The 56708-nt window shown below is 65.8% G+C and carries 48 protein-coding genes (1 of these 48 running past the window's edge); 35 read left to right on the top strand and 13 right to left on the bottom strand.

The features are described from left to right. The 4 genes from LPW39_RS20875 to LPW39_RS20860 all read left to right on the top strand — a co-directional run. On the top strand, positions 1–767 hold the 3' portion of the coding sequence (locus tag LPW39_RS20875; RefSeq protein WP_230779662.1) for a phosphoglycerate kinase. Its footprint begins 427 nt before the window's first position; 767 of the gene's 1194 nt are visible here — the last part of the coding sequence; the start codon falls outside the window, past its left edge; its stop codon occupies positions 765–767. Positions 768–940: 173 nt separating this feature from the next. Next, positions 941–1579, top strand: coding sequence for a hypothetical protein (locus tag LPW39_RS20870; protein WP_230779659.1), 639 nt, complete (start codon positions 941–943; stop codon positions 1577–1579). Further along, on the top strand, positions 1576–2154 hold the full coding sequence (locus LPW39_RS20865; protein ID WP_230779656.1) for a FlgO family outer membrane protein: 579 nt from the start codon (positions 1576–1578) through the stop codon (positions 2152–2154). The genes LPW39_RS20870 and LPW39_RS20865 overlap by 4 nt, the downstream gene beginning before the upstream one ends. Before the next feature lie 351 nt (positions 2155–2505). Continuing rightward, positions 2506–3024 (top strand): DUF2165 family protein, encoded by a 519-nt coding sequence (locus tag LPW39_RS20860; RefSeq protein ID WP_230779653.1) that lies wholly within the window; start codon positions 2506–2508, stop codon positions 3022–3024. Positions 3025–3055: 31 nt separating this feature from the next. Here LPW39_RS20860 and LPW39_RS20855 read toward each other — a convergent pair whose 3' ends face one another. Then, complete coding sequence (locus tag LPW39_RS20855) at positions 3056–3940, bottom strand: DMT family transporter (RefSeq protein WP_230779651.1); 885 nt, start codon at positions 3938–3940, stop codon at positions 3056–3058. Positions 3941–4026: 86 nt separating this feature from the next. Here LPW39_RS20855 and pyrF point away from each other — a divergent pair, with 86 nt between their 5' ends. Together pyrF and LPW39_RS20845 are read left to right on the top strand one after the other, a co-directional pair. Beyond that, a complete protein-coding gene (gene pyrF, locus LPW39_RS20850) occupies positions 4027–4848 on the top strand; it encodes an orotidine-5'-phosphate decarboxylase (protein WP_230779648.1) in 822 nt (273 codons plus the stop codon). 154 nt (positions 4849–5002) lie between these two features. Further along, positions 5003–5998 carry a Bug family tripartite tricarboxylate transporter substrate binding protein gene (locus LPW39_RS20845; protein ID WP_230779644.1) on the top strand — a complete coding sequence of 332 codons (996 nt, stop codon included), beginning with the start codon at positions 5003–5005 and terminating at the stop codon, positions 5996–5998. A 22-nt stretch (positions 5999–6020) separates the two neighbouring features. Here the strand turns inward: LPW39_RS20845 and LPW39_RS20840 are convergent, their stop codons facing one another. Continuing rightward, on the bottom strand, positions 6021–6962 hold the full coding sequence (locus LPW39_RS20840; protein WP_230779641.1) for an EamA family transporter: 942 nt from the start codon (positions 6960–6962) through the stop codon (positions 6021–6023). 93 nt (positions 6963–7055) lie between these two features. Beyond that, on the bottom strand, positions 7056–8276 hold the full coding sequence (locus tag LPW39_RS20835) for an NAD(P)/FAD-dependent oxidoreductase (RefSeq protein ID WP_269075906.1): 1221 nt from the start codon (positions 8274–8276) through the stop codon (positions 7056–7058). A gap of 33 nt (positions 8277–8309) precedes the next feature. Here LPW39_RS20835 and LPW39_RS20830 point away from each other — a divergent pair, with 33 nt between their 5' ends. Continuing rightward, entirely contained in the window at positions 8310–9467 is a 1158-nt protein-coding gene (locus LPW39_RS20830; RefSeq protein ID WP_230779636.1) for a PQQ-dependent sugar dehydrogenase, read from the top strand. On the opposite strand, the gene LPW39_RS20825 is transcribed toward LPW39_RS20830, so the two are convergent. Next, positions 9464–9865 carry a GNAT family N-acetyltransferase gene (locus tag LPW39_RS20825; protein WP_230779633.1) on the bottom strand — a complete coding sequence of 134 codons (402 nt, stop codon included), beginning with the start codon at positions 9863–9865 and terminating at the stop codon, positions 9464–9466. The genes LPW39_RS20830 and LPW39_RS20825 overlap by 4 nt on opposite strands. 70 nt (positions 9866–9935) lie before the next feature. Then, complete coding sequence (gene uvrA, locus LPW39_RS20820) at positions 9936–13085, bottom strand: excinuclease ABC subunit UvrA (RefSeq protein ID WP_230779618.1); 3150 nt, start codon at positions 13083–13085, stop codon at positions 9936–9938. A 326-nt stretch (positions 13086–13411) separates the two neighbouring features. Between uvrA and LPW39_RS20815 the strand changes: the two genes are divergently transcribed. From LPW39_RS20815 to LPW39_RS20790, 6 genes are all read left to right on the top strand, one after another. Further along, the gene (locus LPW39_RS20815) at positions 13412–14611 is read left to right on the top strand and encodes an MFS transporter (protein WP_230780294.1); all 1200 of its coding nucleotides are present in this window, start codon (positions 13412–13414) and stop codon (positions 14609–14611) included. A gap of 191 nt (positions 14612–14802) precedes the next feature. After that, entirely contained in the window at positions 14803–15390 is a 588-nt protein-coding gene (ssb, locus tag LPW39_RS20810; protein WP_230779615.1) for a single-stranded DNA-binding protein, read from the top strand. A 122-nt stretch (positions 15391–15512) separates the two neighbouring features. Next, positions 15513–16250, top strand: coding sequence for an ABC transporter substrate-binding protein (locus LPW39_RS20805; RefSeq protein ID WP_230779612.1), 738 nt, complete (start codon positions 15513–15515; stop codon positions 16248–16250). Further along, positions 16247–16726: a YbaK/prolyl-tRNA synthetase associated domain-containing protein gene (locus LPW39_RS20800; RefSeq protein ID WP_230779608.1), complete on the top strand. Its 480-nt coding sequence runs from the start codon at positions 16247–16249 to the stop codon at positions 16724–16726. The genes LPW39_RS20805 and LPW39_RS20800 overlap by 4 nt, the downstream gene beginning before the upstream one ends. A 41-nt stretch (positions 16727–16767) precedes the next feature. After that, complete coding sequence (locus LPW39_RS20795) at positions 16768–18282, top strand: rhomboid family protein (RefSeq protein WP_230779606.1); 1515 nt, start codon at positions 16768–16770, stop codon at positions 18280–18282. A 132-nt stretch (positions 18283–18414) separates the two neighbouring features. Beyond that, positions 18415–19755 (top strand): hypothetical protein, encoded by a 1341-nt coding sequence (locus LPW39_RS20790; protein WP_230779596.1) that lies wholly within the window; start codon positions 18415–18417, stop codon positions 19753–19755. Positions 19756–19770: 15 nt separating this feature from the next. Here the strand turns inward: LPW39_RS20790 and mnmA are convergent, their stop codons facing one another. Then, positions 19771–20898, bottom strand: a complete 1128-nt coding sequence (gene mnmA, locus LPW39_RS20785) for a tRNA 2-thiouridine(34) synthase MnmA (RefSeq protein WP_230779594.1) — start codon at positions 20896–20898, stop codon at positions 19771–19773. A gap of 125 nt (positions 20899–21023) precedes the next feature. Then, positions 21024–23492, bottom strand: coding sequence for a penicillin acylase family protein (locus LPW39_RS20780; protein ID WP_230779579.1), 2469 nt, complete (start codon positions 23490–23492; stop codon positions 21024–21026). Positions 23493–23640: 148 nt separating this feature from the next. On the opposite strand from LPW39_RS20780, the gene LPW39_RS20775 reads away from it, so the two are divergent. From LPW39_RS20775 to LPW39_RS20760, 4 genes are all read left to right on the top strand, one after another. Next, the gene (locus tag LPW39_RS20775) at positions 23641–24579 is read left to right on the top strand and encodes a LysR family transcriptional regulator (protein WP_230779576.1); all 939 of its coding nucleotides are present in this window, start codon (positions 23641–23643) and stop codon (positions 24577–24579) included. Positions 24580–24783: 204 nt separating this feature from the next. After that, positions 24784–26223, top strand: a complete 1440-nt coding sequence (tcuA, locus tag LPW39_RS20770; protein WP_230779573.1) for an FAD-dependent tricarballylate dehydrogenase TcuA — start codon at positions 24784–24786, stop codon at positions 26221–26223. Next, positions 26224–27432, top strand: coding sequence for a tricarballylate utilization 4Fe-4S protein TcuB (gene tcuB, locus LPW39_RS20765; RefSeq protein ID WP_230779570.1), 1209 nt, complete (start codon positions 26224–26226; stop codon positions 27430–27432). Positions 27433–27491: 59 nt separating this feature from the next. Beyond that, positions 27492–28436, top strand: a complete 945-nt coding sequence (locus LPW39_RS20760) for a Bug family tripartite tricarboxylate transporter substrate binding protein (protein ID WP_230780290.1) — start codon at positions 27492–27494, stop codon at positions 28434–28436. Positions 28437–28493: 57 nt separating this feature from the next. On the opposite strand, the gene LPW39_RS20755 is transcribed toward LPW39_RS20760, so the two are convergent. Next, positions 28494–28997: an NUDIX hydrolase gene (locus LPW39_RS20755; protein WP_133856353.1), complete on the bottom strand. Its 504-nt coding sequence runs from the start codon at positions 28995–28997 to the stop codon at positions 28494–28496. Positions 28998–29103: 106 nt separating this feature from the next. On the opposite strand from LPW39_RS20755, the gene LPW39_RS20750 reads away from it, so the two are divergent. The 6 genes from LPW39_RS20750 (at position 29104) to LPW39_RS20725 (ending at position 37864) form a co-directional block, all read left to right on the top strand. After that, positions 29104–30546 (top strand): aminopeptidase P N-terminal domain-containing protein, encoded by a 1443-nt coding sequence (locus tag LPW39_RS20750; protein ID WP_230779567.1) that lies wholly within the window; start codon positions 29104–29106, stop codon positions 30544–30546. Between the two features lie 374 nt (positions 30547–30920). Beyond that, positions 30921–32366: a pyruvate kinase gene (gene pyk / locus LPW39_RS20745; RefSeq protein WP_230779564.1), complete on the top strand. Its 1446-nt coding sequence runs from the start codon at positions 30921–30923 to the stop codon at positions 32364–32366. 349 nt (positions 32367–32715) lie between these two features. Further along, positions 32716–33918, top strand: coding sequence for an imelysin family protein (locus LPW39_RS20740; RefSeq protein WP_230779560.1), 1203 nt, complete (start codon positions 32716–32718; stop codon positions 33916–33918). Between the two features lie 20 nt (positions 33919–33938). Further along, complete coding sequence (locus LPW39_RS20735) at positions 33939–35486, top strand: di-heme oxidoreductase family protein (RefSeq protein ID WP_230779555.1); 1548 nt, start codon at positions 33939–33941, stop codon at positions 35484–35486. Next, a complete protein-coding gene (locus tag LPW39_RS20730; RefSeq protein WP_230779552.1) occupies positions 35483–36652 on the top strand; it encodes an imelysin family protein in 1170 nt (389 codons plus the stop codon). The genes LPW39_RS20735 and LPW39_RS20730 overlap by 4 nt, the downstream gene beginning before the upstream one ends. Before the next feature lie 9 nt (positions 36653–36661). After that, on the top strand, positions 36662–37864 hold the full coding sequence (locus tag LPW39_RS20725; RefSeq protein ID WP_230779549.1) for a DUF1513 domain-containing protein: 1203 nt from the start codon (positions 36662–36664) through the stop codon (positions 37862–37864). A 150-nt stretch (positions 37865–38014) separates the two neighbouring features. On the opposite strand, the gene LPW39_RS20720 is transcribed toward LPW39_RS20725, so the two are convergent. Continuing rightward, on the bottom strand, positions 38015–38728 hold the full coding sequence (locus LPW39_RS20720) for a phosphatase PAP2 family protein (RefSeq protein ID WP_230779546.1): 714 nt from the start codon (positions 38726–38728) through the stop codon (positions 38015–38017). A 99-nt stretch (positions 38729–38827) separates the two neighbouring features. Between LPW39_RS20720 and LPW39_RS20715 the strand changes: the two genes are divergently transcribed. The 9 genes from LPW39_RS20715 (at position 38828) to LPW39_RS20675 (ending at position 50281) form a co-directional block, all read left to right on the top strand. Beyond that, on the top strand, positions 38828–39529 hold the full coding sequence (locus tag LPW39_RS20715) for a response regulator transcription factor (protein WP_230779542.1): 702 nt from the start codon (positions 38828–38830) through the stop codon (positions 39527–39529). A gap of 2 nt (positions 39530–39531) precedes the next feature. Then, on the top strand, positions 39532–40881 hold the full coding sequence (locus LPW39_RS20710) for a histidine kinase dimerization/phospho-acceptor domain-containing protein (protein ID WP_269075911.1): 1350 nt from the start codon (positions 39532–39534) through the stop codon (positions 40879–40881). Between the two features lie 112 nt (positions 40882–40993). Next, a complete protein-coding gene (fba, locus tag LPW39_RS20705) occupies positions 40994–42058 on the top strand; it encodes a class II fructose-bisphosphate aldolase (RefSeq protein ID WP_230779535.1) in 1065 nt (354 codons plus the stop codon). Between the two features lie 434 nt (positions 42059–42492). Further along, on the top strand, positions 42493–43893 hold the full coding sequence (gene gorA / locus LPW39_RS20700) for a glutathione-disulfide reductase (RefSeq protein WP_230779533.1): 1401 nt from the start codon (positions 42493–42495) through the stop codon (positions 43891–43893). 103 nt (positions 43894–43996) lie between these two features. Then, complete coding sequence (locus LPW39_RS20695; RefSeq protein ID WP_230779530.1) at positions 43997–45229, top strand: M48 family metallopeptidase; 1233 nt, start codon at positions 43997–43999, stop codon at positions 45227–45229. 151 nt (positions 45230–45380) lie between these two features. After that, on the top strand, positions 45381–46259 hold the full coding sequence (locus LPW39_RS20690; RefSeq protein WP_230779528.1) for a hypothetical protein: 879 nt from the start codon (positions 45381–45383) through the stop codon (positions 46257–46259). A 187-nt stretch (positions 46260–46446) separates the two neighbouring features. Next, complete coding sequence (locus tag LPW39_RS20685) at positions 46447–48135, top strand: AMP-binding protein (protein WP_230779525.1); 1689 nt, start codon at positions 46447–46449, stop codon at positions 48133–48135. Positions 48136–48237: 102 nt separating this feature from the next. Then, a complete protein-coding gene (locus LPW39_RS20680; RefSeq protein ID WP_230779522.1) occupies positions 48238–48996 on the top strand; it encodes a 5'-methylthioadenosine/adenosylhomocysteine nucleosidase in 759 nt (252 codons plus the stop codon). A gap of 76 nt (positions 48997–49072) precedes the next feature. Beyond that, positions 49073–50281, top strand: a complete 1209-nt coding sequence (locus tag LPW39_RS20675; RefSeq protein ID WP_230779520.1) for an MFS transporter — start codon at positions 49073–49075, stop codon at positions 50279–50281. Positions 50282–50297: 16 nt separating this feature from the next. Here the strand turns inward: LPW39_RS20675 and corA are convergent, their stop codons facing one another. From corA to tsaB, 4 genes are all read right to left on the bottom strand, one after another. Then, on the bottom strand, positions 50298–51284 hold the full coding sequence (corA, locus tag LPW39_RS20670) for a magnesium/cobalt transporter CorA (RefSeq protein WP_230779518.1): 987 nt from the start codon (positions 51282–51284) through the stop codon (positions 50298–50300). Between the two features lie 304 nt (positions 51285–51588). Further along, the gene (locus LPW39_RS20665; protein WP_230779515.1) at positions 51589–52422 is read right to left on the bottom strand and encodes a uracil-DNA glycosylase family protein; all 834 of its coding nucleotides are present in this window, start codon (positions 52420–52422) and stop codon (positions 51589–51591) included. After that, positions 52419–52895 (bottom strand): ribosomal protein S18-alanine N-acetyltransferase, encoded by a 477-nt coding sequence (rimI, locus tag LPW39_RS20660; RefSeq protein WP_230779512.1) that lies wholly within the window; start codon positions 52893–52895, stop codon positions 52419–52421. Before rimI ends, LPW39_RS20665 begins: the two co-directional genes overlap by 4 nt. Continuing rightward, positions 52892–53611: a tRNA (adenosine(37)-N6)-threonylcarbamoyltransferase complex dimerization subunit type 1 TsaB gene (gene tsaB / locus LPW39_RS20655; protein ID WP_230779509.1), complete on the bottom strand. Its 720-nt coding sequence runs from the start codon at positions 53609–53611 to the stop codon at positions 52892–52894. Before tsaB ends, rimI begins: the two co-directional genes overlap by 4 nt. Positions 53612–53972: 361 nt before the next feature. Between tsaB and dacB the strand changes: the two genes are divergently transcribed. The 3 genes from dacB to LPW39_RS20640 all read left to right on the top strand — a co-directional run. Continuing rightward, positions 53973–55358, top strand: coding sequence for a D-alanyl-D-alanine carboxypeptidase/D-alanyl-D-alanine endopeptidase (gene dacB, locus LPW39_RS20650; protein ID WP_230780287.1), 1386 nt, complete (start codon positions 53973–53975; stop codon positions 55356–55358). Positions 55359–55471: 113 nt separating this feature from the next. Beyond that, positions 55472–56104 carry an ankyrin repeat domain-containing protein gene (locus LPW39_RS20645; protein ID WP_230779506.1) on the top strand — a complete coding sequence of 211 codons (633 nt, stop codon included), beginning with the start codon at positions 55472–55474 and terminating at the stop codon, positions 56102–56104. A gap of 377 nt (positions 56105–56481) precedes the next feature. After that, positions 56482–56708: hypothetical protein (locus LPW39_RS20640; protein WP_230779503.1), on the top strand; the 227-nt coding region annotated here is incomplete at its 3' end.

Here is a 56708-nt window from a genome sequence, read left to right as displayed (position 1 = left end):
ACGACGCCTTTGGCACGGCCCACCGCGCCGAAGGCACGACCTACGGCATCGCCGAGTACGCCAAGATCGCCTGCGCCGGCCCGCTGCTGTCGGCCGAGATCGATGCCATCACCAAGGCCCTGGCGGCGCCAGCGCGTCCGCTGGTGGCCATCGTCGCGGGCTCCAAGGTGTCGACCAAGCTGACCATCCTGCAGTCGCTGTCCAGCAAGGTGGACCAGCTGATCGTCGGCGGCGGCATCGCCAACACCTTCATGCTGGCTGCGGGCCTGAACATCGGCAAGTCGCTGGCCGAGCCCGATCTGGTCGGCGATGCCAAGGCGGTGATCGATGCGATGGCCGCACGTGGTGCCGATGTGCCGATTCCGACCGATGTGGTCGTCGCCAAAACCTTTGCCGCTGATGCCAAGGCCACCATCAAGCCGGCCACCGAGGTGGCCGATGATGACCTGATCCTGGATATTGGCCCCGAGACGGCCGCCCGCCTGGCCGAGCAGCTCAAGAAGGCCGGCACCATCGTCTGGAACGGCCCGGTGGGCGTGTTCGAATTCGATGCGTTTGCGCACGGCACCGAAACCTTGGCGCAGGCCATTGCCCAGTCGCCTGCGTTCAGCATTGCTGGCGGTGGCGACACCTTGGCCGCTATTGCCAAGTACGGTATCGAAGACAAGATTGGTTATATCTCAACCGGCGGTGGTGCTTTCTTGGAGGTATTGGAAGGCAAGACCTTGCCAGCCTTCGAGATTCTGCAAAAACGCGCGGCGGGCTAAGCAATTTCAGCCGATAAGGGCTCGTTCCAAAGTGTGAGCAAAAACAACAAAATGCGCCGCTCTGCTCGCACTTTGGATCGTTTCACTTGTCTTGATACCACCACATCTACAACAATGGATGCAAGCCTGGGCGGGTGTTGGCCCGTCGGCTATCTAATTCCGAGGAGGGAAACATGGCTTTGAAAAAGACCATCGGAGCGGCGGCGCTGGCAGGCGCCGTCCTCGCGTTGACGGGTTGCGCGGTAGAGGCGCCCGTTCCATACGGCGCCAACTATGCGCAACCAACCCAGATGAAGGTGCGCGCTGCGGGCCACTGGGACCTGATGGCCAGCGAAGTGGTCGCTGACACCCTGGCGACGCTGGAGCGCAATGGTCTGAACGCCAAGACACCTTTGTACGTGGCCCTGCCACAAAACGCCAGTGCCTTTGACAGCGTGTTCCACGACCTCGTCGTGACCAAGCTGGTGCAGCAGGGCGCATCGGTCTACACCACCCCCGGCCAGCAGCTCGAAGTGAGCTACGACGCCAAGGTCGTGCACCACAACCTGCAGCAAGCAGGCAATTGGGCCTATGAAGGCGACAACGGCCAGGTCATCGCTGGCGTGAGCCCGACCATCGGCACCGACTACCAGGCCGCCACCATCGCTGGCGCCCCGGCATACTCCGAAGTGCTGCTGACCACCACGGTGCTGCGCCAGGGCCAGTACGTCGCGCGCAAGTCCAATGTCTACTATGTTGACAATGCCACCGTCGGCCAGTTTGCCAAGACCGAAGCCTACCGTGCCGTCAACATGAAGGTGGTGGGCAAATGATGCTGCGTCTGACCACCTTTGCCGCTGTGGCCTCGGCCGCTGTGCTGGCTGGTTGCGCCAGCTGGACCGAGCCTGCCCAGCCCGTGAGCACGGTGCGCACTGAGCCCACCTACCAGGCCGCCGACGCCAGTGTCTTCCTGGCCAACAGCCAGGATGCAATCAACAAGCTGACCGCCTCGGTCGCGCCCCAGTCGACCGGTACCGGCCCCGTGCTGGTGGCCACCGTGGTCAATGTGAACAACATGGGCGCCTCGTCGCCCCTGGGCCGCACCCTGTCCGAGATCTACGCCAACCAGATGGCCGCCCGTGGCTTCCACGTCAAGGAAGTCAAGCTGCGCACCGATCTGTATGTGCGCGAAGGCACCGGCGAGCTGCTGCTGTCCCGCGAAATGCGCGACATCGCCCGCAGCCAGAACGCCTCCATGGTGCTGGTCGGCACCTTCTCGCCTGCTGCCAACTTCACCTACGTCAGCCTCAAGCTGGTGCGTACCGAAGACAGCCGGATTCTGTCGGGCTATGACTATGCCTTGCCCAACGACCGCGATGTGACCCGTCTGCTGAACGCGCCTCGCTGATCAACCACCGGGCCCCGCCCCGTTGCAACAAAGAACGCACTCCCTTGGGCAGTGCGTTTTTTTATGGCCGGATCGGCCGGCGTTGACAGCCTCCACAGCGGGCTGGCAGAATCCAGCCTCCCTCCTGGCGCGACATTCGATCCGGTTGGCCTGCGTGTTTCCCAGACCCGCTGCCGGCTTCAGGTTTTCCAGTCCCGATCTGCGCGCCTCCGTGCTTCTTGCACACCTCCCCGCCAACCCCGCGTTGGCACAGCCTTGATGGATCAGGTACCGAGCCTTGCTGTTCGGCGCCACGGCATCCGTCTGTCTTTTTCCTATCCCTTTGTCACGCTTTCACGTCAGGAGCTTCGAATGATGATTCGTCTGTCCAAGTCCGCCATGGTGCTGGCCATGGCCTTGTTCGCCACCTTGGTGGCATTTGGCAATATCACCGACTACGCCACCAACTTTGCCTTTGTGCACCATGTGTTCCTCATGGATACCACCTTCCCCGGCAACGGCATCATGTACCGCGCCATTGAGGCGCAATGGGTCCACCACCTGGGCTACGTCTGCATCATTGCGCTGGAAGCGCTGACGGCCCTGCTGTGCTGGATCGGCGGCAGCAAGCTCTTGCGGGCCCGCCATGCCGATGCCGCTGGCTTTCGCGCTGCCAAAAAATGGGCGATTGCGGGGCTCACGCTGGGCTTTCTCACCTGGCAGGTGGGCTTCATGTCGGTAGGCGGTGAGTGGTTTGGCATGTGGATGTCCAAGGAGTGGAATGGCGTGCCCGATGCCTTCCGCTTCTTCATCACCTTGCTGCTGGTGCTGGTCTACCTGACGATGGACAACGACAGCCTGGCAGCGCCTGCGCAAGCTGCGAACCACTGATACCAGCAACCCCGGACCGCCTTGTGCAGGCTCAGCCGCGGGCCCGGCTGGGCCAGAGCACCGAGGCGATGGCCAGCACCATCAAGGCGACGGCTGTCCAGTCCTGCCAGTGCAGGATCTCACCCAGCCACCAGGCGCCACTGAAGACGCCGAGCACGGGGATCAGCATCACGCTCAGCGTGGACGCCAATGGCGGCAGTGTGCGCACCAGAAAGAACCAGGCCACCTGGGCAAAGCCGATCACCAGCACCGCGTTGAACAGGATGGTGCCCCAGGCCACGGGGTCAGGCGCATGCCAGCGCGGGCGCTCCAGCAGCGTGGCCAGCAGGCACAGGCAGAGGGTGGTCATCACGGTCATCCAGAAGGCCAGGGTCAAGGTGGCGGCCGGGATGCGGGTGCGGCGCAGCAGCTGGGTGCCCAGCGCCCAGCTGGCCGCCGCCAACAGCATCAGCGCCACGCCGGTGGGCTTGCCGCCCAGCTTGTCCATCTCATTCCATAGCAGCAGCAAGACGCCGCCTGCGGCAGCGGCCACACCCAGCCAGGCGCGCGGTGGCAGCCGGTCGCTGAAGAACAGTGCGCCCAGCGCTGCTGAAAAAATAGGCATGGTGTAGCCCAGAATGGCTGCCCGGCCGCTGGGCAGCAGCGGGATGGCCACGATGATCAGCGTGTGCCACATCACCATGTTGAAAAAACCCAGCACCAGCAGCGGGCGCCAGTAACGGCGCTCCAGCCGGAACGGCACCTTCAGCACCACCAGGCCCAGGGCCAACAAGGGCAGGCCGATCAGCATCGACAGTGCGCGGAAGCTCAGCGGCGGAAAGTGCTGCACCCCCGTTTTCATCACCGGCCAGTTCAGCCCCCAGACCAGGGTCAGCAGGCCCAGGGTCACCAGTTGTTGTCTCGACAGCGTAGGCATGGGCTGCGATTGTGCCTGCAATCCCCGTGTGACGCAGTCAGCCCTGCGCAGAGCGGGGCCCCTGGCCAGCTTTTACAATAGCGGCCATGCCTTTCATCGACCAGCTGCGCGCCGCAGCCACCCAAAACAACTCCATGCTGTGCGTGGGCCTGGATCCGGAACCCAGCCGTTTTCCAGCCGCGATGCGCGGCGATGCCAGCAAGATCTATGATTTTTGCGCAGCCATCGTCGATGCCACCCATGACCTGGTCAACAGCTTCAAACCGCAGATCGCCTATTTTGCCGCGCACCGCGCCGAGGACCAGCTGGAAAAGCTGATGGCCCATATGCGCCGCGTGGCACCCCAGGTGCCGGTGATTCTCGATGCCAAGCGCGGCGACATCGGCTCGACTGCCGAGCAGTACGCCAAGGAGGCCTTTGAGCGCTACGGCGCCGATGCGGTGACCTTGTCGCCGTTCATGGGCTTTGACTCCATCACGCCCTATCTGCAGTACGAAGGCAAGGGCGCCTTCCTGCTGTGCCGCACCTCCAACCCCGGTGGGGATGACCTGCAGGCCCAGACCCTGGCCGATGTGCCCGGCCAGCCACAGATGTTCGAGCATGTGGCGCGCCTGGCCCAGGGCCCCTGGAACACCAATGGCCAGCTCGGCCTGGTTGTCGGCGCCACCCGCCCGCAAGAGATCGAGCGCGTGCGCGCCGTCGCCCCCCACCTGCCGCTGTTGATTCCCGGCGTGGGTGCACAGGGCGGCGATGCGGTGGCCACCGTCAAGGCAGCGCGCATCGGCGGCGGCCCGATCATCATCAACTCCTCGCGCGCCATTCTGTATGCGAGCAGCGGCGAAGACTTTGCCAGCGCGGCGCGCGCCGCCGCGATCAAGACCCGCGATCTGCTGAACGCGGTGGACTAAACAGACACTACGCCAAGAGCGACAGGGTCCGTGCTGCATGCTGGCACGGACCCTGCTTCTTTTCCGGGACAGGGCGCGGGCCTCTTGCGCCAAGACACAATGCGGCCTGCCGCTTTTCCTCTGACGACGCCCCCACCCGCCACAAGGATTCCCGATGCTCCCTCCGTTTTTTTTTCGCCCCGGCCTTGCGGCCACCGTCGGACTGCTGGCATGGGCGGCCAGCATGGCGGCAGGCGCGCAAGCGGCTGCGCACTACCCGAGCAAGCCCATCACCCTGGTGATTGCCTACCCGCCCGGCGGCAGCACCGATGCCGTGGGCCGCATGGTCGGCACCGAATTGGCGCAGCGGCTCAAGCAGCCGGTGGTGATCGAGAACCTCGGCGGTGCCGGCGGTGCCATCGGCGCGCAGAAAGTGGCCCGGGCGCCGGCCGATGGCTACACCTTGCTGCTGGCGGCCAACAACGAGATGGCGATTGCGCCGCTGATCAACAAAGCCATCAAGTACCGCGTGTTCGAGGATTTCACGCCGATCAGCCTGGTGGCGACGCAGCCCATGGTGCTGGTCGCGTCGCAAGCCAGTGGCGTCAAGAACACGCAGGCGTTCCTCAGCCTGCTGCGGCAGAACCCCGGCAAGTACAGCTATGGCAGCTCGGGCGTGGGCACGGCGCTGCATATCGCCGGCGAAATGGTGCAGCAGGCCGGCGATGTGACGATGACCCATGTGCCCTACAAGGGCGTGGCACCGCTGACCAATGACCTGCTGGGCGGCAGCCTGGAGTTTGGGGTGTTTGTGCTGTCCTCGGGCCTGCCGCATATCCGCGCCGGCAAAGTGGTGGCGCTGGGCACGACCGAGGCCAAGCGCTCCCCCGTGACGCCCGATATCCCAGCGTTGGCCGAGACTTCGGCGTTCGCCAAGGTCGATATCAACAGCTGGTTTGCGCTGATGGGCCCGGCCAAGCTGCCGCCCCACGTGCTGGCTGCGTTGCGCGGGGCGCTGGCTGACACCCTGCAGTCGCCCAGCTTTCGTGCCAAGCTCGAAGCCAGTGGCAATGTGATGGCCGCACCCGGCCAGGACATGGGCGCCTTCTTGAAGGCCCAGGTGGCCAAGTACCAGCAGATCGTCGAGACGGCGAAGATCGAAGACCGCTGAGCGCGGTCTTCTTCAGTGGAGCTTAGCGCCGCGCCGCCTGCAGCCAGCGGCCGCCCCAGACCACGACCACCAAGGCCAGCACGACAAACACCGCGCCAGCCCATTGCCAGCCGGTCACCGTCTCGCCCAGTACCAGCATGCCGGTGGTCAGCCCGATGACGGGAACGCAGAGGCTGAACGGCGCCACGCGGTTGGCGGAGTAGCGCTGGATCAGTTGGGTCCACAGCCCGTAGCCGACGATGGTGGCCACCCAGCCCAGGTAGGCGATGGATGCCCAGGCCAGCCAGGGGATCTGCTGCCAGGTCTCGGCATGCAGCCACTTGCCCACGCTGCCATCGTCCAACCAGGCGCTCAGCCCGATGAAGGGGATGATCGGCATCAGGCTCCCCCAGGCGATAAAGCTCACCGGGTCGTAGCTGGCGTTTTCCTTTTGCGCCAGGCGCACCACCACGTTGGAGCAGGCCCAGGACGTGGCCGCGCACAGCACCAGCAGCAGGCCGGCCAACGTCGTGCCGCCAGCGCCATTGCTGCGCAACTCATTGATCAGCAGGCAGGCCAGGCCCAGCGCCGCAATGCCCATGCCGGCCACCAGTGGGCGGCCGGGCCGCTCGCGCAGCAGCACCCAGGTCCAGACAGCAGTGAGAAACACCTGGGTCTGCAGCACCACGCTGGCCAGCGACGCCGTCATGCCCACCTTGAGCGCGGTGAACAAGAAGCCGAACTGGCCCACGCCCTGCAGCAGGCCAAACAGCACCACCCAGCGCCAGTGCACGCGCGGCGGCTTGATGAACAGCACCAGCGGAAAGGCCGCGCACAGGTAGCGCAGGGCGCCCAGCTCGAACGGGGTCAGGCTTTGCAGGCCCCATTTCATGATCACAAAGTTGATGCCCCAGACCACCACCACGACCAGCGCCAACGCGAGGTCAGTGGGGCGGAAGGGAACCGGGGAGCTGGAAGCAGACATGGCTGGAGGCGCTGGTGTGCGCAGCGCCGGATGTTATTCAAGGTTTTCCAGCAGTGTGCCAGCAAGCGCGGCTGCGTGCTGGCACTGCGCTATTCAGCGCAAGCCCCTGGTGGGCGACACTGCCTGGGGCTGCACGCCCTGGCTGGCAAGGGCCGGGTCCAGCGGCTCATGCAAGGCCAGGTTGCGCGCCAGCAGGCCGTAGCCATAGGCGCTCTGGATGCCGTAGCCGCCCTGCGCGGCCACCCACAGAAACTGCGGCGCCTGGCCATCCCAGCCGATCACCATCTCGCCATCGGCGACAAAGGAGCGCAGGCCCGCCCAACTGTGGCTAGGGCGGCGGATGTCAAAGTGGCTGGCCTGCATGATGCGGTCAATGCCCTCGGCAATGTCCATCATCTCGGGCTGCACATCATGCGGATGCGTGGCATCGGCATTGGCGGGCGAGCCCAGCAGCTGGCCGGCATCGGGCTTGAAGTACCACTGCTCGCCAATATCGATGACCGCCGGCCAGTGCTGGCCGTCCATGCCGCCGGGCATCGCAAAGGTGAAGGCGCTGCGGCGCTTGGGTGTGAGTCCAATCGCAGCGGCCCCGGCCATCTGGCCCAGTTCATCGGCCCAGGCACCGGCGGCATTGACGACATGGCGGGCCTGCAGCTGGCGGCCATCGGCCAGACTGATCTGCCAGTGGCTGGCGCTGGCATCCCAGTCCAGGCTCAGCACCCGGGCATCGTTCCACAGCTGGCCGCCGCGCCGGCGCATGCCTTTCAAAAAGCCCTGGTGCAGCGCGTGCACATCCATATCGCGGGCGCCATCGTCGGTAAAGCCGGCTTCCAGCACCTCGGTGTTCAAGGCGGGCAAGAAGGCTTTCAGTTCGGTCTTGTCCAGCCAGCGGGCGCCGGGCGAATGCTGGCGTGCCTCGTCGTAGGCGGCTTGCAGCGCGGGCAACTGCTCGGGTGTCGCCACATACAGCACACCCCGGGGGCTGACCAGCGCCTGCTCGGCAAAGTCAGCCGGGGGCTGCTCGTAAAACGCGCGGCTGGCCCGCGTGAGTGCTTGCACCTGGGCTGGGCCATAGTGCTCTTCGAACAGCGCGGCCGAGCGGCCGGTGGTGTGGTAGCCGGGTTGGGATTCCTGCTCCAGCACGAGCACCTGGGCGCTATCGGCCAGGTGCCAGGCGGTGGCGCTGCCGGCCATGCCGGCGCCGATGACGACAAAATCCCAGACCGCCGGGCTGGCGCTGGCAGACGTGGTGACCGAGGGGGTGACCGAGGGGGTGGCCGAAGGGGAACTGTTGGGGCTTTCCATGCTCAGCATGGTAAGGTCACCAACACTTCGCAAAGGGCAAACATGAGACAGAAACAGGCACGCAAGGGTTTTCATGCATGGGCGCTGGGCGCCAGCGGGCTGCTGGCCGTCTGCGCCGCCAGCACTGCGCAAGCGCAAACGGCGGCGCCCGCGCTGCCCAAGCCCACGGTCGTGGGCAGCGGCTACCTCAACCCCTGGGCCATTGCGCCGTTGCCGGACAAGCGCTTTTTGCTGACCGAGCGCGGCGGCAAGCTCTGGCTGCTCGATGCCGATGGCCGCAAGCAGTCCGAGCTGCAAGGCGTTCCCAAGGTGGTCGATGCTGGCCAGGGCGGCCTGCTGGATGTGGTGGCCGACAGCCAGTTCGCCAGCAACCGCCGTATCTATTTCTGCTTCAGCGAAGCCGGGCCCCAGGCCGGCACCAACAGCACGGCGCTGGCCACGGCGCGCATTGCGGCCGATGAGCGCCAGCTCGACCAGGTCAAGGTGCTGTTCAGCCAGCGCCCCAAGGCCAGGAGCAATGCCCACTTTGGCTGCCGCATTGCCGAGACGCCTGACGGCAACCTGTTCCTCAGCCTGGGTGACCGCTTCTCGTTGCGCAACGATGCGCAGACCCTGAACAACCACCATGGCAAGCTGGTGCGCATCGCCAAGGATGGCAGCGTGCCCAAGGACAACCCCTATGTGGGCCGCCAGGATGCGCTGCCCGAGATCTACAGCTACGGCCACCGCAACAGCCAGGGCCTGGCCGTGGCCGCCGATGGCAGCCTGTGGCAGCACGAGCACGGCCCCCAGGGCGGCGACGAGATCAACCGGCCCCAGCCCGGCAAGAACTATGGCTGGCCGGTGATCACCTATGGCGAGGAATACGGCGGCGGCAAGATCGGCGAAGGCACGCAGAAGGCCGGCATGGAGCAGCCCTTGCACTACTGGGTGCCTAGCATTGCGCCCTCAGGCATGGCCTTTGTCACGAGCGACCGCTATGGCCCGGCCTGGAAAGGCAGCCTGCTGGTCGGCGGCCTCAAGTCGCGCAGCGTCGCCCAGCTGACGGTCAAGGACGGCAAGGTGACGGGCGAGAAGCGGCTCTATGAATCCCTCGGTGAGCGCATCCGCGATGTGCGCCAGGGTGCCGATGGCCTGGTCTACCTGCTGACCGATGGGCCCGATGGCAAGCTCATCCGCCTCACGCCCTCGGGCACTTAAAGCTTGCGCTTGAAACCCAGATGGCTGGGCACAAAGCCCAGCTTTTCATAGAAACGGTGGGCATCGGCCCGGCTTTTGTCGGTGGTCAGCTGCACCACCGCGCAGCCCCGCTCCCGGCACTGCGCCACCGCCCATTCCAGCATCTGCTGGCCCGCGCCGGCGCCGCGCAGTTCTGCCGCAATGCGCACTGATTCGATCTGGCCACGCCAGGCGCCCGTGTGCGACAAGCCGGGCACAAAAGACAGCTGCAGGGTGCCGACCACCTGTCCGTTCAACTCCGCCACCACCAAGCGCTGGTTCGCATCGGCGCAGATGGCATCAAAAGCTGCGGTATAGCGCGCATCGGGCGGGTCGGTCAGCAACTCGCGCTCGCGGCCCAGCGCATCATCGGCCAGCAAGGCGATGATGGCGGGCAGGTCGGCATCGCTGTGGCGCTCCCGGTCGTGGTGGTTGCATCGCCCAATAGGCTCAGCGCTTCAGGTAGGGCGCTAGATAGCGGCCGGTATGGCTGGCCGGGTTGGCCGCCACCTGCTCGGGCGTGCCCTGGGCCACCAGTTGCCCGCCACCGGCGCCGCCTTCCGGACCCATGTCGATGACCCAGTCTGCCGTCTTGATGACGTCGAGGTTGTGCTCGATGACGACAATCGTGTTGCCTGCATCGCGCAGCTGGTGCAGCACCTTGAGCAGCAGGTCGATATCGGCAAAGTGCAGGCCGGTGGTCGGCTCATCGAGGATGTAGAGCGTGCGGCCGGTGTCGCGCTTGGACAGCTCCTGCGCCAGCTTGACGCGCTGGGCCTCGCCCCCCGACAAGGTGGTGGCGCTCTGGCCCAGGCGGATATAGCTCAGGCCCACATCCAGCAGGGTTTGCAGCTTGCGGGCAATGGTGGGTACATCGCGGAAGAAATCGTGCGCATCCTCCACCGTCATCTCCAGGATCTGCGCAATGTTGCGGCCCTTCCACTGCACCTGCAGGGTTTCGCGGTTGTAGCGTTGGCCGTGGCAGATGTCGCAGGGCACATAGACGTCGGGCAGAAAATGCATCTCCACCTTGACCATGCCATCGCCCTGGCAGGCCTCGCAGCGGCCACCGGCCACGTTGAAGCTGAAACGCCCCGGGCCATAGCCGCGCTCCTTGGCGGTGTTGGTTTCGGCCATCAGCTCGCGGATGGGGGTGAACAGGCCCGTGTAGGTTGCCGGGTTGCTGCGGGGCGTGCGGCCAATCGGGCTCTGGTCCACATTGATGACCTTGTCGAAATAGTCCAGGCCTTCGATCTCCCGGTAGGGCGCAACATCGCCCTGGGCGCGGTTGATCTTGTGGGCCGCTGCGGCATACAAGGTGTCGTTGACCAGGGTCGATTTGCCCGAGCCCGAGACGCCGGTCACGCAGGTGAACAGGCCGACGGGGAAATCCACCGTCACATCGCGCAGGTTGTGGCCGCTGGCGCCCACCAGGCGCAGGCTTTGCACCGCATGCGGGTCCACCGGGGCGGGGGCTGCTGCTTCCTGCACGCTCCGGCCCTTGGCGCTGCTGGTGCTGCTGGCCTTGCCGCTGGGCTTTTTCTCCAGCGAGGTGCGCACCGTGGGGAACTGCGAGCCGCTCTTGTCCGCCACGGTCTTGCCCACGGGCGCACCCACGGTGCTGGCCAGCACCGGCAGCCAGGGCGTGCGGCGCGCAGGCACGGCAATCGATTTCTGGCCGCTCAGGTACTGGCCGGTGAGCGACTGCGGGTGGGCGCAGATATCGGCATAGCGGCCCTGGGCCATGATCTGGCCGCCATGCACGCCGGCGCCCGGGCCCATGTCGATGATCTGGTCGGCCGCGCGCATCATGTCCTCGTCGTGCTCGACGACGATCACGCTGTTGCCGATGTCGCGCAGGTGCTGCAAGGTGGCGATCAGGCGGTCGTTGTCGCGCTGGTGCAGGCCGATGGAGGGCTCGTCGAGCACATACATCACACCCGTCAGGCCCGAGCCGATCTGCGAGGCCAGGCGAATGCGCTGCGCCTCGCCGCCCGAGAGGGTCTCGGCGCTGCGTGCCAGGCTCAGGTAGGTCAGGCCCACATCGTTGAGGAACTGCAGCCGCGTGCTGATCTCCTGGATCACCCGGGCGGCAATATCGGCCTTGGCGCCCGTCAGCTGCACCGTGGTGAACCAGGCGTGGGCCTCGCTCAGGGTGACCTGGCTGATGTCCTGGATCGCACGGGCCTGGTCGCCGTCGCCCACGCGCACAAAGCGCGCCTCGCGGCGCAGGCGCGCGCCGTGGCAATCGGGGCAGGGCTGCACGCTCTGGTAGCGCGCCAGCTCGTCGCGCACGATGCTGGAGTCGGTCTCGCGGTAGCGCCGCGTCATGTTCGGCAGAATGCCTTCAAACGGGTGCTTCTTGGTGACCATCTTGCCGGCGTTCTCGCCGCTGGCCAGCTCGTACTTGAAGGCGATCTCTTCGTCACCCGAGCCATAGAGCACCACCTGGCGCACCGCCTCGGGCAGGTCTTCAAAGGGCTGCTCGATGTCGAATTGGTAGTGGCGGCCCAGGCTTTCGAGCATCGCAAAATAGTAGCCATTGCGCCGGTCCCAGCCCTTGATGGCGCCGCTGGCCAGGCTGAGCGTGGGGAAGGCCACCACACGCTCGACGTCGAACACCTCATGCAGACCCAGCCCGTCGCAGGACGGGCAGGCGCCCTGGGGCGAGTTGAAGGAGAACAGGCGCGGCTCCAGCTCGGCCAGCGCGTAGCTGCAGACCGGGCAGGAGAACTTGCTGCTGAACAGATGCTCTACGCCCGTATCCATCTCCAGCGCCAGCACCCGGCCATTGCCTTCGTTGCCGCCCACGCGCAGCGCGGCCTCGATGCTTTCGGCCAGGCGCTGCTGCAGCCCGGCGCGCACCTTGACCCGGTCGATGACCACGTCGATGTCGTGCTTCTCGTTCTTGGCCAGCGCCGGCAGGGTCTCGTGCTCGTACATCTGGCCATCGACCCGAAAGCGCACATAGCCCAGCGCCTGCATCTGGGCAAACAGCTCGACGAACTCGCCCTTCTTGCCGCGCGCCACCGGCGCCAGGATCATCAGCTTGGTGTCCTCGGGCAGGGCCAGCACGGCATCCACCATCTGGCTGACGGTCTGGGCCGCCAGCGGCAGGTTGTGGTCGGGGCAGAAGGGCGTGCCTGCGCGGGCGTACAACAGGCGCAGGTAATCATGGATTTCGGTGACCGTGCCCACGGTCGAGCGCGGGTTGTGGCTGGTCGCCTTCTGCTCGATGGAGATGGCAGGCGACAGGCCCTCGATCAGGTCGACATCGGGTTTGTCCAGCCGGCCCAGAAACTGGCGCGCATAGGCCGAGAGGCTCTCGACATAGCGGCGCTGGCCTTCGGCATACAAGGTGTCAAAGGCCAGGCTGGATTTGCCCGAGCCGGACAGCCCGGTGATCACCACCAGCTGGTGGCGGGGGATGTCCAGGTCAATGTTCTTGAGGTTGTGCGTGCGCGCGCCACGGATGGCGATGCGACTGTGTGCCAGCCGCGCGCCCAGGTAGCGGCTGTCGTCCTGGCGCGCCTCGGACACGCCGAGTTCATGGTGCAGGTCGATGGCAGCGGATGGGTCGGTGGGGGTGCGTGGTGGCATGTGGGCGTCAAGATCCAAAACCCCTCATGATAGCCAGCCTGCCCCTTCGTTGTGCAATCTCCTGGGTATCGCTGCACATGCTTTGCGGATAAACCGGGCGCCGCCCCAGGGGAATGGCCTACAACCTATCGCCAAAATAGAGGTGGGGGCTTGCTACCGCTTTGCGCCTAGCTATGGTTTCTGATGCAATGCCGGGCGCGGAGATTCCGTCTGCCAGCAGGGCTTGCGGCTGCGCTCTACACTTGCCGCTGGCGATCGTCGCCATCCGTCCCTTGTTTGCCAGCGTATCGCCCTTGTCTCTCACTTCTGTTTCTTCATCCACGGCCATGCTGCCGGCCGAGCGGCGCGCCAGCTTTAGCCTGGCGCTGATCTTTGCATTGCGCATGCTGGGCCTGTTTCTGGTGCTGCCGGTGTTTGCGCTGGAGGCCCACAAATACCCTGGCGGTGATGACCCGGCGCTGGTTGGGCTGGCCATGGGCGTCTATGGCCTGACCCAGGCCGTCTGCCAATTGCCGCTGGGCATGGCGTCTGACCGCTACGGGCGCAAGAAGGTCATTGTGCTGGGTCTGCTGGTGTTTGCCGCCGGCAGCCTGATCGCTGGCATGGCAGGCAACCTCCATACATTGCTGCTGGGCCGGGCGCTGCAAGGCGCGGGCGCCGTGTCCGCCGCCGTCACGGCGCTGCTGGCCGACCAGACCCGCGATGTGGTGCGCACCAAGGCCATGGCGCTGGTGGGCGCCAGCATCGGCCTGATGTTTGCGCTGGCGCTGGTGCTCAGCCCGCTGCTGGTCGTGCATATCGGCCTGAGCGGCCTGTTCTTGATGACCTGCGGCCTGGCGCTGGGCGGCATTGCCGTGGTGCTGTGGGTGGTGCCGCCGGAGCCGCTGGAGCACCGGGGCGGCGCACGCGGCGGCCTGCGTGAGGTGTTTCGCCATGCCGATCTGGTGCGGCTCAATGCCGGGGTCTTTGTGCTGCACACGGTGCAGATGTCCATGTGGGTGGCCGTGCCCGCGATGCTGGTGGCCGCAGGCCTGCCCAAGGCCGAGCACTGGCAGGTCTACCTGCCGGCCGTGGTGCTGTCCTTTGTGCTGATGGGCGGGCTGTTTGCGCTGGAGCGGCGCGGTTACCTGCGCGGCGCGCTGCTGGGCTCGATTGCGCTGGTGGCCCTGGTACAGATGGCCCTGGGCCTGGTGGCGACCTCGGGCCAGGCACCCACGCTCTGGCTGATGGGCGTGCTGCTGTTTGTCTTTTTCTGCGGCTTCAATGCACTGGAGGCCACGCAGCCCAGCCTGGTCTCGCGCATGGCGCCGCCATCCTTGCGTGGTGCCGCGCTGGGCAGTTACAACACCTTGCAATCGCTGGGCCTGTTTGCCGGCGGCGCGCTGGGCGGGGTGCTGACCCGTTGGGGCAGCGTGACCGATTTGTTCATCGCCACCAGCGCCTTGGCGCTGCTGTGGCTGGTGCTGACCTGGCCGCTGCAACCGCAGGCCCGCACCGTGGCTGGCGCTGGCGCTGCACAAAAGTAAGCGCTGGCTGGGAATGCGGCAGGCCTGTCAGGCCCCGTTGCAAAATCTGCGGCCACCGGGCGATAAATTCCTGGCCGCTTTGGGGTAGGATACGCCCCTGAATCACAGTGATGGGCGCTTTGAAGGCTGCAATGCCTGCAACACTGCCAACGCATAGTAGGCGCCCATTTTTCAAAGGAAAAACCTGAACCATGGCATCCGTCAACAAAGTCATCATCGTCGGCAACCTCGGCCGCGACCCTGAAATCCGCACCTTCCCCTCGGGCGACCAGGTAGCCAACGTCACCATCGCCACCACCGACCGCTGGCGCGACAAAAACAGCGGCGAGAACAAGGAAGCCACCGAGTGGCACCGTGTGGTGTTCAATGGCCGTCTGGCTGAAATCGTCGGCCAGTACCTGCGCAAGGGCAGCCAGGTCTATGTGGAAGGCAGCCTGCGCACCCGCAAGTGGACCGACCAGGCCACCGGCCAGGAGCGCTATGCGACGGAAATCCGCGCTGACTCCATGCAAATGCTGGGCAGCCGCCAAGGCCAGGGCGGCGGTGGCGGCCAGGGCGGTGGTGATGACTACGGCTATGGCGACAGCGGCTACGGCGACCAGGGTGGCGGCGGTGCACCCGCTGGCAACTACCAGCGCCGCGCCCCGGCACCGGCCATGGCCCCAGCGGCCGCACCCCGCCAGGCGCCTCCTCCCCGTCCAGCACCGGCGCCCATGCCCGCGCCGGCCCCACGCGCTGCGTCGGGCTTTGACGATATGGACGACGATATTCCGTTCTAAATACGGCAAGGGCCCCAGGCTCTTTGTTGGAACCAGGCCCGCGCTTCACCGAAGCGACGGGCCTTTTTTGCGGGTGCGGCTGCCACTGCAGACGCGTTTCCCCCTCTTGTGAAAGCTCCGATATGACCGATCTCAGCGCTATCGCTTCCCTCATCGCCCCCACTGGCCGCCTGCGCGCGGCCATCAATGTGGGCAATCCCGTGTTGGCGCACAAACGGGCCGATGGCTCGGGCGCAGGCGTTTCCGTTGATCTGGCGACGCGCATGGCGGCCCAGCTGGGGCTGTCGCTGGATCTGCAGCTGTTTGAGGCCGCGGCCCATTCGGTGGATGCCGTTACCCAGGGCCAGGCCGATGTCGGCTTTTTTGCGGTGGACCCGGTGCGCGGCGCGGGCATTGGTTTTTCTGCCCCCTATGTGCTGATCGAGGGCGCCTACATGGTGCGCAGCGATTCGGCACTGCGCGACAACGCGCAGGTGGATGTGGCCGAGCACGAGGTGGTGGTGGGCCAGGGCAGCGCCTATGACCTCTACCTGAGCCGGGCGCTGAAACACGCGCGCATCCTGCGGGCGCCCACATCGCCGGCGGTGGTCGATGTCTATCTGCAACCCCAGGGCGATGTGGCTGCGGGGGTCAAGGTGCAGCTGGAGGCCGCAGTGGCCAGCCACCCGGGCCTGCGCATGCTGCCCGGGCATTTCATGCTGATCCAGCAGGCCATGGGTCTGCCCAAGGGCCGGGGCGAGGCCGCCCTCCAGTGGCTGGCTGCCTTTGTGGAAGAGGCCAAGGCCAGCGGCTTTGTAGCCCAGGCACTGGCACAGCACCAGGTGCAAGGCGCGGTGGTGGCACCGGGAGTGCAGCGATGAGCGTGTTTGAGCAGCTGCAGCAGTTGCTGGAAGGCGAGGGCGCCCGCTTTCGGGTGCTGAGCCATCCGGCAGAGGGCAAATCGGACGAGGTGGCGCGCATCCGGGGCACCACGCCGGGCCAGGGCGCCAAGGCGATGCTGTGCAAGACCCGCAATGCCGAGCACTGGGTGCTGGCCGTGCTGCCGGGCGACCAGAAGCTGGACTTTCGCCTGCTGGCGGCCGCGCTGGGCCTGCCCAAGATGACGATGGCCAGCGCGGAAGAGGCTGCGGAGCGGACCGGCTGCGTGATCGGCGCCATTCCACCGTTCAGCCCCGGCCCGCAGGTGGCCTTGGTGGTGGACCCGGGCCTGGTGGAGCGCCATGCCGAGATCGCCTTCAATGCCGGGCGGCTGGACCGCTCGATGGTGCTCAATGCGCAGGACTATGTGCGTGTGGCCAAGCCGGCGCTGCACCGTATCTCTGCCCCCGCTGCCTAAAACCAACACGGCGCAAAGAGGGCCGCTGCACAATAGGCGCCATGTTCATCGCCATCCCGCTGGAAAACAAGCCCTCCTGGCAGTCGCCTCCCTGGATGACGGTGCTGTTGATTGCAATCAACTGCCTGGTGTTCTGGGTCTGGCAAGGGGGTGAGGAGCGGGCGGCAGAGCGGGCCTCCAAAACCTATGCGCATACGGCGCTGCCGGTGATCGAGGTGCCGGCCTTTGTGAAGTACCTCGACGCACAAAGCCGCAACCCGGACAGCCGCATCCAACCGCAGATGGTGCGCATAGTGCAGGGGCTGCAAAAAAAACAGGACTACGGCCAGATCTACCTGCTGATGCAGCAGGAAGGCCGTTTTCGCCGCCAGCTGCTGGCCGGCGAGGTGATCCAGGCAGGCGATCCGCTGCATGCCGAATGGCAGGCCGCCCGCGCCCGCTTTGCACCGCTGGAGCCCGCTCCCTTCACCGCCCGCTGGGCGATGAGCTATGAAGCCGGTGCCGGCCTGCAGCCTCTGCAGGCGCTGACCTCCACCTTTTTGCATGGCAGCACCGGCCATCTGCTGGGCAATATGGTGTTTTTGTTTCTGTTTGGTTTTACGTTGGAGATGGCACTGGGTGCCGGGCTCTACCTGTGCTTCTACCTGGCCGCCGGTGTCAGCGCCTCGCTGTTTGCCGGTCTGTTCTATGCCGGCTCGGGCAGCTATGGGCTGGGTGCGTCGGGCGCGATTGCCGGGCTGATGGCCATGTATGTGGTGCTCTACCGCATGCGCCGCATCCGCTTTTTCTACATGCTGGCCTTCTACTTCAACTACGCCACCTGGCCGGCGCTGGTGGTGCTGCCGGTGTGGATGGGCTTTGAGCTGGCCCAGCACTTCATGGGGCAGCAGGGCGTGGCCTATATGGCGCACTTTGGCGGCTTGCTGGCCGGCGGCCTGTTGATGGCCTTGTACCTGCAACTGCGGCGCAAGGAGTCGGTGGTCGAGGTGGCCGCCCGTGACAAGCAGCAGGCGCAGGCCCAGAGCGCCGCACTGGCCGCCGCCGTGCAACGCGCGCAAAAGCACACCGATGCGCTGGCCTTTGAGCTGGCCGCCCCCGCCTGGCGCCAGGCCGCCAAGCTGGCCCCGACCGATGCCGCCATCTTGCGCGCCTGGTTTGAAAGCGCCCGCCATGCGCCGGGCAGCGAGGATTTTCACCGCGCCGCCCGCGCCATCTTCAAGCTGCCAGCCAACACGGACGCGCTGCGCCGACTCCAGCACCACAGCTGGCAAACCTATGTGGAACGCGCCCGGCCTGCCCCGCGCATCAGCGACAACAGCCTGCATGCGCTGGCGCGCAGCTTTGTGCGCCTGGGCGAATGGGACGATGCCCAGAAAATCTGCCAGCAGCTGGAGAGCGCTGCCGAACACCCGCACTGGCCGGCGACCCTGGCCCTGGTGGCCAATGGCCTGGCCAAGGCCGGCCGGCTGGACGACGCCAGGCGCTGGCTGCCAGCCCTGCAGCGCGCCGCACCCCAGGAGCCGGTGACGCGCTGGCTCAGCCAGGCAAGCACCTGAACGCTGGTTGAGTGCAGGGGCGGCAGTGGCTAGCGCCCTTGTGCGTCAGCTCCATGTAAAGTTTTCGTGAAGCCATGCCTTATGATCGCTGCCAAGCTGCGCCGGCGGGGGCTGCAGACAGAAAGGCTGGCCATGGGCCCATTGCGTTCTCCACAGCAAGACGACGAGATTGACAGCGCCCAATGGGTGATTGAGCCGTTCTGGCGCAAGCTCAACAGTTTTTTCCTGTTTCCGCTGCAGCGCAAGCCCTTGCTGTATGCGCTGGTGCTGTCGCTTTGCGCCTATATGCTGATGTGGGGCCTGTTGATCGGCCTGGCCGTGGCGGTGGGCCTGCTGCTGGCGATCAGCCGGCATGCGTTCAAGATTGCGGCCTATGCCTCGCATGGCGTGCTCGACAGCAACGACTACGACGACTACCCCTGCGATGCCGACCTCAAGGTGCTGCCCTGGAAGTTTTTCGGCGTGCTGCTGGTGCATGGCTTTCTGATCGGCATGCTCGCCCGGATCAGCCCGGGGCTGGCGGCGCTGGGCGATCTGCTTTCGTCCTTTCTGATCCCCGCCACCTTGATGGTGCTGATCACCAGCGGCAGCCTGCGCGCTGCGATCAACCCCTTCATGCTGCTGAGCACGATGGGTGCCATCGGTCTGCCCTATGGCCTGCTGTGCCTGTTTCTGTTCCTGCTGATGCAGGGCGTGCCGATGGCCTTTGCGCTCTTGGTCACGGTGATGCCCCAGGCACTGCTGGCACCCTTGCTGGCCTTTGTGGTGATCTATTTCAATGGCGTGATCGCCGCGATGATCGGCTATGTGATGTACCAGAACCATGCGGACCTGGGCATCACGCCGGACAAGGCACCCCAGGCCGAAGCCGGCGCGCCCGTGGTCGACCCGCAGACCGCGCTGGCCCAGCGCCGCGATGCCCAGGTGGCCCAGCTGGTGCAGAACGGCGACATGAACGCCGCCCTGGCCGAGGCCCGTGAATGGCAGCGCAGCGAACCTGACAGCCTGGCCGACCAGCGCCGCTACCACCGCGTGCTCAAGCTCAGCGACAAGCCCGATGAGCTGGCGCGCCATGCGCAAAGCTATATCGCGCTGCTGCTGCGCAAGCAGCGCAGTACCGATGCGCTGGAGGTCTGGGGCAGTTGCTACAAGCGTGACAAGGGCTTTCTGCTGAACGAGGCCAGCCATACCTTGGCGCTGGCGCAGACGGCCTGGAAGCGCATGCAGCTGCCGCACACCTTGGCCCTGCTCCACGGTTTCGAGAAAAGCTATGCCGGCAGCGATCTGGTGCCCCAGGCGCTGGAGCTGACGGTGCGCGTGCTCAAGCAAGGCGCCAACAAGCCCGAGCAGGCCGTGCGCGTGTTCATGCGCATGAAGATCCGCTACCCCGCGCATGCCTGCACGCAAGAAGCCGCCTGGATCTTGCGTGATGAGTTGCCGGGCGCGGCGCAGTCGCCTGCCGCGCCTGCCTAAGGGGCTGCTTGTTTTTTAGGCGGCCGTAGCAGGCGCCACGCTGGCGATGATGCCGCCGCCCAGGCAGACCTCGCCGTCATACAGCACGGCCGATTGGCCGGGCGTCACCGCCCATTGCGACTCGGGGAAGTCGAGGTGGAAATGCGCGGGCGTTGCATCGGCGCCGATGATGGCGGGCGAATCGGGCTGGCGGTAACGGGTTTTGGAGCCATAGGTGCCGGCTGCGGGCGGGTGGCCGGCCACCCAGCTGGTATTGTCGGCATCCAGCGCCTGCGATAGCAGCCAGGGGTGGTCATGGCCTTGCACCACGCGCAGGATGTTCTTGTCCAGCTCCTTGCGGGCCACAAACCAGGGCGCATGCTCGCCGGCACCACGGGCGGCGCCTTTTTCCTTGACGCCACCAATGCCCAGGCCCGAGCGCTGGCCCAAGGTGTAGAAGGACAGGCCCACATGCTTGCCCAGCTTGCGGTTGCGGTCGTCCAGGATCAGGCCCGGTTCCTTGCTGATGTAGCGGTTCAGAAAGTCGCGGAAAGGGCGCTCGCCGATAAAGCAGATACCGGTCGAGTCCTTTTTCTTGGCATTGGGCAGGCCGATTTCTTCGGCAATGCGGCGCACTTCAGTTTTTTTCAGCTCACCGACCGGGAACAGCGCCTTGGACAGCTGGGCCTGGTTCAGGCGGTGCAGAAAATAGCTCTGGTCCTTGGCCGGGTCCAGGCCCTTGAGCAGCTCAAACAGCTGGGTGTCGGGGTTCTGGCGCACGCGGGCGTAGTGGCCGGTGGCGATCTTTTCGGCACCCAGGCGCATGGCATGGTCCAAAAAGGCCTTGAACTTGATCTCGGCATTGCACAGCACATCGGGGTTGGGCGTGCGGCCGGCCTGGTATTCGCGCAGAAACTCGGCAAACACCCGGTCCTTGTAGTCGGCCGCAAAGTTCACGTGTTCGATCTCGATGCCCACCACGTCGGCCACGGCTGCGGCATCGACAAAGTCGATGTTGGACGAGCAGTACTCGCTGTCGTCGTCATCTTCCCAGTTCTTCATGAAGATACCGACGACCTCGTGCCCCTGCTTTTTGAGCAAATACGCGGTGACGGCCGAATCCACGCCGCCACTCAGCCCCACTACGATGCGCTGTTTAACCATGGGCGCAATTATCCGCCTGGCGGCAGGCGCCTGCTTCGCTAGGGCTATGTGGCGTTGTGGCGCGCAACAGGGCTTTTCAGCGCCTATCCGCGCTGAAAAGCCCTGTTAACGGCTGCCAGCAAGACTTACTGCGGCGTCAGCGCAATGCGTTCGCGGGTGGCCTTTTCTACCGCGCTGCGCGAGTAGGCCAGCGGGAAGTACTGGCCTGCGGCCCAGGTGTTGGCCAGGTCGCGGTAGTGCGGGCTGGCCGGGTTGCCCGATTGGCCGGGCGTGTTGACCACACGCGAGGCATCCCAGTTGCCGACATCCACGACCATGCGGAAGGAGGCGCCCGAGGTCAGCTGGTAGGTATCGACGTTGTAGCTGGTGGCCATGGGCGTGGCCCAGGAGCCGCCGATGCCGCCCACGCCGACATTGAGCTTTTGCTTGGTGGCGCTGTCCACCACGCCGGCGAGCGGGTGCACAAAGATCGCCTGGTGCAGGCTGCCCCAGGTCCAGCTCTTGGCATCGGCCCCCAGCTTGGTCTGCAGCCACTGCATCGCCGGGGCGATGGAGGAGAGCAGCACCTGGTCGCGCTCTGCATCGCTCATCCAACCCTGCGGGCTCTCCAGCACCGCGATCATGCGGGTGGCGCTGGTCTCTTTGGCAAAGCTGCGCTCGTTGGCGGCCAGCACCTTGTCGGTCAGCGCTTTCTTCAAGCTGGCATTGCTCCAGACCTCATACAGCGCAGCGGCGGCGCTGTCCTTGGCCATCGTGCCGTCCCAGCCCTGCAGCAGCGCCAGGCCCTGGGCGGTTTGTGCATCGTTGCTTTTCAGCGGCGCCAGCAGCTTCAGCAGGCGCTGGGCCGGTACGGCGACGATGTCGGTCTGCCAGGCTTCGGAATCGGCGACGCTGAGCTTCTTGCCCTCCTTGGCGGCCTTCTCAAACAGGCCGTGCAGGCGCTGGGCGCGGGCCGCGTCCGACCATTCGTAGCCAATGCCTTTTTGGTAGAGCGGGTGGTTGGGTGGCACATTGTTTTCATTGGCGGTCACCACATAGCCGCGCTGGGGGTTGAACTCCCAGGGCAGCTCATCGCCATTGCGGTAGCCCGTCCATTCATAGCGGCCATCGCCGGGCACCGGGGTCAGCCCGTCCCAGTTGGGACGGATGGGGGTGAGCCCGCCGGGGATCCAGCCGATATTGCCGCTGCTGTCGGCATAGACCTGGTTCTCGCCCGGTGCGCCCCAGCGGTTCATCGCGGCGCGGAACTGGTCAAAGTCCTGCGCGCGCATGTAGTCCATCGATCCGAAATAGGGCGCCATGCCCAGGTCCAGCCAGGCGGCGCGCAGTGCATAGGCCTTGTTGCCCTCGGCGGCCAGCACCGGGCCGTGGCGGGTGTACCAGTTCTCGACGATGACCGGCTGGGCCGCGCCCTTGACGGCAATGCTCTCCGTCACCCGGGTCATCGGCTCCCAGCGGCCCTGGTATTGGTATTCCTTGCTGTTTTGCGGGTTGGTGTCGTACACATACAGGTCTTCCTGGTCCATGTAGAAGCGCGTCAGGCCAAAGGCGATGCGGCCGTTGTGGCCGATGGAGATGCCAGGCAAAAACGGCTCGCCAGCGCCGATCACATCCATGCCGGGGGCGGAGATGTGCGAGATATAGCGCAGGCTGGGCGCACCGTGGGCGCGGTGCGGGTCGTTGGCCAGAATCGGGCGGCCGGTGGTGGTCATGCCCGGTGCAATCGTCCAGTTGTTGCTGCCGTAGCTGGCCAGGGTGTTGGCATCGGGCTGGTTCAGGGTCGATTCGGACAGCGCCAGCAACTGCTCGGGCGCCATGTCCTGCACGGACACCTTGACGTTCTCCTTGGTAAAGCGCGGGCTGGCGGTGGCCAGTGCATAGGCGCGCTTGAGCTCTTTGCCGGGCAGGCCGCAGACATCCAGCCCTTCGGGGATCTGCGGCTTCACATCGGGCACCAGCTCGCGGCGCAGCCAGTCCACCCGGGCGCCGTTCTGCTTGCCCTCGCAAAATGCCTGGGCACGGTCTACTTCGCCGGTAAAGTTCAGGGTCAGACCATGGTGGCGGATGCGCACCGTGTCTTCTGCCGCCCACTGGGCCGGTTGGTAGCCCAGCAGCTTGAACTCTTCGGGGAGCAGGCTGGGGTCGGCCTGGGTCTGGGCGACAAAGGCATTCACCCCCGCCACAAAGGCCTCGGCCACGCGCTTGGAGTCCGAGCCATAGGCCAGCCACTCGCGGTACATGTCGCCCCGGAACAGCACGGCGCGCGCCGCCTTGTCGCTCTCCACCCAGGCCGGGCCAAAGTCCTGGGCCATCTGGCCCAGTCCGCGCTTGCGCCACAGGTCCATCTGCCAGAGCCGGTCGCGCGCCGCCATATAGCCTTGCACCACAAAGGCGTCATAGGTGGTGCCGGCGTAGATATGCGGCACGCCCCACTGGTCGATCAACACTTCGGCGGGCTTTTCCAGCCCGGCAATTTTGGCGCTGTGCTGGCTGGTGGGCGCGGTGCCCAGGGAGCTGCATCCGGCTGCAAGCAGTGCAGCGGCCAGCGGCAAGGCCAGGCGGTTGGCAAAACGGAAGGGGGCGCGTTGTGGCATGGTCTGTCTCCTCGTTATGGTTCGGGGACCATGCCATGCCTGCCAACAGTGCGCAATCGCGTTGGCGCCAGGCGCCGGCGGGCTCCAATCTGTGCGAGGATGCGCATCTGCACGCGCTCGCGGCTGCGACTTCGGAAGGAACCCCACCATGGAACTGCGCCAGCTGCGCTACTTCGTACGCATTGTTGAACTGGGCTCGATGAGCCGCGCCGCGCTCGATCTGGACATGGTGCAGTCGGCCCTGAGCCAGCAGGTCAGCCGTCTGGAGTCCGAGCTCTCTACCCGTTTGCTCCAGCGCAGCTCACGCGGTGTCATCCCGACCGAGGCAGGCCTGGCGTTTTTCCATGAGGCCCAGCTCAGCTTGCGCCATGCCGACCAGGCCATCCATGCGGCCCGGCAGGCGCGGCTGTCGGGCGCTGTCAGCATGGGACTGTCTCCGACGATCGCCAATGTGCTGGGCCTGCCGCTGCTGCGGGCCATGCGCGAGCGCTACCCTGATGTGCGGCTGCACATGGTCTCGGCGCTGTCCGGCCACCTGACCAGTCTGCTCAACGCCCGGCAGATGGACATTGCAATTCTGTTCGACACGCAGAGCGCGCGCCGCTGGCGGGTGATGCCGCTGCTCGAAGAGCAGCTCTTTCTGATCCAGTCCCGCCAGTGCCCTGTTGCACCCAAGATCCGCCATGGCGCGCCGGTCAGTCTGGCGCAGCTGCAACAGGTGCCGCTGATCCTGCCCTCGGGCAGCCATGGGCTGCGCAGCTCGGTGATGGCCTCGTTCAGCAGTGCGGGTTTCCAATCGCAGATGGCCATGGAAATCGATTCGCTGCCGCTGTTGATGGAGGCGGTGGACGCAGGCATGGGTGCGACTGTCCAGCCCTGGTCGGCCGTCGGCATGTACCGCGATGCGGAGGCGCGTTTTCAGTGGTCGCAGATTGCAGACGATTCGGTGCGCCGCAAGGCGGCGCTGTGCAGCCTGTCGGACGATGAGCTGTCGCCCGCGGCGCTCGCCGCGCGTGTGGTGCTGGTCGATTGCGCCAGAAGGCTGGTGCAGTCGGGCCAATGGCTGGGCGCCTCGCTCGCAGCCTGAACGCGGGCAGCGCCCGGCCACATCACAAACCGTGATACCCCCATGCGCTGGGACGGCTGCACCGGCGCCGACCGGTTGTCTACAGTGGGCGGAACACTCGCCGGTCGAGGTGCTGGGACCCCGTCCCTTGTGATGCAGCGCCACGGCCAGGACGGGCCCTTCCCACGTTGAACCGCCACCAGGCACGCCTTGTGGCAACCCCTCATGAAAACTGAAGCCTTTGACACCGATGTGCTCATCATCGGTGGCGGCAATGCCGCGCTGTGCGCCGCCCTCATGGCCCGTGAAGCGGGCAGCCGCGTGCTGCTGCTGGAAGCGGCACCACGCGCATGGCGCGGCGGCAACTCCGGCCACACCCGCAATCTCCGCTGCATGCACAACGCCCCGCAGGATGTGCTGGTCGATGCCTATCCGGAGGAGGAGTACTGGCAAGACCTGCTCAAGGTCACTGCCGGCATCACCGATGAGCACCTGGCCCGCCTGGTGATCCGCGCCTCTTCGACCTGCCGCAGCTGGATGCGCCGGCATGGCGTGCATTTTCAGCCTCCGTTGTCGGGTGCGCTGCATGTGGCGCGCACCAACGCGTTTTTCATGGGCGGCGGCAAGGCCTTGGTCAATGCCTACTACCGCAGTGCGCAGGCGATGGGCGTGGACGTGCGCTACGAGTCTCCGGTGGACCGGCTGGAGATCGTCAACGGCCGCTTCCAGGCCGCCTGGTGCAAGGGCGAGCGCATCACTGCCAAAAGCTGCGTGCTGGCGGCCGGCGGCTTTGAGTCGAACCGGGAGTGGCTGCGCGAGGCCTGGGGCCAGAACGCCCGTGGCGAATGGCCTGCCGACAACTTCCTCATCCGTGGCACGGCCTTCAACCAGGGCGTGTTGCTCAAGCACATGCTCCAGGACCAGCACGCCGATGCCGTGGGCGACCCCACCCAGGCGCATATGGTGGCCATCGATGCCCGTGCACCGCTGTACGACGGCGGCATCTGCACGCGCATCGACTGCGTGTCGCTGGGCGTGGTGGTCAACCGCGATGCCCAGCGCTTCTACGATGAAGGCGAGGATTTCTGGCCCAAGCGCTATGCCATCTGGGGCCGGCTGGTGGCGCAGCAGCCTGGCCAGATGGCTTATTCCATCATCGACAGCAAAGCCATCGGCCGCTTCATGCCGCCGGTGTTTCCGGGCGTGCGCGCTGATTCGCTGCCGCAGCTGGCCCAGAAGCTGGGACTGCCGGTGGAGACGTTCATGCAGACCCTCCAGGCCTACAACGCCAGCTGCAAGGCGGGCCATTTCGACCACACGGCGCTGGACGACTGCCACACCGAAGGTATCAGCCCCGCCAAAACGCACTGGGCCCGGCCGCTGGATACCGGCCCTTTCTATGGCTATGCACTGCGCCCGGGCGTGACCTTTACCTACCTGGGCTTGAAGGTCGATGACAGCGCGGCAGTGCGCTTTGGCGGGCAGGCCAGCCAGAACCTGTTCGTGGCGGGCGAAATGATGGCGGGCAACGTTCTGGGCAAGGGCTACACGGCGGGGGTGGGCATGTCCATCGGTACCGCTTTCGGGCGGATTGCCGGCCGCAATGCCGCACTGGCCGCTGCCGGCCAGCCCGCGCTGCATGGCGCTGTGAAAGACGAGGTCTGAATGAGCATCCAATCACTGCAAGAACTGGGCCAGCAGGCCCAGACCCTGGCCACCGGCAAGGTTATTCCCATCATCGCTGCGCCCACGCAGACGCCCGCAGAGCAAGAAGTGGCGCGCGTGATGCAGATCTGCAATGCCTGCCGCTACTGCGAAGGCTTTTGCGCCGTGTTCCCGGCGATGACGCGCCGTCTGGAGTTTGGCAAGGGCGATGCGCATTACCTGGCCAATCTGTGCCACAACTGCGGCGCCTGCCTGCATGCCTGCCAGTACGCGCCGCCGCACGAGTTTGCCATCAACATCCCCCAGGCCATGGCCGAGGTACGGGGCCAGACCTATGCCGACTACGCCTGGCCCCCTGCGCTGGGGCGGCTGTACCAGCGAAACGGCCTGACCCTGTCGCTGGCGATGGTGCTGGGGTTGTTCCTGTTTCTGGCATTGGCCGTCGCGTTGCGGGGTGGCGTAGGCCAGCTGTGGAACGCGCAGCTGGGCAACAACTTCTACAACCTGTTCCCGCATGGCCTGATGGTTGGCATTTTTGCGCCGGTGTTTCTGCTGGTGGTGCTGGCGCTCTTCATGGGGGTGCGCCGCTTTTGGAAAGATGTCAAGCCCGCCACCAGTGGCGTGGATGTCGGCATGCCGGCTGCGGCAGAGGCGACGCAGGATGTGCTGCGCCTCAAGTACCTCGATGGCGGCCACGGCGAGGGCTGCCACAACGAAGACGACGCCTACACGCTGGCGCGCCGCCGGTTCCACCATTTCACCTTCTACGGCTTTGCGCTGTGCTTTGCGGCAACGGCGCTGGCCACGGTGTACCACTATGCCTTCGACCTGCCTGCGCCTTATGAGCTGCCCAGCCTGCCCAAGGTGCTGGGTGCGCTGGGCGGGCTGGGCATGATGGTGGGCACGGTGGGCCTGTGGCGCCTGCACCGAAGCCGTCACCCGCTGCACGGTGATCCCCGGCAAAAGCCCATGGACCTTGGCTTCATTGCGCTGCTGTTTGTGGTGGCCTCCAGTGGCATGGCGCTGTGGCTGGGGCGCGGCACGCCCGCCTTGGCACTGTTGCTGTGCCTGCACCTGGGCGCGGTGATCGCATTGTTCGCCACGCTGCCCTACGGCAAGTTTGCCCATGGCGTGTACCGCACGGCCGCGCTGTTGCGCCACAACACCGAAAAGCGGCAGCCCAGCCCTGTTGGCCTGGGTGCCGACTGACAAAAATCCCATAACCCAGGAGACTCACGATGAACAAACGACAAGCGCTGTTGCGCACGATGGTGCTGGCACTGGTGGCGGTGCAGGGCGCCTGCCATGCCCAGGATTTTCCGCTGCGCAAACCGGTCACCCTGGTGGTGGGCTTTGCAGCTGGCGGTGCGGCGGATTCAGCAGCCCGCCTGATTGCCAAGAAGCTCGGGGAGAACATCGGCCAGACGGTGGTCGTGGACAACCGGGGCGGCGCCGGTGGCAACATCGCGCACCAGTTTGTGGCCAAGGCCCCCGCCGATGGCTCGGTGCTGCTGTTCGGATCGGTCGGCCCGCTGACGATCGCGCCACACATCATGAAAGTCGGTTACGACCCGTTCAAGGACCTGGCGCCGATCTCGGGCGGCGTGAACTTTCCCAATGTGCTGGTGGTGCACCAGGGCGCAGGGGTGAAGGATCTGGCCGGTTTCGTGGCCAAGGCCCGGAAGACGGCCGGTGGCGTGGACTATGCGTCCACCGGCGCCGGGTCAGCCTCGCACCTGGCGGGCGAGCTGTTCAACCAGCGCGCCGGCGTCGACATGGTGCATGTCCCCTACAAAGGAGGCGCTCCCGCGCTGCAAGACTTGATCGGGGAGCGTGTGACCTCGTACTTTGCCGCTCCGCCGACAGCGCTTCCCCATATCGAGACCGGCAAGCTGATTCCGCTGGCGACCACGGGCTTGACGCGGCCCGCGTACATGCCCAACATCCCCACCGTTGCCGAGGCGGGCTACCCCGGCTTCGAAGCGCTGAACTGGTATGCGTTTGTGGCACCGGGCAAGACGCCCGAGCCGGTGCTCGAACGCTGGAATGCGGAGATTGTCAAGGTGCTGAACGACCCCGCTTTGGGGGAGGCGCTGAAGGTACACGGCCTGACGCCGCAACCGACCACACGCGCAGCATTTGCCGCCTTCATGAAGAAGGAGTACGAGCAGTGGGGCAAGGTGGTCAAGGAGCGCAAGATCAGCATGCAATGAGCGCAGCGGCCAGGGGCCGCCCCCGGTGTCCCTGGTGCGGCCCCCTGGGCTTTGGGTCTATTCCAGCGGTCTCACACCGTCGGGCTGCACCAGCACGGAGGCATCGGTGTAGATCAGGTTCAGCGCAAAGCGCTGGCCGGCCAGGTAGTCGTCCAGCGACTGCAGTACCAGCGGGCTGCGCATCTGGTGGGCCTCGGCGCGCATTTCATCGGCGGTCATCCAGACGGTGCGGCGTATGCCTTCGTCGAGCGGCTGGTTTTCATAGAACGCGCCCACGGTGCCGGTAAAGGCAAAGCGCATATAGGTGGTGTCCGCGCCGCTCTTGGTGCGGACAAAGCGGTTCATGTAAATGCCCAGCAGGGCCGAGGGCTTGAAGTCGAAAGCCGTCTCTTCGAGCACCTCGCGCACACAGGCCTGGATAGGGGATTCGCCCGGGTCCAGATGGCCCGCCGGATTGTTCAGGCGGATGCCGTCCGAGGTGTCTTCCTCTACCAGCAAAAATCGGCCATCGCGCTCAATGACGGCGGCCACGGTGACGTTGGGTTTCCAGCGGTGGGGCATGCGGCATTATGTGCCAACTCGCTGAAATTATAAAAAGCGGCGAAAGGGCTTGCCGCGCCCATGCAAGCTCGGGCGCTGCAGCCATGCTCTGCAGTACGATAGCGCCATGCACGCACCTGCCCCCACCCCAGCCATACCCGCACAGTCCGTCTATGCCGAGCGCCGCGCCCAGGTCGCGCGCCAGCTGGGCGAAGGCGGGATCGCCATCATCCCCACCGCGCCCGAGCACCCGCGCAACCGCGACAGCGACTTTCTGTACCGCCACGACAGCTACTTCTACTACCTCACCGGCTTCACCGAGCCCAACGCCAGCCTGGTGATCAGCGCCGATGGCAAGACCACCTTGTTCTGTGCGCCCAAGGACCTGGCGCGCGAGATTTGGGATGGCTACCGCCTGGGCCCCGAGGCCGCAGTGGCGGCCTTGGGCGTGACGGAAGCCTATTCGGTGGCTGAGCAGGCCGCCCGCATGCCCAAGATGCTGGAGAACCGCAGCGTGGTCTGGTACCCGTTTGCGATCCACCAGGGGCTGGAGAGCACGGTGGCACAGTGGCTCAACGGCGTGCGTGCCCGCACCCGCTATGGCGCACTGGTGCCCGAGCAGCAGCGCGACCTGTGCACCGTGCTCGACGAAATGCGTTTGTTCAAGGACGCGCATGAGGTGCCGATTCTGCGCCGCGCCGGGGCCATCAGCGCCCGCGCCCATATCCTGGCGATGCAGCGCTCGGCCCGCATGCTCCGCGCCGGCCAGGATGTGCGCGAGTACCACCTGGATGCGGAACTGCTGCAGGCCTTCCGCGAATACGGCTCGCAGTACCCGGCTTATGGCTCCATCGTCGCCGCTGGCGCCAATGCCTGCGTGCTGCATTACCGCGCCGATGCCGCGCCTATCCGCGATGGTGAGCTGGTGCTGATCGACGCAGGCTGCGAGCTCGATGGCTATGCCAGCGACATCACCCGCACCTTTCCCGCCAACGGCAGATTCAGCGGCCCGCAGCGCGATCTGTACGACCTGGTGCTCGCCAGCCAGGATGCGGCCATTGCGCTGGCCCGGCCCGGCAAGCGCTTCAACGACATGCATGACGCCACCGTCGCCGTGCTGGCGCAGGGCATGCTCGATCTGGGCCTGCTCGACAAGAACAAGGTCGGCAGCGTGCAGGATGTCATCGACAACCGCAGCTACTTCCAGTTCTACATGCACCGCACCGGCCACTGGATGGGCATGGACGTGCATGACTGCGGCAGCTACATCGAGCCCAGCGAGTTGGGCCACACCAGCGAGCGGCGCGATCCGCTCTCGGGCGAGCTGATCCTCAACCGCCCCAGCCGCATCCTGCGCCCCGGCATGCTGACCACCATCGAGCCGGGCATCTATGTGCGCCCGGCCGACGGCGTGCCCGAAGCCTTCCACAACATCGGCATCCGCATTGAAGACGATGCGCTGATCACCGACGGCGGCTGCGAGTTGCTCACGCGTGGCGTGCCGGTGAAGGCCGACGAGATCGAAGCGCTGATGCGCGATGGCGCGCCCCGGCCAGCCGATCTGACCTGATCCGCCTCTGCATCTATCCCACACCTGCCGGGCCAGGGGACTCTCTGCAAAACTCCCTGCCGTGGTCTGAACGCGGGCTCGGGCGATCCGCTGCGTTGTCTTCCTTGTCAATAGCTCACTATTGACTGCGAAAGACGCCTTGCGTCTCATCCCGATCCGCGTCCATCCCGCTTGGCGAGGGTTTTGCAGAGGATCCCTAGCGTCTTGCAGGTGTTTTTTGCGGGCCGCGCCATTGTGCAAACGCACATCGAATGAAACCGCGCTGTAACTCGCAGTGGCTGTTTCTCGTGTCAGAATGGAACTGAATTACATCGGGTCGGTATCTGGTGACAGGGCCGGCCCCACTTTTGAGACAAAGACACAGGGACCTGTCCATGATTTCGCCCAAGATCCGCCGCGCCACCAAGATTGTTGCCACGCTGGGCCCCGCCTCCAGCGAGCCGGCCTTGCTCGAAGAGATGATCCGCGCGGGGGTCAATGTGGTGCGACTGAACTTCAGCCACGGTAAGGCGCAGGACCATGTCGACCGCGCCCGCATGGTGCGCGAGGCCGCACAGCGCGCTGGCCGCGAAGTGGCGATCATGGCCGACCTGCAAGGCCCCAAGATCCGCGTCGGCAAGTTTGCCGAAGGCAAGGTGATGCTGGAGCCGGGTGCCAAGTTTGTGCTCGATGCCTCGCGCAAAGAGCCAGGTGACCTGCTGGGCGTGGGGCTGGACTACAAGGAGCTGCCCCGCGATGTGCGCGCTGGCGATGTGCTGCTGCTCAATGACGGCCTGATCGTGCTGACCGTCGATGGTGTGCTGGGCGACGCGGTGCACACCACCGTCAAGCTCGGTGGCGAGCTGTCCAACAACAAGGGCATCAACAAAAAGGGCGGCGGCCTGACCGCGCCGGCGCTCACCGCCAAGGACATGGAGGACATCAAGACCGCGATGAGCTTCCAGGCCGACTATGTGGCCGTCAGCTTTCCCAAGACCGCCACCGACATGGAAATGGCACGCCAGCTGTGCATGGTGGCGGCTGCCGAGTACCGCCACCGCCCCGGCCTGATTGCCAAGATCGAGCGCGCCGAGGCGATTCCGCATCTGGAAGACATCCTGCGCGTGTCCGACGGCATCATGGTTGCGCGTGGTGACCTGGCCGTGGAAGTGGGCCATGCCGCGGTGCCGGCCCTGCAAAAGAAGATGATCCGCATGGCGCGTGAGATGGACAAGGTCGTCATCACCGCCACGCAGATGATGGAGAGCATGATCACCAACCCCGTGCCCACCCGGGCCGAGGTGAGCGACGTGGCCAATGCCGTGCTGGACGGCACCGACGCGGTGATGCTGAGCGCCGAGACCGCCGCTGGCAAGTTCCCGCTGGAGACCGTGCTGGAGATGGTCGATATCTGCGCCCAGGCCGAGGCCTCGGCCGACGGGGATGTGGACACCGACTTTGTCGGCAAGACCTTCCAGCGCATCGACCAGAGCATTGCGCTGGGCGCCTTGTTTACTGCCACCCACCTGGGCGCCAAGGCCCTGGTCGCCATGACGGACAGCGGCTCGACCGCGCTGTGGATGAGCCGCCACCGCACCCAGATCCCCATCTACGCGCTGACGCCGAAGGTGGCCACCCAGCGCAAGATGGCGCTGTACCGCAACGTGCGCCCCTTGCTGATGGACACCAGCGCCGACCGCGACACTGCGCTGGCCCAGGCCGAAGTGCATCTGAAGGCCCGCGACATCGTGCAAAGCGGCGATATCTATGCGATCACCTGTGGCGAGCCGATGGGCTCGCCCGGCGGCACCAACATGATGAAGATCAGCCGCGTGGTCTAAATCGACGCGTTGTTGACCGGCAAAGGGCGCTTGTAAGCGCCCTTTTTTGCGCCTCTAGATCCGCCCAATTTTGTGCGGATTTGCAACTGCGGCCATACTATGCCGCTCAGCGCGGCCTGCCCGCACGTCCGTGTGGATCAAGGGACTGCGCTGAATCCATTCGAAGCCAGGCTTTCTTGCCCCCGGAGACAGGGGCAAACCGGTGGTTCACCAGGCGGGCCTTCGATCACCTAGCCAAGCTGCTGCGATAAGAATTCACAACACGCACGCACACAGCAGCCCAGCCAAGCCCTTGTTGTTGAGCAGCACAGCGCCGCTGTGCCTGCATGTTTTTTGGAAGAGGGAATCTATGTCGCAACGACTAGTACGCCGTTCGGTGTTGGGGTTGGCCTTGGGCCTGGGTTTGGGCGCAGTGACTGGTGTGGCAACACCGGCATTTGCACAGACGGCGGCCGCCAAGGCCAGCAAGCTGGACGCCCGTGCGGTAGCCGTGGGCTACAGCGAATTGGTCTATGCCAACTACAGCGACAGCCTCGCATCGGCACGCGACATGCAAAAGGCCATTGCCGCCTTGCTCGCTGCCCCCTCCAAAGACACGCTGGCAGCGGCCCGCAAAAGCTGGATCGACGCGCGTGAGTTCTACGGCCAGACGGAAGCCTTCCGTTTCTACGGCGGCCCGATCGATGACGAGAACGGCCCCGAAGGCCAGATCAATGCCTGGCCCATGGACGAGTCCTATGTGGACTATGTCGAGGGCAAGCCCAACGCCGGCTTCATCAACGACCCCAAGTTCAAGATCACCAAGGCCAACCTGGCCAAGCAAAACGAGCGCGGTGGCGAGGAAAACATTGCCACCGGCTGGCATGCGATCGAGTTTCTGCTCTGGGGCCAGGACCTGTCCGAAACCGGCCCGGGCGACCGCTCGTTTGAAGACTATGTCGACGGCAAGCGCCCCCATGCCGACCGCCGCCGCCTCTACCTGAAGGTGGTGACCGAGCTGCTGATCGACGACCTGGCCAGCGTGACCAAGGCCTGGGCGCCAGGCCAGAAGAACTACCGCGCCCAGTTCGACAAGGGTGGTGTGGAATCGGTGCGCAAGATCATCGTCGGCCTGGGCTCGCTCTCGCGCGGCGAACTGGCGGGCGAGCGCATGGAAGTGCCGCTCAACTCGCAGGACCAGGAAGACGAGCATTCCTGCTTCTCCGACAACACCCACCGCGACATGGTCGCCAATGCCACCGGCATCCAGAACGTCTGGCTGGGCCAGTACAAGCGCCGTGATGGCTCGACCCTGAAGGTGGCCTCGCTGGCTGACCTGGTGGCGGCCAAGAATGCCGAGCTGTCGGGCAAGACCAGCGCGCAGATCGACAGCACGGTCAAGGCGACCGAAGGCATCCAGGCACCGTTCGACCGCGAAATCATTGGCGGCGCCGACGCACCCGGCCGCAAGCGCATCCAGGCGGCGGTGGACAGCGCCACCGAGCAGTCCAAGCTGCTGGTGCAGGCGGCCAATGCCATCGGCATCACCAAGCTGACCCTGGTCCAGCCCTGACGAAGGACCGTTGCTGCACTATGTCTGTGAAGATGAATGACAACAAGCCCGGTGGCCGCGCGCAGCGGCTGGCATGGGCAGCAGCGGGTCTGTGCGCGGCCACCGCCCTGGCGGTGGCCCTGCGCCCGGAGGCCAGCGTGGCGCAGACCAGCGCCCCCGCCGAGGCCCCCGCGCAAGACCCCAGCGAGCTGACCGGCGGCGACACCACGGTGTTTGCCACCGGCAAGAACGCGTTCTCGTTTCCTTTTGCCTCTCTGGCCGATGAAGAGCGCACGCGCTTTGTCATCGGCAACTCCTTTTTCAAGCGCAACTGGGTGGAGGCACCGGCCTCGACCCGGGCGCGCGATGGCCTGGGCCCGCATTTCATTGCGCGCAGCTGCGGCGGTTGCCACATCATGGATGGGCGCGGTGAGCCGCCAGAGTTCCACCGCACCTTGGGCCCCGATCCCGACCCCACGGTGGCGCTGCTGATCCGCCTGTCGGTGCCCGGCAAGGCCGACCCGCATGCGGGCGTGGTGCCCGAGCCGACCTATGGCGACCAGTTCAACAATGCGGCGGTGCAGGGCGTCAAGCCCGAGGGCATCGTGCGCATCCATGGCACGCCCATCCAGGGCCGCTTTGCCGATGGCACGGCCTATGAACTCATCCAGCCCCGCTACGAGCTGACCGACCTGGGCTACGGCCCGATGGCCAAGGATGTGATGCTGGGCCCGCGCATTGCGCCCCAAGTGGTGGGCGTGGGCCTGATCGAAGCGATTGCCGAGGCCGACATCCTCGCCAATGTGCAGGAGCAGGCGGCGCTGGCCGGCCCCATCAAGGGCCAGGTCAACCGCGTCTGGGATGCCTATGGCCAGCGTGAGGCGATTGGCCGCTTTGGCTGGAAGGCCAACTCGCCCAGCGTGGCGCACCAGACGGCCAACGCCTTCTCGGGCGACATGGGCATCACCTCGCGCATCTTCCCGAACGAGAACTGCACGCCAGCGCAAAAAGACTGCCTGGCCGCACCGCATGGCGGCGGCTTGGACAAATCCACCGCCGGCCGCACAGCGGCCCAGGCACGTGCCGATGCGCCCGAGATCGATGACAAGACGCTCGACGATGTGATCTTCTACCAGGCCACCTTGGCGCCTGCAGCCCGCCGCAACATCCATGACTCGGCCGTCAAGCTGGGCCAGCGCCTGTTTGCGCAGGCGCAGTGTGCCGTCTGCCACAAGCCCAGCTATGTGACCGGCCCCGGCCCCTTCCCCCGGCTGACGGCCAAGAACATTGCTGGCCAAAAGATCTGGCCCTACACCGATCTGCTGCTGCATGACATGGGCCCGGCGCTGGCCGATGGCCGGCCGGACTTTCTGGCCAACGGCCAGCAGTGGCGCACGCCGCCGCTGTGGGGCATTGGCCTGATCCAGGATGTGAACGGCCACCAGCGCCTGCTGCACGATGGCCGTGCGCGGGGCGTGCTGGAAGCGATTCTCTGGCATGGCGGTGAGGCCGAGCAGGCCAAGCAGCAGGTGCTGAACATGGACGCCTCCGAGCGCGAGGCCTTGGTCAAGTTTGTGGAGTCTCTATGACGCAAGTCGGTACCAAGCCTTGGCCTGCCAAGGCCGCGCAATCGCTGGGCAGGGCCTGCGCCCTGCTGGCCCTGGCCGCCACGGGCGGTCTTGCCCCGTTGGCGCAGGCGGCGGACACCCCCATGCCTTACTACACGGCCGCCCAGACGCTGCAAAGCCTGTATGGCCAGCATCTGCCCGCCCGTGCGGCGGCGTTTAGCCAGGCTGCCAGCGCGCAGGACCAGGCCCTGGCCAGCTTCTGTGCCGGGCCGGCCGCTGCCGCCAAAACCGCAGCGGCAGAGCTGCGCAGCCAGTGGCAGCGCAGCCATACCGCCTGGCTGCAGCTGTCCACGCCCAGCGTGGGGCCCTTGGTGGAACGCCGCTCGCTGCGGCAGATCGATTTCACGCCCATCCGTACAGCGCTGATCACCCGCGCCGTCAAAAAAGGCCCGCAGACCGCTGCCGACATGGAGCTGGTGGGCACGCCCGCCAAGGGCTTTGGCGCGCTGGACTGGTTGCTGAGCCAGGGTCTGCAGCCAGCCAGCCCCGAGTGCGCGTTTGCCGTGCAGGTGGCCAAGGCGATCAGCGCCGAGGCCCAAAGCCTGCAGGCCGCGCTGGAGCCCCTGCGCAGCAAGACCTGGAGTGTCGAAGGCTCGGAGAGCGAGCCCGAGGATGTGGCCAGCCCCGGTGCCAAGGAGACGGGCGCGGCGATCGAGGAATGGATCAACCAGTGGCTGGGCGGGCTGGAGCGGCTGCGCTGGGCGCAGATGGAAAAGCCCGTCAAGGTGGTCGAGGGCAGCAACAAGGCGCCCGCCTTTGCCCGCATCGCGATGGCCGACAACTGGCGCGAGTGGCAGACCCAGTGGCAGGCCCTGCATGCCCAGGCCTTGCTGACCCCGGCGCAGCGCCAGCAGCCGCCCGTGCCCGGCAAGGACCTGATCTCCATCGAGGCACTGCTGCTCAGCAAGGGCCATATCGCGCTGGCCCAGCGCTGGCGCGAGGCCATTGGTGTGGCCGATGCCGCGATGCCGGCCCCCGGCAAAGTGCCTGCCAAGGAGGGCGCGCAGGCCAACAGCGAGATTCTGGCGCTCGCCACCAAGCTCAAGGGCATCACCGCGCTGTACCAGGCCGAGGTGGCGCCGGCGCTCGATATTCCCCTGGGCTTTAGCGACAGCGATGGCGACTGAGGACAAACGGTGACGGTGTTATCCACATCCCTGCCCCGGCGCGCGCTGCTGCGCGGGCTGGGCGCGTCGGCGATGGGCGCGCTGGGCCTGGCCGAGCTGTCCTTTGCCAACGATGCGGGCAGTACGGCGGGTATAAGCCGGCTCGCAGCCGTCTGGCGCGATGGACCCAGTGCGATGGCGCAGGACTGGGCCGGTGTGCTTGAAGTACTGCCCCAGGCCGGCGGCGGCCATGCCTGGCGCATGGCAGCGCGCACCCCGTTGCCCACGCGCGGCCATGGCGTGCAAACCCTGCCGGGCGGCCAACTGGTGTTTGCCGCCCGCCGGCCCGGCGATTGGCTGCTGCGCTGGCAGCCCGAGACGGACGCGCTGCAATGGGCCTGGATGCAGGAGGACCGCTGCTTCAACGGCCATGTGGCGCTGGCGGCGCCCGCCACTGCACGGGCTCAATCTGGCGCAGGCCGCAGCGGCATTCTCTTCACCACCGAAACCGATCTGGAAGACAGCCAGGGCTGCATCGGGCTGCGCGATGCCGCCAGCCTGCAGAAGCTGGCCGAATGGCGCAGCCATGGCATGGATCCGCATGAATTGCTGGTGCTGCCGGCCGCGCTGGGCAGTCTGCCGGCCGGCACCCTGGTCGTCGCCAATGGCGGCATTCCCACCCAAAGCGAGACCGGGCGCAGCAAGAAATGGCTGGACAGCATGGACCCGTCCCTGGTCGCACTGCACCCGGCCGATGGGCGCCTGCTGGGCCAGTGGAAACTGCCCGACCCGCGCCTGTCGATCCGGCACCTGGCCTGGGATGGCGCGCGCCAGCGCCTGGGCATTGCGCTGCAGGCCGAGCATGACGATGCGCGGCGCCACAGCGCGCCCATCTTCGCCGTCTGGGATGGCCAGCGGCTGCTGCTGGCGCAGGACCAGCCACCGCTGGCCGGCTACGGCGGCAGCGTGGAATGCGCGCCGCTGGCCCAAGGCGGTTTTGTGGTCAGTTGCCCCAAGTCCGACTGCATGGCCTGGTTTGACGCCCAGGCGCGCTACCTGGGCAGCAGCCCCCAGGGCGATGTCTGCCCGGTGGCCCTCGATGGCGCGCGGCTATGGGCTGGCGGCGGCCACGGGGTGGCCGAGCGGACCAGCCGCAGCAGCGACCAGGCGGTGCCTGCGCTGGACACCGTGACCGGGCTGATGTTTGACAACCACTGGCGCCTGGTCGTTTAAGCCTTCCGGTTGTTAGAGCCGGTAACACGACCCAGCAAACCGAAGGTTTGCGGTTGAGACTAGGCGCCCCCGACTAGGCGTCAAGCCGCAGGCAGTACAGGCGTACGACAAGGCTTGGCAACGACGTATCAAGGGTCGTGTTAGCGGCTCTTAATCCGCAGCTTGGCTACGGCGGCGTGCCATGCCCATGTCGATGGCCAGGCCAGCCGTCCAGCACAGCCAGGCGGTCCACAAGGTGTGGCTCATGTAGTGGGCGCCGCGCATCTGCTGGCCCAGGCCTAGCAGCAGGCCCACGGCCAAGGCGACCGCCAGCCACCAGCGCGCGGCGCGTGGTGTGTCGCGGGCCAGCGCAAAATAGCCGCCGACAAAGGAAAAGCCCGCCGCCGCATGGCCGGCGGGAAAGCAGTGGCCAGCGCCGCCGTCATGCAGGCCCCAGCGCCAATGCGATACATACTCGGCCACGCCGCCAAAGATTGACAGGTCCCAGGGGCAGCTGGTGGCGCTGCTGCGCTTGAGGATTGCCACCACTGCGAGAGAGGCCAGAATGCTGACCAGCAGCTGCACCCGGCGGGCGGTGGGCAGCTTGCGCAACAGACCAAAGGGCAACCAGACGCCCAGGCTCAGCGCCAGTACCACCACCCAGCCCAGGTTGCGCATGCCCTGGTGCATATAGGCGACCAGAAAATGGTCGTCGCGCAGCGCAAAGCCCTGGGCTGTGCCCCAGAGGTGGGCCAACGCCAGGTCCTGGCCGAAGGCATCCCAGAGCGCGATCAGCAAAAAGCTGAGCACGGTGGCCAGCAGCCAGCGGGGGTTGTACCAAGGGGTGCGTGTATCGGTGAACGAGGCGGGGGGGCAGGAGGGCATCCGGCGATGCTGGGGCTGCCGGCTTAAGGGCTTCTTAATGTCCCAGGTGCAGGGCGCAGGCCATAGGCGCGCAGGCCCAAGTCATGCACAATGCCAGCCATGCGCATACTCATGGTGGAAGACGATGCCGGCATTGCAGAGGGCCTGAAGGCCAATCTGCAGCAGCGCGGCCATGCGGTGGACTGGTGCCCGACACTGGCCGAGGCCTGGCGCGCGCTGACGGCCGAGGGCTTTGACGTGGTGCTGCTGGACCTGGGCCTGCCCGATGGCGACGGCTCGCGCCTCTTGCAGCAGCTGCGCAATGCGCTGCCGCCCACGGGCCTGCGCAAAAGCCTGCCCGATCCGGCGACGCCGGTCATCGTGCTGACGGCCCGCGACGGCGTGCACGACCGCGTTGAAAACCTGGACCTGGGCGCGGACGACTACCTCTCCAAGCCCTTCGATGCCGAAGAGCTGCAGGCCCGGTTGCGCGCGCTGGTGCGCCGCGCGGCGGGCCGCGCCAATCCGCTGATCCACTACCGCGACCTGGTGCTGGACCCGGCCTTGCACCAGGTGCGGCTGCGGGACGAGGGCGTTGAGCTCTCGCCCCGGGCCTACACGATCTTGCTGATCCTGCTGCAGGCCCATGGCAGGGTGCTGTCGCGCCAGCAGCTTGAAGAAAAGCTCTACAGCTTTGATGCCTCGGTCGAGAGCAATGCGGTGGAGGTGCATATCCACCACCTGCGCAAAAAGCTCGGCGCCGACTACATCCTGACGATGCGTGGCGTGGGCTACTTCATGCCCCAGGACCAGGCATCGTGAACCTGGCGGCCAAGCCCCCGCGCCTGCCGCAGCTGCGCACCCGGCTGCTGGTCTGGATTCTGGGGGCGCTGGTGGTTGTCTGGGCCAGCTTTGTCTACTGGGCCTACCAAACCGGTATTGAAGAGGCCGATGAGCTGACCGACGGGCACCTGGCCGGCGTCGCCGCGCTGGTGCTCAACATTCCCTACAGCGCGCAAATCCCGGCGGGCCTGCCGACCGAGCGGGTGCCGCTGCCGGGGCTGCATGCGCATGACTACCAGCAGTCGATGAGCCTGCAGGTCTGGACCGCCGACGGTGACCTGGTACTCAACGTCGGCAGTGCGCCGCGCCTGCATTTTGCCGATGGACGCAGCGGTTTCTTTGATGCGCAGCTGGGCCCCAAGCACGAGGTCTGGCGCACCTTCACCCAGTGGAACACCGAACACACGCGCAAGGTGGCGGTACTGGTCAACCTGCAGGAGCGCGATGACCTGGCCGATGACATTGCCGGGCAGATGATTCTGCCGGGGCTGTGGCTGCTGCCGGTCGTCACCCTGGTGCTGGGGCTGACGATCCGCGCCGGCCTCAAGCCGCTGACCCAGCTCTCTAGCGATGTGGAGCAGCTCGAACCCGAGCAGGGCCAGCGCCTGTCCACCGGCCACAACTGGCAGGAGTTCCGGGCGGTGACCCTGGCCTTCAACAGCTTGCTGGACCGCAATGACGAGGCCATGGAGCGCGAGCGGACCTTGGCCAACCAGGTGGCGCATGAGCTGCGCACACCGCTGGCCTCCATCAGCCTGCATGCGCAGTCTTTGCAAGGCGGGCTGGACCCCGCCCAGCAGGCCCAGGCGGTGCAGCGCCTGCATGCCGATGCGCTGCGTGCCGGCCATGTGCTCAACCAGATTCTGGCCCTGGCCCGCAGCAACCGCGTGGCCTTGACCGAGCAGGCCGCGCCGGTGGACCTGGCGCAGCTGGCCCGCAGTATGGTGGCTGAGTACGCGCAGGCGGCCTGGCGCCGGGGCAGCAGTGTGGCGGTGGAGATGCCCGAGCAACTGTGGGTCAAAGGCCATGCCGTGCTGCTGGAGGTGGCCTTGCGCAACCTGGTCGAGAACGCACTGCGTCATACCCCCGAGGGCACGCAGATCGAGGTGCAGGGCGGTATCGACGGCGGGCAGTGCTGGCTGCAGGTCTGCGACGATGGCGGCCGCCTGAAAGAGAAGGCGGCGCCGGAGCCGGTGGACAGCCTGCAGCTGGGCCACCAGATTGTGCAGCGCATCATGGCCTTGCACGGGGGCGCTTTCGGGCAGCCGGAGGCGCTGGCGCCCTATACCACTTGCTACCGCCTCAGTATGCCTCTCGCCCAGATGGCCTGAGCTTGCTAAAATAGGCAGTTACCAAGCGGTTACCATGCCGCAAATATGAATCCAGGGTGTTGCAGCAACCGCTGCAGCACTCTTTCTTTGCATTAGAACGGACCCGACCACCATGCCTTTGATCTCGATGCGCGAAATGCTCGACCATGCCGCCGAAAATGGCTACGGCATCCCTGCCTTTAACGTCAACAACCTGGAACAAGTCCAGGCGGTGATGGCGGCGGCGGACGAAGTGGGCGCGCCCGTGATCCTGCAGGCCAGCGCTGGTGCCCGCAAGTATGCCGGTGAGCCTTTCATCAAGCACCTGATCCAGGCCGCTGCCGAGATGTACCCCCACATCCCACTGGTGATGCACCAGGACCACGGCACCACCCCCGAGATCTGCCAGGGCGCACTGAACCTGGGCTTTGGCTCGGTGATGATGGACGGCTCGCTGATGAGCGACGGCAAGACCCCTTCGTCCTTCGACTACAACGTCGATGTGACCCAGAAGGTCGTCGCGATGGCCCACCAGATCGGTGCCACCGTCGAAGGCGAGCTGGGCTGCCTGGGCAACCTGGAAACCGGTGAAGCCGGCGAAGAAGACGGCATTGGCGCCGAAGGCAAGCTGGACCACAGCCAGATGCTGACCGACCCCGAAGAAGCAGCCGTGTTCGTCAAGGCGACGCAACTGGACGCGCTGGCCATCGCCATCGGCACCAGCCATGGCGCCTACAAGTTCAGCCGCAAGCCCACGGGCGACATCCTGGCGATCTCGCGCGTCAAGGAAATCCATGCCCGCATCCCCAACACCCATCTGGTGATGCATGGTTCCTCGTCGGTGCCCCAAGAGCTGCTGGCCATCATCAACCAGTACGGCGGCAAGATGAAGGAAACCTACGGCGTGCCCGTCGAAGAGATCCAGGAAGCCATCAAGTACGGCGTGCGCAAGATCAACATCGACACCGACATCCGCCTGGCAATGACCGGCGCGGTGCGCAAGTTCCTGGCCGAGAACCCCGACAAGTTCGACGCCCGCGAATGGCTCAAGCCCGCCCGTGAAGCCGCCAATCAAGTCTGCAAGGCCCGCTACATCGAGTTCGGCTGCGAAGGCCAGGGCGGCAAGATCAAGGGCTACAGCCTGGAACAGATGGCCAAGAAGTACAGCGCTGGCGACCTGGCCCAGTTGGTCAAGTAAATCTGCCTGCCTTGCCAGTGCCTTAGAACCTGTTCAAAGTCTCTACGCAGCCGCGTTGGAGTGCAATCGGGATGAGTTCGAAGGGCTGGTCCGCAGCTTGCACCGGGGTGCAAGCAAGGGCCAGCGCGAAGAAATCGCCCGATTTCACTCCAACCCGTAGGGACAGTGGCTTGGCGGGCGGTCTGCGTCGTTGCAGCGCTTGCCAATAGCTGGCTATTGGCTGCGCACTGCGCCTAGCATCCCATCCCGCAAAGACACTGTCGCGGCGCGAGGAGACTTTGAACAGGTTCTTTGCGCTGGCCTCCAAAGCCTGCAAAGCTTGCGCATTGCAGGCTTTTGCTTTGCGCCTACGCGATGCAGCGATAACCGCACACGCGCACTGCGGCCGGTGTTTTTGCAAAATGCCATGCATCGCAAACAAAGGAGCGCACAGCATGCAGACAAGCCATTCCTGGGACCTGGATCTGGTGGTGATTGGTGGCGGATCGGGAGGCGTGCGGGCCGCACGCATGGCGGCAGCGCGGGGCGCCAAGGTAGCGGTGGTGGAGTCCAAGGCCATGGGCGGTACCTGCGTCAATGTGGGCTGCATCCCCAAAAAGCTCTACAGCTACGCCGCCGGCTATGCCGAGGCCTTTGCAGAGGCGCGCGGCTATGGCTGGCAAATGCCCGAGGCGATTGCGCTGGACTGGCAGGCGCTGAAGGCAGCGCGCGCGCAGGAAATCTCCCGCCTCAACGGCATCTACGAAGGCCTGATGCGCAATGCCAAGGTGGAGCGCATTGCCGGCCATGGCCGTCTGACCGATGCCCACACCGTGGTCGTTTCTGCCGATGGCGCCGATGCGCGCACCCTGACCGCAGCCCATATCCTGATCGCCACCGGCGGCACGCCGGTGCACCCCGATCTGCCGGGCAGCGAACATGTGATCGTCTCCGACGACATGTTTGACCTGGCGCAGCTGCCGCGCCGCCTGGTGGTGGTGGGCGGCGGCTATATCGGCTGCGAGATGGCCAGCATCTTCCACGGCCTGGGCGTGCAGGTGAGCCTGCTGCACCGGGGCGACCAGATTCTGCGTGGCTTTGACGACGAGGTGCGCAGCTTTGTCGCCGAGGAAATCCGCAAGAGCGGCGTGGACCTGCGCCTGAAGACCGAAGTGAAGGCTATCGCCTGCGATGCCGCCAGCGGCGAGCGCACACTGACCCTGGCCGATGGCACGGAGCTGAAGGCCGACCAGGTGCTGTATGCCACCGGCCGCAAGGCCAATGTGGCCGGCCTGGGGCTGGAGGCACTGGGCATTGCGCTGGACAAGAGCGGCGCCATCGTCGTCGATGCGCAGCTGGCCACCGCCCAGCCGAGCGTGCATGCGCTGGGCGATGTGGTGGGGCGCATGGAGCTGACCCCGGTGGCGCTGGCCGAGGCCATGGCCTGGGTGGACCATATTTGGGGGCCCGAGGCGGGCAAGGCCGCGCGGGTGATGGACTACGACAACATCCCGACGGCAGTATTCACCCATCCGCAGATCGGTACCGTGGGCCTGACCGAGGCCCAGGCCCGCGAACGCCATGGGGCGGTGCGCATCTACCGCAGCGATTTCAAGCCCTTGCGCCACACCCTGTCGGGCCGCAGCGAGCGCTGCCTGGTCAAGCTGGTCGTCGACGACGCCAGCGACAAGGTGCTGGGCCTGCATGTGGTGGGCGCCGATGCGGCCGAGATCACCCAGGGCTTTGCGGTGGCCCTCAAGGCCGGCGCCACCAAGGCGCTGTTTGACCAGACGATTGGCATCCATCCGACGATGGCCGAAGAGCTGGTCACCTTGCGCGAAGTAAGCCGCAAGTAAGCTTCAGATCGCGGTAGTTGCTGCTTTGCAACATCTTATAAATTCTCTCTATAAAGGCCGCGTGTCTCGGGCATGATACGCGCTCTTTACAGAGGAGATACATATGAAGGAGTGGGTGTATCCGCGCGAGCGGACGCTGGGCGCCATCACCCTGGTTCTGGGTCTGTTGGCATGGTTGCTGATCTTGTTGCTGTCCCTGGGCACGGTGCTGATCTACCTGCTCATCGGTTTCATTTTTTATCTCTTTGCGCAGTCGGCATTGATTGCCTGGCTGCGTGGCACGGCCGTGCGCCTGTCCGACGAGCAGTTCCCCGAGCTCTATCTGCAGTACCTGCAATGCTGCAAAAAGCTGGAACTGGTCAACCCGCCCGAGGCCTATCTGCTGCAAGGCGATGGGATGATGAATGCCTTTGCCACCCGCTTTCTGGGCCGCAACTTCGTCATCGTGCTGAGCGACACGGTCGACGCGATGCGTGCCATGCCCGACGGCATCAACTTCTACTTCGGCCATGAGCTGGGCCACATCAAGCAAGGCCACTTGACCGGCCACTTCTGGCGCATGCCGGTGCTGTGGCTGCCGCTGATGGGCGCGGCCTACGCCCGGGCCCAGGAATACACCTGCGACCTGCATGGCCGCGCCTGCTGCGAAGGCTCGGAATCGGCCGGCCGCGCGCTGTCGGTGCTGGCTGCGGGCGGGCAGAAGTGGAAGACCATCAACCTGGTGCAGTATGCGCGCCAGACCATGGCCAACCGGGGCTTCTTCCCCGATCTGCATGAGCTGTTGGGCGGCTACCCCTGGCTGACCAAGCGCGTGGCGCGCATGATCAGCCCGGGCATCAAGATGCCGGGCCGCAACCCCTTCTCCTATCTGTTTGCGCTGTTTGTGCCCTATGGCGGCCGGGCCGGTGGTGGCGCGGTGGGCCTGCTGATGGTGATCGCGATCATCGGTATCGCAGCCGCAGTGGCCATCCCGGCGCTCAAGGGCGGAGCCGGTGGCGGCGCCTTCAGCCAGATGCTGATGCAAGGCATGCAGTCGCAAAAGGGCAAGGAGGCCTTCGAGAAGGAATGGACCCAGGCCGAGCCGGTGCGCCAGGCGCTGTCGCGCTACTACCAGACCTATGAGGAAGTGCCTGACTCGCTGGCCGACGCCGGTGTGTCGCCCGAGCAGGAAGGCAGGCTGATGTATGACAGCGACGACATGTCGCTGACTGCGCTCACCATCCATGGCCAGCTGGAGATGCAGCCCATGCAGGGCGAGGGCGGCAAGGTGGTCTGGCATTGCAGCGCTGATGGCGCGGCGCAACAGTATCTGCCAGCCAGCTGCCAGAGCAAGTGAAGCATTTAGATACATTCACTGCCAAAGTCTCCTGATTCAGCCCGGCGGCCTCGGACAGAATCCGCAACGGCCTTGCTATGATGCAGGGCTTGGCGGTGTGGCACAGGCCGCGCTGTCTGTTGGCCGCCGCTACTGTTTTCAGGATCCGCTTATGTCTTTTTCCGCTGCCCGTTCTCTGTCCTGGCTGGGGTGCGCCGCCGCAGCCGTGGTGCTGAGCGCCTGCGCGCCGCTGCCGTCGCATGTGGAGCCGGTAGGCCGCACTTTGGTGTCCATGGACCAGAACAGCGACCTGCGCTGGACCTACTGGGGCACCGACAGCGAGGTGCTGGATGTGCTGCCCGAAGACCTGGCCAAGGACAAGCCGCTGCAGGCCAGGCTCTGGCAGATGCGCACCAAGCTGGGCGAACTGGTCGGCGTGATGTCGCTGCGCTCCAGCGTCGATGACCTGAACAACCGCAACACCGTCTGGACCCAGGACTGCCCCAAGCAAAAGGGCGTGCTGGTCGAGCGCACCCAGGGCCTGAACATTGGCCGCGTGGACTGCCTGCGCATCAAGCGCACCGCCAACAGCAGCGATTGGCTGGCGCAGAACGATGCGGCCATGGCCTCGCGCCTGGAGGCTGCCGGTGTCTACTTTGCGCGTCCGGTGGCTTATGTGTCCTACCAGTTCACCACCAGCAATGGCGGCTATGTCGAAGCGCAGGTGCTGGTGGACCAGCGCCTGGTGCGCCCGCCGATCCGCAGCAGTGTGGACTTTCTGGCCGCCGGCCGCTCGCTGGACCGCTGGGCCCAGGACCTGGCCCGCTCCATGCGTGAGAGCACCGGTTACTTCAACGGCGTGCTGACCGTGCCGCCTTTCCCGTACGAGATCGACCAGCAGCCCTACTACGAGACCAAGCAGGATGACTCCGATGTGCTGTTTGGCAAGGAAAAGCCCAATCCGCAAGCCACTGAGGACAAAGCAGCGTCGGTGGTCGCACCTGCCGGGGCAGCACCAGCAGCGGCCGCAGCCGCTCCTGCCAAGCGCTGATCGCATCCTCTGCCCAGCAGCAGCCATGACCACCGTCATGGCTTTTTTTTAGCTTTTTACGGGTATATCCAGACTTGGAATGGGCCGAGAATTTGCACAATAGTGCGAGATCGAACAACATGGCTCAACAGCAGGCTGTGCGCACAGGGCGCCGGGACTGGCTGTATGACCGACAGGAGACTTGTGCATGACCGAACGCCCATGGCTGGCCGCTTACCCATCAGAGATTCCCGAGGACATTGACCCTGAGCGCATTCCAACCTTGGTGCAGCTGCTCAACCAGGCCTTCATCCAGTACGCCGACCGCACGGCACTGCACTTCATGGGCGCGCGCTTCAGCTACCGCCAGCTCGATGACTACAGCGTGGCGCTGGCCGCCTACCTGCAGACCCTGCCGCTCGCAAAGGGCGACCGCGTGGCACTGATGATGCCCAATGTGCCGCAGTATGCAGTGGCCGTCGCCGCCGTGCTGCGCGCCGGGCTGGTCGTGGTCAATGTGAACCCGCTCTACACCGCCTCGGAGCTGGACCACCAGCTCAAGGACAGCGGCGCCAAGGTGATGATCGTGCTGGAGAACTTTGGCGCCACCGTGCAGAATTGCCCGGCCCACCGCCAGCTCGACCAGATCATCGTCTGCAGCATGGGCGATTGCCTGGGCCTGATCAAGGGCAGCATCGTCAACTATGTGGTGCGCCACAGCAAGAAGCTGGTGGCGCCTTTTACGTTGGAGCGCAGCATCCGCTACCCCGATGCGATCAGCCAGGGAGAGCGCCATACCTTCTCGCCGGTCGATGTGGGCCCCGACGACATGGCGGCGCTGCAGTACACCGGCGGCACCACCGGCGTGGCCAAGGGCGCAGTGCTGCTGCACCGCAACCTGGGCGCCAATGTGCTGCAGGTGCAGGCCTGGTACGGGCCGGCGCTCAAGACCATCCCGCAAGGCGAGCAGCCGCTGTGCGTCTGCGCGCTGCCGCTCTACCACATCTTCGCGTTCACGGTCTGTTTTCTGCTGTCCATGCGCCTGGGCCACCATGTGCTGCTGATCCCCAACCCGCGCGACATGAAGGCGGTGCTGGGCGAGTTGGGCAAGTACGAGTTCCACACCTTGCCAGCGGTCAACACCTTGTTCAACGGCCTGATGAGCCACCCCGATTTCGACAAGGTGAACTGGAAGAACTTGCGCGTGGTGGTGGGCGGTGGCGCGGCGGTGCAATCGTCCGTGGCCGAGCGCTGGCTGCAGCGCGCCGGCCAGCCCATCGTCGAAGGCTATGGCCTCTCGGAAACCAGCCCGGTGGCCAGCTGCAACTTTGTCGGCACCGGCCAGAAGGCCTCGGGCTCCATCGGCTACCCGATGCCGGGCACCGACATGGCCATCCTCGACGATGCCGGCGAGCCGGTGGCGCAGGGCGAGCGTGGCGAGGTCTGCATACGCGGCCCGCAGGTGATGGCCGGCTACTGGCAGCGCCCCGACGAAACCGCCAAGACCATGACCGAGGATGGCTTCTTCCGCTCGGGCGACATCGGCATCATGGAGCCCGATGGCATGTTCCGCATCGTCGACCGCAAGAAGGACATGGTGCTGGTGAGCGGCTTCAACGTCTACCCCAATGAGGTGGAAGACGTGGCCGCCTCCTTCCCCGGCGTGGCCGAATGCGCGGTGGTCGGCGTGCCCGACGAGAAGACCGGCGAGGCCATCAAGCTGGTGGTCGTGCGCAAATCGGCCGATGTGACCGAAGCGCAATTGCGCGCCCATTGCGCCGAGCACCTGACCGGCTACAAACGGCCCAAGTACATCGAGTTCCGCGACAACCTGCCCAAGACCCCGGTCGGCAAGATCCTGCGGCGCGAGCTGCGCGACGAAACCACCAAGGCCTGAGCAGGGCGGCGGCGCTGAGCTATAGCGTCCTCACCGCCAACCCACCCGACAAAGCGGAGATTGCAGCGACAATCTCCGCTTTGCTGTTTTCTGGATGCCGACGTGACCCTTGCCATTCTCAGTGCCCTTCCCGAGGAACAGGCCGGCATTGCCGCGCTGCTGGTGGATGCCCACAGCAGCGACCATGCCGGCCGCCGCTATACCTGCGGCCAGCTGCATGGCCATACGGTGGTGCTGGCGCTGTCGGGCATCGGCAAGGTGGCGGCAGCCAGCACGGCGGCCACGCTGATCGAGCGCTTTGGCGCACGCGGCATCGTGTTTACCGGTGTGGCCGGAGGCCTGGGCGAGGGCGTGCAGGTGGGCGATGTGGTGGTGGCCAGCAGCTATGCGCAGCACGACATGGATGCCTCGCCGATCTTCCCGCGCTACGAGGTGCCGGGCTATGGCCGCGCACGCTTTGACTGCGATGCCGCGCTGAGCGCCCAGCTGTCCGTGGCGGTGCAGCAATGCCTGGCCGGCGGCGCAGCCGCCTGGACGGCCGAGCTGGGCCTGCCCGCGCCGCAGATGCACCGGGGCCTGGTGGTCAGCGGCGACCGTTTTGTCAGCAGTGCCGCCGAAGTGCAGGCCCTGCGCAGCGGCTTGCAGGCGGTGGGTATGGATGCACTGGCCGTCGAGATGGAGGGCGCCGCCGTCGCCCAGGTCTGCGCCGACCATGGCCTGCCGTTTGCAGCCATGCGCAGCATCTCCGACCGTGCCGATGACAGCGCGCACCTGGACTTTCCTCGCTTCATCCATACGATCTCCAGCCGCTATGCGCAGCACATCATCGGCAGCCTGCTGCGGAGCTTGCCGGCCCGCTGAATGGCCCGCCCGGTAGCGCGGGTGACTGTGCAGCGCGGCAAGCCTGGTCACAATGGCGCGCTGCCTTGATCTGACCATGCCCCTTTTTTCCGCTCCATCCTTTGCGCCCGGCCAGGTGCTGACCACCTGCAAGCTCGGCCTGGGGCAGATGCTGTCCTGGGGTTCGGCTTTCTACCTGCCCGCGATCCTGGCCGGTGCGATGGGTGAGAGCCTGGGCATACCGCCATCGCGCATCTTTGCCGCGTTCTCGCTGGCCTTGCTGATGATGGCGCTCACCGGGCCAGTGGCCGGGCGGCTGATTGACCGCTGGGGCGGGCGCCCGCTGCTGATGGCCACCAACCTCTGGTTTGCGCTGGGCCTGGTGCTGCTGTCGCAGGTGCAGAGCCAGGGCCAGCTGTTTGCGGTCTGGCTGCTGCTGGGCCTGGCGATGGGCGCCGGGCTGTACGAGGCGGCCTTTGCGACCTCGGTGCGCCTCTACGGCAAGGCAGCACGGGGCAGCATTGTCGGCATCACCTTGTTTGGCGGCTTTGCCAGCACCCTGAGCTGGCCGCTGACCACCTGGCTGCTGCACAGCTGGGGCTGGCGCGAAGCCTGCCTGGTCTGGGCGGGCGTGCAGTTGCTGGTATTGCTGCCGTTGCATGCGAGCCTGCCCCGCGCGCCCGCGCGTGCCAGCGCCGATGCGGTGGTGCCACCAACGGGCTTGCCGGCGGCACCCGCCGCGCCTGCCGCTGCCTTGCGGGGCCAGTGGCTCAGCCTGGTCTTGCTGGCGCTGACCTTTGCGGCGATCTGGTTCATCGGCACCTCGATGATGTCGCATCTGCCGCGCCTGCTGATGGTCAGCGGTGCCACGGCCACGGCGGCCGTGGCAGCGGCGGCGCTGGTGGGGCCCGCCCAGGTGGCGAGCCGCATTGCCGACTATGCCTTTCTGCGCCGCGCCCATCCGCTGTGGTCGGCGCGCATTGCCGTCATGGCCTATCCGCTGGCGGCCCTGGTGCTGGGGGTGTTCGGGGCCTCGGGCAGCTGGGCTTATGCGCTGGCCTTTGGCCTGGGCAACGGCATCATGACGGTCGTCATCGGCACCTTGCCGCTGGCCATGTTTGGCGCGCAAGGCTATGGCCAGCGCCAGGGGCTGCTGATGGTTCCGGCCCGCATGACCCAGGCCAGCGCCCCTTTTCTGTTTGGCCTGGCACTGGAGCAGTGGCAGCTGGGCGCCCTCTGGGTGCTGATGCTCGCCGCCTCGATGGCCGCAACGGCGCTGTGGTGCCTGCGGCCCAAACAGGTGTAGCGCGCGCGGGGGAGAGTTACTTGAGCCAGCCGCGCTTGCGGAAGTACATCATGGGTATCAACGCGCTGCCCACCATCAATGCAATGCCATAGGCATAGCCATACTGCCAGTCGATTTCTGGCATGTACTTGAAGTTCATGCCGTAGACGCTGGCGATCAAGGTGGGCGGCAGCAGCGCGACGCTGGCCACCGAGAAGATCTTGATGATCTTGTTCTGGTTGATGTTGATGAAACCGACGGTCGCATCCATCAGGAAGTTGATCTTGTCGAACAGGAAGGCCGTGTGGTTGTCCAGCGATTCGATGTCGCGCAGGATCTGACGCGCGTCCTCGAACTGGTCGGAGTTGAGCATCTTGCTGCGCATGACGAAGCTCACGGCGCGGCGGGTGTCCATCACATTGCGGCGAATGCGGCCATTCAAGTCTTCCTGGCGCGCAATGGCCGAGAGCACTTCGCTCGCGTGGGTGTCAGTCACATTGCCGGCCAGCACCTGGGTGCTGACTTTTTCCAGGTCGTCGTAAATGCCTTCCAGGGTATCGGCCGAGTACTCTGCATCGGCATCGAACAGCTTGAGCAGTACATCCTTGCTGTCCTCGATCAGGCCGGGCGCGCGGCGGGCGCGCAGGCGCAGCAGGCGGAACACCGGCACATCTTCATCGTGGATGGAGAACAGCACGCCATAGCTTTTGAGCGCGGCATTGTGCAGGTTCATGATGAAGGCCACGCGCACGCTGCGCGGATCGTCTTCGTCATCGATCAGGAAGTCGCTGCGGATGTGCAGGTCGCCATTGTCTTCTTCGTAGAAACGGGCTGATTCCTCGATGTCCTGGTCCATCGCGTCTTCAGGAATGGACAGGCCGTAGTGCTGCTTGATCCAGCGCTTTTCTTCGAGGGTGGGGGATTCAAGGTCCACCCAGATAGGCTGAAAACGGGCCAGGTCCTGCAGGGATTCGATTTCTTCCTGCACCAGACGGCCATTGGCAAGCGTAAAGATGTTGAGCATAGGCTCACTTCCTTGTTGTTATTGGTCTGCAAAAGGGGGGCGGGGGACGCTTCCGACCCTTGTGCAGCCATGTGCTTGCCAGGGTGGAAGCTACCAACTAGGGTAGGGATCCAAGGAGAGACTCCGGTTTGTGAATGGGCGCCATTATGGCATTCCCGCATCAGCTGCGCATGACGATGCGCTTTGTCCGGGCGCAGCGTTGTCAACACCCCACGCCAGTCGCTGTCAGTGGGTGCCTACATTCGCCAATGGGCGGGTAAATCGCGGCCTATTGACAGCAGATTGGCAGGTTTGTGAAGAAAAATTAACGCCCGGCCTGGGCCAGCGCGAAGCACAGATCGGCCCAGGTCGCTGCCTTGGCCTGGGGGGTGCGCAGCAGGTGGCTGGGGTCGTAGCTGACCACGGCGGGCAGCTGGCTGCCGCCGATCTGGTGCAGCTGCTGGCGCAGGCTGGAAAAGGGCTGGTCGCCCGGCATCAGATGGCGCACCGCCGGCAGGCCCAGCAGCAGGGCCATCGCGGGCTGGCATTCCTGCACCAAGGCTTCGATGCTGTAGCTCGGCAGGCCATCATCGCCTTCCTGGTTGGCGGGGATGCGCGCCAGCGGCACCCAATAAACGGGGGCGTCCGTCAGGCGCATGGCCCGGAGCATCTGCAGCAGCAGCTGGCAGGCTTCACCCTGCTGGGGCGCGCCTTCGGGCAGCTCGGCCACCACCAGCCAGGCGGGCTGGGTGCTGGGCACCGGTGGCTGCTGCTTGCCTTGCAGATCAAGCAGGACCGGCGCACGCAGCGCAAATCGCACACGCGGAAAATCGGCCGGCAGTGCCTGCGGGGAGGTTGGTCGGGCGGCTGCCGTGGGGGCGCGCGCTGGCGCAGCGGTTGGCGTGGGCTCTGCAGCGGCAGCAGGCGCGGCCGCCTCCTGGAGGGCAACTGCCGGCGTCACCGGTGCAACTGGTGCCGTGGGCACAACAGCTGGGGCAGGTACCGCCTCTGCGCGCGATGGTGGTGCAGCCACAGGCGCAGGAGCCGTAGATGTCTCAGGCGCCGCCTGGGCGGCAGGCGCGGGCGATTCGGGCCACCACAGCGGGTGGCCCATCTCTTGCAGCATGGCGCGTTGGCGGGCGTCCAGGTTCAGGCTCATGGGGTGGTAGGCAGCAGATAACGCATGACCATGGCGTCCTCGCGTTCGACATGGGATACCGGATAGTAGCGCTTTCGCAGCCCTACCGATTCAAATCCAAACTGCAGGTAGATCTGCTGGGCGCGCAGATTGCTGATGCGCACCTCCAGCCAGATCGCCTGGGCCCGCACGCTGACGGCCCAGCTGCGCAGCTGCTCCAGCAGCACCTTGGCCCAGCCCTGGCGCTGGTGCTGCGGGTTGACGGTGATGTTGAGCAGATGCAGCTCATCGACGCCCTGCATGGCGACAAAGTAGCCGATCAGCGCCTCGTCGACCCAGAGCAGCTGCATTGCATAGCCCATGGCCATGGAGTCGATGAAGTTGCCGCGCGTCCAGGGGTGGCTGTAGCACTGGTTCTCGACCGCGAGCAGTGCGTCCAGGTCATCGATGCGCAGCGCGGACCAGCGCAGCTGGGGCGTGGCAGACAGGCTCATGGCGCACTGCCTGGGTTGCTGGCGGCCTGGGCTTGTTTTTCTGCCTCGCGTTCGGCCGTGGTCTTGGCCACCTTGTCGCGGATGTAGAGCGGCAGCGCATCCTGCGCCGCCACCGCCTGGCCCTGGGCCAGCAGGTAGGGCGCCAGGCTCAGCAAGGCCTGGGCGGTGGGCATGGCCTGCAGATGGGTGGCATCGGGCGCCAGGCGATCGCCATAGATGGGCTGGGCATTGCCGGCCACCACAAAGCCCTGGGGCACCTGCACATCCTGCGGCGGGCAGACCTGCAGATCGCCCAAGGTCTGCCAGTGGCCATCCACATACTGGTAGACCGCGTTGTAGACCTCGTCCATGCGCGCATCCAGACAGGCCAGCACCTGGGTGCAGCCATGCTGCAGGCGGGCTTCTTCGGCCACAGCCATCAAGGTATCGACCGGCAGCACCGGCACGCCCTGGCCGCCCTTGGCCACAAAGGCCAGACCCTGGGCAATGGCGCAGGCGGTGCGCAGGCCGGTGAACGAGCCCGGGCCCCGGCCAAACACAATCGCATCCAGCGCGTCAAAGCTCAGGCCCGCATCGGCCATCAGGCCACGCACGGCCGGCAGCAACTGGCTGGAGGTGTGCTGGCCGCCGGCACCGCTGTGCAGCCAGCGCTGGTCATCCCGCGCGGTGGCAATAAAGAGGGTGTCGGTACTGGATTCGAGGGCAAGCAGGTTCATGGGGTAGGGCGCGCGCGGGCGCTGTGCCAGCGCCCGGTTTCAGCCCCCGTACAGGGGCGGCAACCTGCCATTATCGGGGCAAAGCCAAGGCTGCATGCCGGGCTTGGGCATAGCCGCTAGACTGCTGCCCATGCAACAGATTTCTTCGATGGCGCCCCTTTCTCCGTCCCTGGCAGGGCTGAACCCAGGCCGGTCCGGCGGCAGCGGCCGCTGGCTGCTCCCGCTCGCGATTGCGCTCAGCCAGGTGGCCTGCGCCCAGACCCCGGCCGCCCCGGCTGCCGACCCGACGCCCAAGCCGATCCGGCTGGCCCAGCCCGTGGCGGTAGCGCCCCAGGCAGCCACGGTACCGGCCAGCGCAGCTATGCAGGCCCCTGCCGCAGCCGCCAGCGCCTGGCCTGCCGACCGCCTCCCGGCCGAGGTCGAAGCCGCCCTGCAGCGCGGCAAGGTGGCACCCGATGCGGTGTCGGTGGTGGTGATGGATGTCAGCGGCGCCCAGCGCCCGCTGCTCGATGTGCACAGCGATGTGGGCCGCAACCCGGCATCGGTGATGAAGCTGGTGACCACCTATGCGGCGCTCGAGATCCTGGGCCCCGCCTACACCTGGGACACCCGCATTGCCACCGACGGCCAGGTCGCCCAGGGCGCCCTCAATGGCAATCTCTATGTCCAGGGCTCGGGCGATCCCAAGCTGGTGATGGAGCGCCTCTGGCTGCTGCAGCGCCGCCTGCTGGGCCAGGGCATCCAGGTCATCGTCGGCGATGTGGTGCTGGACCGCTCGGCCTTCTCGCTGCCGCCCATCGACCCCGCACGCTTTGACAACGAGCCCTACCGGCCCTACAACGCCGTGCCCGATGCACTGCTGCTGAACTACAAGTCGCTGACCATGCGCTTCATCCCCGATGCAGCGGCCGGCGTGGCCCGCATCGCCTACGAGCCGGCCGTTGCCCATCTGCGCCTGCCCAGCACCGTGCCCCTGCTCAAGACCAAGGGCAATGCCTGTGGCGACTGGCGCGGCGCGCTGAAGGCGCAGCTGGCCGATGCCACGCAAATCCAGTTCCTGGGCGGCTACCCGGCCGCCTGTGGCGAAAACAGCTGGGCCGTGGCACCCGCCGCGCCCGACCGCTTTGCGCCCCGCGTGTTTGAAGGCATGTGGCGCGAGCTGGGCGGCAAGGTCACCGGCCAGGTGCGCATGGGCACCACGCCCGACGGCGTGCAGCCGCTGATGAGCTTCAGCTCGCCCACCCTGGGCGAGGTGGTGCGCGACATCAACAAGTACAGCAACAACGTGATGACCCAGCAGGTGTTCCTGACCCTGGGCAAGGAACGCGCCGGCGTCGGCACCTTTGAAGGCGGCCGCCAGGCGGTGGCGCAGTGGTGGAGCGAGCGCGTGCCCGGCATGGTGGCGCCCACCATCGACAACGGGGCAGGCCTCTCGCGCGACGCGCGCATCACCGCCGGCTCGCTGGCCAAGATGCTCTCGGTCGCCTGGAACTCCAACGTCATGCCCGAGCTGATGGCCTCGATGCCCATCGTCGGCGTGGACGGCACGATGAAAAACAGCAAGAGCGCCCACACCGGTGGTGCCCACCTGAAGACCGGCACCCTGCGCGATGCCTCGGCCATTGCCGGCTATGTCAATGGCCGCGACGGGCGCCGCTGGGTGGTCGTGGCGCTGGCCAACAGCGACAATGCCCCACAGGCGCGCCCCGCCTGGGATGCGCTGATCGACTGGGTGGCCGCCCAGTAACGCGGGTGGAGCGGGCAGGTCGGGAAAAACCTGCCCGCCACCAAGGTTGGGTCCCTGCTGTATCGGTGTACATTGCGCGTTGGAGCGTGGTCACCAGCCATAAGGAGCCCTGCATGAGCCTGCCGTCAAAGACCTCACTGTTTGCAGCAGCCAAGAGCTGGGATGCAGGTTTGTTGGCCCAATGGCTGGCGCAAGCGCCCCAGTGGGCCCATGCAGTGGACAGCAAGGGCCGCACCGCCCTGCAGGTGGCCTGTGGCGTATCTCCGCAAAGCTCCCAATCCGCCGATACCAATGGCCTGGAAACCGCAGCCACCTTGCTTGCCGCCGGTGCCGTGCTGGAGGCCGAAGCCCCGATGGGCGAGTGCAATGGCGACTTCCGCGCCACCGCGCTGTGGTTTGCTGTCGCCCGGGGCGAGAACCTGCCACTGGTCGAACTGCTGCTCTCGCACGGTGCCAATGCCAGCTACTCCCTATGGGCCGCCGTGTGGCGCGATGACGAAGCCATGTGCCGCGCGCTGCTGCAAGCCCGGCCCTTGCTCAACCTGCGTGAGCATGGCGAAACCCCCGTCTTCTATGCCGCCCGCCTGGGCCGCCTCAAAACCCTGGAACTGCTGCTCGACGCCGGCGCCGACGTCTCGGTGGCCGACTTCAAGGGCCGCGACGCGGTTGATATCGCCGTGGCGCGGCGCCTGCCGCAGGCGCTGATCTACCGCATGCAGCAGTTGCGGCAACCTCGGCTGGCCTGATTGGCCGCTGCGCAGCGCTTTGCCCTGGTCTCGGCGCTAACCGGGCATTTCATGATGCTGTCTTTGTAGCTATTGGCTGCAAACGCCTTACGACTGCACCTAGATCCGCGTCCACTTCACCATCCACGGCTTCAATTGCCTCAATGGTCAAGTTGTTTGCGGTCTGCAGCAGCGTCTTCTGAGACCGTTGTGTCCGCCTAACTCTCCGTCAGTTTCATGTAAGTGTTGTCTATTCAAATGCGCTACTAAATGCAATAAAACTATCAATAATTAAAAATAAGTAGTTATTGGTTATTTGAATGCATTTAAATGGGCGTGGCATTCAGTTGCGAGTGGGCCCAGCTCCGCCAGATGGGACACTGAGAATGCATAAAAACATGAGGGGCCGCCCGCTGTTTACCAGCTGGGCGACGGTGGTGGGCATCTTTGTTTTGGGGCTGCTGTACTCGATCAGCAGTGCCTTTGCGCAGGCTGCGGATGCCGTGTGTGCAGAAGTCAAAATTGTTATTGAGCAAAAGCTCTCGCTGGAGCGTCAGGCGTTTGATGCCAAGATGGTCATCACCAATGGCCTGGCAGACCAGAAGCTGGAGAACGTCTCCATCGA

Origin of the sequence: Comamonas koreensis (assembly GCF_021026195.1) — a bacterium.
In the GTDB taxonomy this organism is placed as follows: Bacteria; Pseudomonadota; Gammaproteobacteria; order Burkholderiales; family Burkholderiaceae_C; genus Comamonas; species Comamonas koreensis.
This window is presented reverse-complemented; position numbering and strand designations above follow the sequence as displayed.

Bases quoted from the DNA above. Each gene is read 5' to 3' on its own strand.
- LPW39_RS20870 (WP_230779659.1), top strand. From the start codon at position 941: ATGGCTTTGAAAAAGACCATCGGAGCGGCGGCGCTGGCAGGCGCCGTC.
- LPW39_RS20865 (WP_230779656.1), top strand. From the start codon at position 1,576: ATGATGCTGCGTCTGACCACCTTTGCCGCTGTGGCCTCGGCCGCTGTG.
- LPW39_RS20860 (WP_230779653.1), top strand. From the start codon at position 2,506: ATGATGATTCGTCTGTCCAAGTCCGCCATGGTGCTGGCCATGGCCTTG.
- LPW39_RS20855 (WP_230779651.1), bottom strand. From the start codon at position 3,940: ATGCCTACGCTGTCGAGACAACAACTGGTGACCCTGGGCCTGCTGACC.
- pyrF (WP_230779648.1), top strand. From the start codon at position 4,027: ATGCCTTTCATCGACCAGCTGCGCGCCGCAGCCACCCAAAACAACTCC.
- LPW39_RS20845 (WP_230779644.1), top strand. From the start codon at position 5,003: ATGCTCCCTCCGTTTTTTTTTCGCCCCGGCCTTGCGGCCACCGTCGGA.
- LPW39_RS20840 (WP_230779641.1), bottom strand. From the start codon at position 6,962: ATGTCTGCTTCCAGCTCCCCGGTTCCCTTCCGCCCCACTGACCTCGCG.
- LPW39_RS20835 (WP_269075906.1), bottom strand. From the start codon at position 8,276: ATGCTGAGCATGGAAAGCCCCAACAGTTCCCCTTCGGCCACCCCCTCG.
- LPW39_RS20830 (WP_230779636.1), top strand. From the start codon at position 8,310: ATGAGACAGAAACAGGCACGCAAGGGTTTTCATGCATGGGCGCTGGGC.
- uvrA (WP_230779618.1), bottom strand. From the start codon at position 13,085: ATGCCACCACGCACCCCCACCGACCCATCCGCTGCCATCGACCTGCAC.
- LPW39_RS20815 (WP_230780294.1), top strand. From the start codon at position 13,412: ATGCTGCCGGCCGAGCGGCGCGCCAGCTTTAGCCTGGCGCTGATCTTT.
- ssb (WP_230779615.1), top strand. From the start codon at position 14,803: ATGGCATCCGTCAACAAAGTCATCATCGTCGGCAACCTCGGCCGCGAC.
- LPW39_RS20805 (WP_230779612.1), top strand. From the start codon at position 15,513: ATGACCGATCTCAGCGCTATCGCTTCCCTCATCGCCCCCACTGGCCGC.
- LPW39_RS20800 (WP_230779608.1), top strand. From the start codon at position 16,247: ATGAGCGTGTTTGAGCAGCTGCAGCAGTTGCTGGAAGGCGAGGGCGCC.
- LPW39_RS20795 (WP_230779606.1), top strand. From the start codon at position 16,768: ATGTTCATCGCCATCCCGCTGGAAAACAAGCCCTCCTGGCAGTCGCCT.
- LPW39_RS20790 (WP_230779596.1), top strand. From the start codon at position 18,415: ATGGGCCCATTGCGTTCTCCACAGCAAGACGACGAGATTGACAGCGCC.
- mnmA (WP_230779594.1), bottom strand. From the start codon at position 20,898: ATGGTTAAACAGCGCATCGTAGTGGGGCTGAGTGGCGGCGTGGATTCG.
- LPW39_RS20780 (WP_230779579.1), bottom strand. From the start codon at position 23,492: ATGCCACAACGCGCCCCCTTCCGTTTTGCCAACCGCCTGGCCTTGCCG.
- LPW39_RS20775 (WP_230779576.1), top strand. From the start codon at position 23,641: ATGGAACTGCGCCAGCTGCGCTACTTCGTACGCATTGTTGAACTGGGC.
- tcuA (WP_230779573.1), top strand. From the start codon at position 24,784: ATGAAAACTGAAGCCTTTGACACCGATGTGCTCATCATCGGTGGCGGC.
- tcuB (WP_230779570.1), top strand. From the start codon at position 26,224: ATGAGCATCCAATCACTGCAAGAACTGGGCCAGCAGGCCCAGACCCTG.
- LPW39_RS20760 (WP_230780290.1), top strand. From the start codon at position 27,492: ATGGTGCTGGCACTGGTGGCGGTGCAGGGCGCCTGCCATGCCCAGGAT.
- LPW39_RS20755 (WP_133856353.1), bottom strand. From the start codon at position 28,997: ATGCCCCACCGCTGGAAACCCAACGTCACCGTGGCCGCCGTCATTGAG.
- LPW39_RS20750 (WP_230779567.1), top strand. From the start codon at position 29,104: ATGCACGCACCTGCCCCCACCCCAGCCATACCCGCACAGTCCGTCTAT.
- pyk (WP_230779564.1), top strand. From the start codon at position 30,921: ATGATTTCGCCCAAGATCCGCCGCGCCACCAAGATTGTTGCCACGCTG.
- LPW39_RS20740 (WP_230779560.1), top strand. From the start codon at position 32,716: ATGTCGCAACGACTAGTACGCCGTTCGGTGTTGGGGTTGGCCTTGGGC.
- LPW39_RS20735 (WP_230779555.1), top strand. From the start codon at position 33,939: ATGTCTGTGAAGATGAATGACAACAAGCCCGGTGGCCGCGCGCAGCGG.
- LPW39_RS20730 (WP_230779552.1), top strand. From the start codon at position 35,483: ATGACGCAAGTCGGTACCAAGCCTTGGCCTGCCAAGGCCGCGCAATCG.
- LPW39_RS20720 (WP_230779546.1), bottom strand. From the start codon at position 38,728: ATGCCCTCCTGCCCCCCCGCCTCGTTCACCGATACACGCACCCCTTGG.
- LPW39_RS20715 (WP_230779542.1), top strand. From the start codon at position 38,828: ATGCGCATACTCATGGTGGAAGACGATGCCGGCATTGCAGAGGGCCTG.
- fba (WP_230779535.1), top strand. From the start codon at position 40,994: ATGCCTTTGATCTCGATGCGCGAAATGCTCGACCATGCCGCCGAAAAT.
- gorA (WP_230779533.1), top strand. From the start codon at position 42,493: ATGCAGACAAGCCATTCCTGGGACCTGGATCTGGTGGTGATTGGTGGC.
- LPW39_RS20695 (WP_230779530.1), top strand. From the start codon at position 43,997: ATGAAGGAGTGGGTGTATCCGCGCGAGCGGACGCTGGGCGCCATCACC.
- LPW39_RS20690 (WP_230779528.1), top strand. From the start codon at position 45,381: ATGTCTTTTTCCGCTGCCCGTTCTCTGTCCTGGCTGGGGTGCGCCGCC.
- LPW39_RS20685 (WP_230779525.1), top strand. From the start codon at position 46,447: ATGACCGAACGCCCATGGCTGGCCGCTTACCCATCAGAGATTCCCGAG.
- LPW39_RS20675 (WP_230779520.1), top strand. From the start codon at position 49,073: ATGCCCCTTTTTTCCGCTCCATCCTTTGCGCCCGGCCAGGTGCTGACC.
- corA (WP_230779518.1), bottom strand. From the start codon at position 51,284: ATGCTCAACATCTTTACGCTTGCCAATGGCCGTCTGGTGCAGGAAGAA.
- LPW39_RS20665 (WP_230779515.1), bottom strand. From the start codon at position 52,422: ATGAGCCTGAACCTGGACGCCCGCCAACGCGCCATGCTGCAAGAGATG.
- rimI (WP_230779512.1), bottom strand. From the start codon at position 52,895: ATGAGCCTGTCTGCCACGCCCCAGCTGCGCTGGTCCGCGCTGCGCATC.
- tsaB (WP_230779509.1), bottom strand. From the start codon at position 53,611: ATGAACCTGCTTGCCCTCGAATCCAGTACCGACACCCTCTTTATTGCC.
- dacB (WP_230780287.1), top strand. From the start codon at position 53,973: ATGCAGGCCCCTGCCGCAGCCGCCAGCGCCTGGCCTGCCGACCGCCTC.
- LPW39_RS20645 (WP_230779506.1), top strand. From the start codon at position 55,472: ATGAGCCTGCCGTCAAAGACCTCACTGTTTGCAGCAGCCAAGAGCTGG.